The sequence below is a fragment of the Snodgrassella alvi genome, from assembly GCF_002777425.1.
Taxonomy (GTDB): domain Bacteria; phylum Pseudomonadota; class Gammaproteobacteria; order Burkholderiales; family Neisseriaceae; genus Snodgrassella; species Snodgrassella alvi_B.
On sequence record NZ_MDVC01000055.1, the window covers coordinates 1 to 57,671 of the forward strand.

Annotated in this window: 55 protein-coding genes and 3 tRNA genes (1 of these 58 running past the window's edge); 31 read left to right on the top strand and 27 right to left on the bottom strand. The window is 44.2% G+C overall.

From position 1 onward, the window contains the following. The 3 genes from BGI33_RS04370 to BGI33_RS04380 form a co-directional block, all read right to left on the bottom strand. On the bottom strand, positions 1–635 hold a 635-nt coding region (locus BGI33_RS04370; RefSeq protein WP_144235363.1), incomplete at its 3' end, for a hypothetical protein. A gap of 572 nt (positions 636–1,207) precedes the next feature. Continuing rightward, positions 1,208–2,884 carry a M48 family metalloprotease gene (locus tag BGI33_RS04375; RefSeq protein ID WP_100090117.1) on the bottom strand — a complete coding sequence of 559 codons (1,677 nt, stop codon included), beginning with the start codon at positions 2,882–2,884 and terminating at the stop codon, positions 1,208–1,210. Positions 2,885–3,356: 472 nt separating this feature from the next. After that, positions 3,357–3,698, bottom strand: coding sequence for a hypothetical protein (locus tag BGI33_RS04380; RefSeq protein ID WP_100090118.1), 342 nt, complete (start codon positions 3,696–3,698; stop codon positions 3,357–3,359). A gap of 556 nt (positions 3,699–4,254) precedes the next feature. Here BGI33_RS04380 and BGI33_RS04385 point away from each other — a divergent pair. The 10 genes from BGI33_RS04385 (at position 4,255) to BGI33_RS04430 (ending at position 15,516) form a co-directional block, all read left to right on the top strand. Beyond that, positions 4,255–6,456, top strand: coding sequence for a TonB-dependent hemoglobin/transferrin/lactoferrin family receptor (locus tag BGI33_RS04385; protein WP_100090119.1), 2,202 nt, complete (start codon positions 4,255–4,257; stop codon positions 6,454–6,456). A gap of 41 nt (positions 6,457–6,497) precedes the next feature. After that, on the top strand, positions 6,498–7,538 hold the full coding sequence (locus tag BGI33_RS04390; protein WP_100090120.1) for a hemin-degrading factor: 1,041 nt from the start codon (positions 6,498–6,500) through the stop codon (positions 7,536–7,538). Between the two features lie 100 nt (positions 7,539–7,638). Continuing rightward, positions 7,639–8,427 (top strand): heme/hemin ABC transporter substrate-binding protein, encoded by a 789-nt coding sequence (locus tag BGI33_RS04395; RefSeq protein WP_100090121.1) that lies wholly within the window; start codon positions 7,639–7,641, stop codon positions 8,425–8,427. A 20-nt stretch (positions 8,428–8,447) separates the two neighbouring features. Beyond that, complete coding sequence (locus BGI33_RS04400) at positions 8,448–9,431, top strand: FecCD family ABC transporter permease (protein WP_100090192.1); 984 nt, start codon at positions 8,448–8,450, stop codon at positions 9,429–9,431. Between the two features lie 9 nt (positions 9,432–9,440). Further along, entirely contained in the window at positions 9,441–10,211 is a 771-nt protein-coding gene (locus BGI33_RS04405) for an ABC transporter ATP-binding protein (protein WP_100090122.1), read from the top strand. Between the two features lie 646 nt (positions 10,212–10,857). Beyond that, positions 10,858–11,649: an amino acid ABC transporter substrate-binding protein gene (locus BGI33_RS04410; protein WP_202984280.1), complete on the top strand. Its 792-nt coding sequence runs from the start codon at positions 10,858–10,860 to the stop codon at positions 11,647–11,649. Between the two features lie 79 nt (positions 11,650–11,728). Then, the gene (locus tag BGI33_RS04415) at positions 11,729–12,373 is read left to right on the top strand and encodes an amino acid ABC transporter permease (RefSeq protein WP_100090123.1); all 645 of its coding nucleotides are present in this window, start codon (positions 11,729–11,731) and stop codon (positions 12,371–12,373) included. Then, positions 12,354–13,133, top strand: coding sequence for an amino acid ABC transporter ATP-binding protein (locus tag BGI33_RS04420; RefSeq protein WP_306807384.1), 780 nt, complete (start codon positions 12,354–12,356; stop codon positions 13,131–13,133). Before BGI33_RS04415 ends, BGI33_RS04420 begins: the two co-directional genes overlap by 20 nt. 237 nt (positions 13,134–13,370) lie before the next feature. Beyond that, entirely contained in the window at positions 13,371–14,213 is an 843-nt protein-coding gene (locus tag BGI33_RS04425; protein WP_100090125.1) for a DNA adenine methylase, read from the top strand. Beyond that, entirely contained in the window at positions 14,206–15,516 is a 1,311-nt protein-coding gene (locus tag BGI33_RS04430; RefSeq protein WP_100090126.1) for a type II restriction enzyme, read from the top strand. The genes BGI33_RS04425 and BGI33_RS04430 overlap by 8 nt, the downstream gene beginning before the upstream one ends. A gap of 100 nt (positions 15,517–15,616) precedes the next feature. Here the strand turns inward: BGI33_RS04430 and BGI33_RS04435 are convergent, their stop codons facing one another. Next, the gene (locus BGI33_RS04435) at positions 15,617–16,525 is read right to left on the bottom strand and encodes a hypothetical protein (protein WP_100090127.1); all 909 of its coding nucleotides are present in this window, start codon (positions 16,523–16,525) and stop codon (positions 15,617–15,619) included. A 360-nt stretch (positions 16,526–16,885) separates the two neighbouring features. Here BGI33_RS04435 and BGI33_RS04440 point away from each other — a divergent pair, with 360 nt between their 5' ends. Together BGI33_RS04440 and BGI33_RS04445 are read left to right on the top strand one after the other, a co-directional pair. Then, the gene (locus tag BGI33_RS04440; RefSeq protein ID WP_100090128.1) at positions 16,886–17,476 is read left to right on the top strand and encodes a hypothetical protein; all 591 of its coding nucleotides are present in this window, start codon (positions 16,886–16,888) and stop codon (positions 17,474–17,476) included. 49 nt (positions 17,477–17,525) lie between these two features. Then, on the top strand, positions 17,526–17,915 hold the full coding sequence (locus tag BGI33_RS04445; protein ID WP_100090194.1) for a cupin domain-containing protein: 390 nt from the start codon (positions 17,526–17,528) through the stop codon (positions 17,913–17,915). 150 nt (positions 17,916–18,065) lie between these two features. Here BGI33_RS04445 and grpE read toward each other — a convergent pair whose 3' ends face one another. Both grpE and ppc read right to left on the bottom strand, forming a co-directional pair. After that, positions 18,066–18,614, bottom strand: coding sequence for a nucleotide exchange factor GrpE (grpE, locus tag BGI33_RS04450; RefSeq protein ID WP_100090129.1), 549 nt, complete (start codon positions 18,612–18,614; stop codon positions 18,066–18,068). Between the two features lie 267 nt (positions 18,615–18,881). Next, positions 18,882–21,584, bottom strand: coding sequence for a phosphoenolpyruvate carboxylase (gene ppc, locus BGI33_RS04455; RefSeq protein WP_100090130.1), 2,703 nt, complete (start codon positions 21,582–21,584; stop codon positions 18,882–18,884). A 352-nt stretch (positions 21,585–21,936) separates the two neighbouring features. Between ppc and cysT the strand changes: the two genes are divergently transcribed. From cysT to BGI33_RS04470, 3 genes are read left to right on the top strand one after another with little or no spacing between them, the layout of a single operon-like run. Next, the gene (gene cysT / locus BGI33_RS04460; RefSeq protein ID WP_100090195.1) at positions 21,937–22,773 is read left to right on the top strand and encodes a sulfate ABC transporter permease subunit CysT; all 837 of its coding nucleotides are present in this window, start codon (positions 21,937–21,939) and stop codon (positions 22,771–22,773) included. After that, the gene (gene cysW, locus BGI33_RS04465; protein ID WP_100090131.1) at positions 22,773–23,645 is read left to right on the top strand and encodes a sulfate ABC transporter permease subunit CysW; all 873 of its coding nucleotides are present in this window, start codon (positions 22,773–22,775) and stop codon (positions 23,643–23,645) included. The genes cysT and cysW overlap by 1 nt, the downstream gene beginning before the upstream one ends. A gap of 29 nt (positions 23,646–23,674) precedes the next feature. Beyond that, entirely contained in the window at positions 23,675–24,757 is a 1,083-nt protein-coding gene (locus BGI33_RS04470) for a sulfate/molybdate ABC transporter ATP-binding protein (protein ID WP_100090132.1), read from the top strand. 268 nt (positions 24,758–25,025) lie between these two features. Here the strand turns inward: BGI33_RS04470 and murA are convergent, their stop codons facing one another. From murA to folD, 16 genes are all read right to left on the bottom strand, one after another. Then, positions 25,026–26,282 (bottom strand): UDP-N-acetylglucosamine 1-carboxyvinyltransferase, encoded by a 1,257-nt coding sequence (murA, locus tag BGI33_RS04475; RefSeq protein WP_100090196.1) that lies wholly within the window; start codon positions 26,280–26,282, stop codon positions 25,026–25,028. Between the two features lie 38 nt (positions 26,283–26,320). Beyond that, positions 26,321–26,569, bottom strand: a complete 249-nt coding sequence (locus tag BGI33_RS04480) for a BolA family protein (protein ID WP_100090133.1) — start codon at positions 26,567–26,569, stop codon at positions 26,321–26,323. A gap of 54 nt (positions 26,570–26,623) precedes the next feature. Then, complete coding sequence (locus tag BGI33_RS04485) at positions 26,624–27,385, bottom strand: ABC transporter permease (RefSeq protein ID WP_100090134.1); 762 nt, start codon at positions 27,383–27,385, stop codon at positions 26,624–26,626. Further along, positions 27,382–28,299, bottom strand: coding sequence for an ABC transporter ATP-binding protein (locus tag BGI33_RS04490; RefSeq protein WP_100090135.1), 918 nt, complete (start codon positions 28,297–28,299; stop codon positions 27,382–27,384). Before BGI33_RS04490 ends, BGI33_RS04485 begins: the two co-directional genes overlap by 4 nt. 48 nt (positions 28,300–28,347) lie before the next feature. Then, positions 28,348–28,545, bottom strand: coding sequence for a DNA gyrase inhibitor YacG (gene yacG / locus BGI33_RS04495; RefSeq protein ID WP_100090136.1), 198 nt, complete (start codon positions 28,543–28,545; stop codon positions 28,348–28,350). Next, positions 28,545–29,306 carry a cell division protein ZapD gene (zapD, locus tag BGI33_RS04500; protein WP_100090137.1) on the bottom strand — a complete coding sequence of 254 codons (762 nt, stop codon included), beginning with the start codon at positions 29,304–29,306 and terminating at the stop codon, positions 28,545–28,547. Before zapD ends, yacG begins: the two co-directional genes overlap by 1 nt. After that, positions 29,303–29,917 (bottom strand): dephospho-CoA kinase, encoded by a 615-nt coding sequence (gene coaE, locus BGI33_RS04505; protein ID WP_100090138.1) that lies wholly within the window; start codon positions 29,915–29,917, stop codon positions 29,303–29,305. Before coaE ends, zapD begins: the two co-directional genes overlap by 4 nt. After that, positions 29,914–30,765: a prepilin peptidase gene (locus tag BGI33_RS04510; protein ID WP_100090139.1), complete on the bottom strand. Its 852-nt coding sequence runs from the start codon at positions 30,763–30,765 to the stop codon at positions 29,914–29,916. The genes coaE and BGI33_RS04510 overlap by 4 nt, the downstream gene beginning before the upstream one ends. Positions 30,766–30,771: 6 nt before the next feature. Then, entirely contained in the window at positions 30,772–32,004 is a 1,233-nt protein-coding gene (locus tag BGI33_RS04515) for a type II secretion system F family protein (RefSeq protein ID WP_100090140.1), read from the bottom strand. Positions 32,005–32,052: 48 nt separating this feature from the next. Further along, positions 32,053–33,732 (bottom strand): type IV-A pilus assembly ATPase PilB, encoded by a 1,680-nt coding sequence (pilB, locus tag BGI33_RS04520; protein ID WP_100090141.1) that lies wholly within the window; start codon positions 33,730–33,732, stop codon positions 32,053–32,055. Positions 33,733–33,932: 200 nt separating this feature from the next. Next, the gene (recJ, locus tag BGI33_RS04525; protein ID WP_100090142.1) at positions 33,933–35,630 is read right to left on the bottom strand and encodes a single-stranded-DNA-specific exonuclease RecJ; all 1,698 of its coding nucleotides are present in this window, start codon (positions 35,628–35,630) and stop codon (positions 33,933–33,935) included. Further along, positions 35,627–36,595 (bottom strand): hypothetical protein, encoded by a 969-nt coding sequence (locus BGI33_RS04530; RefSeq protein ID WP_100090143.1) that lies wholly within the window; start codon positions 36,593–36,595, stop codon positions 35,627–35,629. The genes recJ and BGI33_RS04530 overlap by 4 nt, the downstream gene beginning before the upstream one ends. A gap of 56 nt (positions 36,596–36,651) precedes the next feature. Then, on the bottom strand, positions 36,652–38,418 hold the full coding sequence (locus tag BGI33_RS04535; RefSeq protein WP_100090144.1) for a M61 family metallopeptidase: 1,767 nt from the start codon (positions 38,416–38,418) through the stop codon (positions 36,652–36,654). A 205-nt stretch (positions 38,419–38,623) separates the two neighbouring features. Then, on the bottom strand, positions 38,624–39,652 hold the full coding sequence (gap, locus tag BGI33_RS04540) for a type I glyceraldehyde-3-phosphate dehydrogenase (protein ID WP_100090145.1): 1,029 nt from the start codon (positions 39,650–39,652) through the stop codon (positions 38,624–38,626). A gap of 126 nt (positions 39,653–39,778) precedes the next feature. Then, positions 39,779–40,357, bottom strand: coding sequence for a hypothetical protein (locus BGI33_RS04545; protein WP_100090146.1), 579 nt, complete (start codon positions 40,355–40,357; stop codon positions 39,779–39,781). A gap of 253 nt (positions 40,358–40,610) precedes the next feature. Beyond that, complete coding sequence (gene folD, locus BGI33_RS04550; protein WP_100090147.1) at positions 40,611–41,474, bottom strand: bifunctional methylenetetrahydrofolate dehydrogenase/methenyltetrahydrofolate cyclohydrolase FolD; 864 nt, start codon at positions 41,472–41,474, stop codon at positions 40,611–40,613. Positions 41,475–41,691: 217 nt separating this feature from the next. Between folD and BGI33_RS04555 the strand changes: the two genes are divergently transcribed. The 5 genes from BGI33_RS04555 (at position 41,692) to rnhB (ending at position 43,889) form a co-directional block, all read left to right on the top strand. Next, a tRNA-Pro gene (locus BGI33_RS04555) sits at positions 41,692–41,769 on the top strand. 38 nt (positions 41,770–41,807) lie between these two features. Beyond that, a tRNA-Arg gene (locus tag BGI33_RS04560) sits at positions 41,808–41,884 on the top strand. Between the two features lie 21 nt (positions 41,885–41,905). Continuing rightward, positions 41,906–41,981, top strand: a tRNA-His gene (locus BGI33_RS04565). Positions 41,982–42,114: 133 nt separating this feature from the next. Continuing rightward, a complete protein-coding gene (gene lpxB / locus BGI33_RS04570; RefSeq protein ID WP_100090148.1) occupies positions 42,115–43,287 on the top strand; it encodes a lipid-A-disaccharide synthase in 1,173 nt (390 codons plus the stop codon). Beyond that, on the top strand, positions 43,284–43,889 hold the full coding sequence (rnhB, locus tag BGI33_RS04575) for a ribonuclease HII (RefSeq protein ID WP_100090149.1): 606 nt from the start codon (positions 43,284–43,286) through the stop codon (positions 43,887–43,889). The genes lpxB and rnhB overlap by 4 nt, the downstream gene beginning before the upstream one ends. A 194-nt stretch (positions 43,890–44,083) precedes the next feature. Here rnhB and dksA read toward each other — a convergent pair whose 3' ends face one another. The 3 genes from dksA to proC all read right to left on the bottom strand — a co-directional run bounded on the left by dksA (position 44,084) and on the right by proC (position 46,029). Next, a complete protein-coding gene (dksA, locus tag BGI33_RS04580; RefSeq protein ID WP_037407116.1) occupies positions 44,084–44,500 on the bottom strand; it encodes an RNA polymerase-binding protein DksA in 417 nt (138 codons plus the stop codon). A gap of 162 nt (positions 44,501–44,662) precedes the next feature. Further along, entirely contained in the window at positions 44,663–45,226 is a 564-nt protein-coding gene (locus BGI33_RS04585; RefSeq protein ID WP_100090150.1) for a YggT family protein, read from the bottom strand. An 8-nt stretch (positions 45,227–45,234) separates the two neighbouring features. Continuing rightward, a complete protein-coding gene (gene proC / locus BGI33_RS04590; RefSeq protein ID WP_100090151.1) occupies positions 45,235–46,029 on the bottom strand; it encodes a pyrroline-5-carboxylate reductase in 795 nt (264 codons plus the stop codon). Positions 46,030–46,559: 530 nt separating this feature from the next. On the opposite strand from proC, the gene BGI33_RS14135 reads away from it, so the two are divergent. The 4 genes from BGI33_RS14135 (at position 46,560) to pdxY (ending at position 49,288) form a co-directional block, all read left to right on the top strand. Then, a complete protein-coding gene (locus BGI33_RS14135; RefSeq protein WP_373885212.1) occupies positions 46,560–46,850 on the top strand; it encodes a VWA domain-containing protein in 291 nt (96 codons plus the stop codon). Positions 46,851–47,399: 549 nt separating this feature from the next. Continuing rightward, entirely contained in the window at positions 47,400–47,795 is a 396-nt protein-coding gene (locus BGI33_RS04600) for an endonuclease/exonuclease/phosphatase family protein (protein ID WP_144235364.1), read from the top strand. Beyond that, complete coding sequence (locus tag BGI33_RS04605) at positions 47,792–48,004, top strand: hypothetical protein (RefSeq protein ID WP_100090154.1); 213 nt, start codon at positions 47,792–47,794, stop codon at positions 48,002–48,004. Before BGI33_RS04600 ends, BGI33_RS04605 begins: the two co-directional genes overlap by 4 nt. Positions 48,005–48,421: 417 nt before the next feature. Then, complete coding sequence (gene pdxY, locus BGI33_RS04610; protein ID WP_100090155.1) at positions 48,422–49,288, top strand: pyridoxal kinase PdxY; 867 nt, start codon at positions 48,422–48,424, stop codon at positions 49,286–49,288. Positions 49,289–49,392: 104 nt separating this feature from the next. On the opposite strand, the gene BGI33_RS04615 is transcribed toward pdxY, so the two are convergent. Continuing rightward, a complete protein-coding gene (locus BGI33_RS04615; RefSeq protein WP_100090156.1) occupies positions 49,393–50,109 on the bottom strand; it encodes a YggS family pyridoxal phosphate-dependent enzyme in 717 nt (238 codons plus the stop codon). Between the two features lie 162 nt (positions 50,110–50,271). Here BGI33_RS04615 and BGI33_RS04620 point away from each other — a divergent pair, with 162 nt between their 5' ends. From BGI33_RS04620 to ruvC, 4 genes are all read left to right on the top strand, one after another. Next, on the top strand, positions 50,272–51,315 hold the full coding sequence (locus BGI33_RS04620; RefSeq protein WP_100090157.1) for a type IV pilus twitching motility protein PilT: 1,044 nt from the start codon (positions 50,272–50,274) through the stop codon (positions 51,313–51,315). A 296-nt stretch (positions 51,316–51,611) separates the two neighbouring features. Then, a complete protein-coding gene (locus tag BGI33_RS04625) occupies positions 51,612–52,802 on the top strand; it encodes a PilT/PilU family type 4a pilus ATPase (protein ID WP_100090197.1) in 1,191 nt (396 codons plus the stop codon). Positions 52,803–52,933: 131 nt separating this feature from the next. Next, on the top strand, positions 52,934–53,638 hold the full coding sequence (gene murU, locus BGI33_RS04630) for an N-acetylmuramate alpha-1-phosphate uridylyltransferase MurU (RefSeq protein WP_100090158.1): 705 nt from the start codon (positions 52,934–52,936) through the stop codon (positions 53,636–53,638). A gap of 126 nt (positions 53,639–53,764) precedes the next feature. Beyond that, positions 53,765–54,316 carry a crossover junction endodeoxyribonuclease RuvC gene (ruvC, locus tag BGI33_RS04635; RefSeq protein ID WP_100090159.1) on the top strand — a complete coding sequence of 184 codons (552 nt, stop codon included), beginning with the start codon at positions 53,765–53,767 and terminating at the stop codon, positions 54,314–54,316. Positions 54,317–54,450: 134 nt separating this feature from the next. On the opposite strand, the gene BGI33_RS04640 is transcribed toward ruvC, so the two are convergent. Next, positions 54,451–55,236 (bottom strand): DUF2071 domain-containing protein, encoded by a 786-nt coding sequence (locus BGI33_RS04640; RefSeq protein ID WP_100090160.1) that lies wholly within the window; start codon positions 55,234–55,236, stop codon positions 54,451–54,453. Positions 55,237–55,591: 355 nt separating this feature from the next. Between BGI33_RS04640 and dprA the strand changes: the two genes are divergently transcribed. The 3 genes from dprA to topA form a co-directional block, all read left to right on the top strand. Beyond that, entirely contained in the window at positions 55,592–56,773 is a 1,182-nt protein-coding gene (gene dprA / locus BGI33_RS04645; protein ID WP_100090161.1) for a DNA-processing protein DprA, read from the top strand. Positions 56,774–56,784: 11 nt separating this feature from the next. Next, the gene (locus BGI33_RS04650) at positions 56,785–57,243 is read left to right on the top strand and encodes a DUF494 family protein (RefSeq protein WP_100090162.1); all 459 of its coding nucleotides are present in this window, start codon (positions 56,785–56,787) and stop codon (positions 57,241–57,243) included. A 142-nt stretch (positions 57,244–57,385) separates the two neighbouring features. Then, positions 57,386–57,671, top strand: partial view of a type I DNA topoisomerase gene (gene topA, locus BGI33_RS04655; RefSeq protein WP_100090163.1) — the 5' portion only. It continues 2,009 nt past the right edge of the window; only the first 286 of its 2,295 coding nucleotides appear in the window; it begins with the start codon at positions 57,386–57,388; its stop codon lies beyond the right edge, outside the window.

Genomic DNA, 57,671 nt, shown 5'->3' on the forward strand with positions numbered 1-57,671 from the left:
TTAATTAATATTATTAATGAAAAAAAGAAAAATATTTTTAAAAATAAATATTTATTTGATTTTTGTGATTTGGCTTTTTTTAAGTATGGATAAATATTTTTTATTTTTATAAATTGATATTTATTTATTAAAGTTAGGTTGCCACAACTATACCAGATGCCTAATAAAATAAAATTAACAGCACCTATTCCCCCAATGGAATAATAAAAATATACCAATGAGATTATTTTTGGTAGTCCCATTAAGAAACTCAAGAATAAAAAAGCTAAAATTGATGCTGCTATAATTAAACAAATCAAATGATCTATTTTAACACCTGAAATTTCATCTTTTGAATAGGAAAGAAATAATCCAGGAAAAATCAGGCAAAACAAGAAATACACAATAAATAATATGCTCAATATTGTGATACCATAAAGGATTGAAGTTATGGATTCAAGATTAAGGTCAGGCATAAACCCGATTTTAAAAAAGAAAAATACTAATATAGTATTTCCAAGAACAAATGACAGAGCTGACAGACTTATAATGGGATTTTCTTTAAAATACTTGAATAAATAAGCTATAAATTCGGAGGAACTTTGCTTTTTTATCTCATTTGTTTCGGGGGCTACTTTCTTTTCCTTGCTATCCATATTATTTCTTTCTACAAGTACATTCAGTTTGTTATCATACATTAATTTATGGTAATGATAGTAAGGTTATCATGTTGATACCAGTTGAATTTAAGTTGTATTATTTAATACTGTTTTGGTTTGATTAGCGATGTAGCTTATAGGTTATCTGGCAAAGTTTAATTTTGTGGATAAATGATGTTGAAGTGTAAATGCGGTTCGAGTTAACAGCTAATGCTACTTTAAGTTATTCTAGCTATCTTGGCAGTGGATTCAAGGAAGCTCATTTGCTGGATATCTATGCTTTTGTTATAGGTGGTAAGGTTGGTGGTAGTATTCTATTTAAGCTTTACAGCTATTTATACTAGATAGCAGCGGGGGCTTACTTCAGGATAAGAATAATCATTATAAATATTAGTTGTAGTGAGTAAACTACCTGTTAGCAGCGTAGCATGCAGTTTTCTCATAGTTAATTCAACATTTAACTGCACGGTTAAAGCTGAAAATCTCTAATTTTAAAAATTTATTTACAAGAATGATTTGTTTCAATACGCGGTAAAAATCTTCTGCTAGCTGCTACCGCGATGTTTTAATTATTCTTTGTTCTGCGTAAACAGTTGCAGTTCTACTCGGGCAGTAGCTGTTATTATATAGTCTGATATTAAAGGGGCGCAGTCTGGTAAATTTATTTTGCTTTTGATTTCATAGGCAGTTATCTGGATATGATTATTTTGTCTGTTATATTTTATTTTTGCGCTGCTGGGTTTAAATTTGCCCGGGTTAAATGCAGGATTGAGATAAAGATTTAGTTTTTTATACATAATTTCATTTATCTGATAATGGATTATCTGCTCCCAAGGGATGGCTTTTTCGAAGCATGGGAGGACTAATCCTTGCGGTGTGATGGTAAGCAGTGGCGAACCAATACATTGATACATTTTGTAGCATCTGCGTAAACAAAAAATACTGACTATTGAAAGGATAATGACGGTTATTAGCCATTCAGAATCGTGTTTTTCGTTAGCTATTAAAAAGGCGTATGTTATTAAGATGAACAGGCTTGCCAGTAAGGATCGTAGTAATAATCTGATAATCCCGCCCTGTTTTATGGTAATGGTTTGCTGACGATTATTGATGTGTCTTTTTAGATAATTGATATTGGTTTTTGCTATCTTCTGGATATTGTTTTGGTAATCTGCTTGCAGTGTGTTTAATTCGTGACTGAACAGGTCTGTTAGCAGTGAGGTGGGGCTGATGCTGGTAAGCAAACCGCACAGGCGATTTAGTTCGCGATATTTAACGGAAGATAGCCGTTGAGCTAAAGTTGGGTGTGTGTCGTGAACAGATGGTTGTTTTTTTAGCAGTTTTCTAAGCGAAGGTATTTCTGAATGTGCTATATAGTGGGTAACATAATCTAAAGGCAGATGGGTTGTATGTGCGTTATAGTAATAATTATCCAGAGCCTGATTGATGGGTACTTGCAGAAGATGTATCTTACTCAACGCTAAGGCAAGGTATTCTTTGGGGATGATTTTTAAAGCCTTTGAATCTGCTCTATATTCTCTGGAACGATTCCATTGCCGTATTGCTCGGTTGAATGAGCAGTAAAAATGTTTGGATAACAGATATGCCGGATAGAATAAACGAGATCGGGAAAAAGAAGTAATGGTTTCGGTTAATCTGTCAATCTGACGATAAAAGTCTTTAGGCAGGCTCGGGTCATTGCTGGCAATATGGCTCAATTCGTGTGCTATTATGCTGCTTAACTCGGCTAAGGTTAAATAATTGATATAAGTACTATCCAGATATAAGGTATTTCCAGTCAAGGAGGTTTTATGCGGATACACATAAATTGTTTGATTACTTACTTTAAAACCATGTCCTATGCAAAATACTATATTGTCTGGCATAACGTTTAACTCAAGCTTCTGAACGATTTGTTTAACCAGTTGGTATAATCTGGGATTGGTTTCTGATGTGATAAGTACGCCGTTTACGCTGGCTCCTCCGGTAATATTCTTTTTGTTATAAATTTCCCAAATGGAGAGACATAATCCTGCCACAGCAATCAGGCCAATGGCTAATTTAGTCAGTATTAAACCATCGGTGAGTATAAAAAGACTGCATGAAAAAGACAGAAAAAGGCTGATGGGCAATATCAGTAGAATAGCCCGTATGATGTGTGAGGCAATAGCAAAATTAGTGCGCAACTGTTTTCCAGATTTACCCGCTTTTCTGCCCAAGCGTTGAATGAGGAATAAAGTAATCACTCCGGTAAAAAACAGATGCTGCCGCTAAGTATGCCGCCTATGGCGAGTGGTTTGACATATGTAAGAGTGAAATTATGTTGTTTAATCTTGTTTGTGATTTCACAACGCTGGCGGTAGCTATTATGGATTCTGGGTTGTTGTAGTAATTCTTGTTGTAGTAATGAAAGCTCAATGATTTCCTGATTGATGCTCTGAAGCTGTTGTGGTGAGGGGTAAAAGTGAAGGCTTAGACGAATGCTGATAAGTGGCAATAAAATGATGAAAAAAAAAGATAGATTCGCTCTTTAAGCGAGAATGTATGAGCTGCGGTGTTTTTATTCAAGATAATCACCCTATTACTTTTTTCTGTACTACTGTGGAAATCGGGATTATTAGCCAGCCAATAATAATTCAGAATCGATGATTTACTAAATTAAATTTATTTTAACCATTATACGGCCTAAAAACAATTAAGTTGTGCCTATTCTATTTCTCATTTTTGATTAAATTTATTTGCTTGGTCAGTACCGGCATGATTATCCGATTTTGCGGTTCCATTATTGAGGATGGCGGATACGCCACCATCATTTGCCAGAAAATCAAATGCCTGTACTGTGGGCTCGGTAAGAGTCCAAAGTACTTCTTTATGATTGAGTCCCTGATCTGTTTTTAATTTGATTAATCCGTGCCCGTCCAGATAGAGGAGGTTGCCCAAAACATGGTCTTGGCTATGTTGTGCTATGAGCTGATCAAAAAAATCCTGTGGTGAGGGATTGGGAAAACAATCGGTTAGTTCGGTAAGGATTTTATGCTGAAGAGCACGGTCAAGTTGCATGATTATCTGGGGTTGTCTGGTGGATATGGGATTATTTTATTATATCTGTCATTGTATTGGTATATTGGCATTATTTGTTAATAGCTACAACCTACAACTTTTTGGCTATGTATGGATAGGATATTAATGGGCAGTATTTATTCTGCCCTTACTGCAACGAATAATTGCCAGACATAAATTAAATATAAAAGGTATGTATTTTTATGTATGAATGCCAGCCAGTAGTTATAAATGTTTGATTTTTGTTGGACTTCGAATGGCTAACATTATCAGTATTGGTGATGTCTTTTGTAATTCATGGATACACTACCGAATAGCAGATTATGCTATCTGATTGCCCTGATTTTGTAACAATACTGAATTTATCCATATTTATTATATATTTATTTTTAATGACTATTATGTGAAGTAAGTATAAATGGTGGCTGGCTGCTAGTTAAATAATATAGATAAATATTAATGATAATAATAAGCATTACTACTTGTAAAAAAGAATCATTACTGTTTACAATGTGGTGTCTTTATACTCAATTTCGTCAAAAGGGGTTAACTGGATATGCGTCGCACACCTAAGATTATTGCGCTGGCTATAGCCTGTATTGGTTTTCCAGCAGTGGGGTATGCCGAAGGCGAGGCTCATTTGCCAACAGTTAATGTTGAGGCAAAACGTTCTATGCCGAGTGTATTTAAGAATACTAAGGTCAAGGCAGAGGCTATTGAGAGAAAGGGTGCGGTAGATTTAAAAACTGCATTAAAGGATATTCCGGGCGTGGAAGTACTGAATACACAGGGAACACGGCAGGGTAATGACAGTGTGAATATCCGTGGCCTGAGTGGTAATCGTGTGGCGATGAGTATTGATGGTATTGATTTGCCGGAAGCGAATGAAATGAAGCATACCGGACAGTATGCAATTTTTGGTCGTGGTAATTTTATGGATGTTTCTGCACTCAGTGGTGTGGATATCAGCAAAAATGCCCGTGGCTTTGGATTGGGTGGCGTGGTGGCTATGCACACGCTGACTGCGGATGAAATTTTGCAGGGAGAAAATCAGGGCGGCTATGTTGATACTCAATACAATAGTGTGGATAAATCTACAGCGGTAACTGGTGCGGCCGCTTTGAAAAATGGTTACTGGCGCGGTATGGTGCTGGGGACTTATCGTAAGGGTAATGAGTCTGATAATCGTGGTGATGTTGGTGGCAAAGGGGCGTTGCGTACTAAGGCAGATCCTGCTGACCACAACAGCCGCTATTTTCTGACTAAGCATGAATTTGATATTAATGATAAAAATACCATCAATTTTGCGGCTGAGTATTTGAGCCGTAATCAGTGGACTGATTCGCTGTCACAGGTTAATCGTTCTTATACGGATATTCATGGTACAGATGATAATAAGAAGACGCGGTTTTCGCTGGGGCATGATTTTCATCGTGATGAAGGGATAATTCAAGAGGGTAAAACCCAGCTTTACTGGCAGCAAACCAAAACTGATTCGGTGACTCATCGCGATTATATCCGTGGTTGTAGCAGTATGATTCCAAGTATAAAAAACCGCTGTGCTTTTGAATTTAACAATCAGGATAAAGTATGGGGTTTAACCACTGATTGGCGTGCTCATTTTGATGGCAATGGTTTGAATCAGGACTGGCGTTACGGTTTAAGTTTTGCGCGCCATGAGTTAAGTAGTGACTGGCAGGGATATTATGCCAAATCAAAACCGAATGCGGATAATAAGACTATTCGTGCCAGTATGTATGTTGATGGTGATTTGCAGTGGGATAATCTGGTGGTAAGCCCCGGTTTGTCTGCGCATTATTATAGTATGAAACCTAATGATAGTGGGTTTTTCCCTGGAACTGATAATAGTATTAGTGAGTTGCGTAAGAAGCATCAAAGTGCAATTACGCCGCGTTTAGGCATTTCTTATCAGATAAATCCATTGCTGGTACCTTATTTCCAATATGCACGTGGCTTTAATGCGCCATCTTCACAGCAATTGGCCTCTTCGTGGAATCCGGGCAATTACAGCTCTTGGGGCAACCCAAATTTGAAGGCAGAAACGGCCAATAATTTTGAGCTGGGTATACGCGGGCAGAATAGTGTATTTGAATATGGCATAGCCGGATTCGATAATCATTATAAGAATTTTATTGATTATGTGAATATTGCTGATCAGGTGTCATTGCCGGCGGTATGGAGCCGCTATCAAACGCTGGTATTGCAGGCTCAGAATTTCAGTAAGGCACATATCTATGGCGGTGAAGCCTATGCTCGTTGGAAATTTGCCCCAGACTGGAAAGCAAGTGGTTCGATTGCTTATTCGCGCGGTTCGATTCGTCAGGATGGTGTAGACCAGCCACTGAATTCTGTTATGCCGGTTAAGGTGAAATTGGGCTTAGCTTATGATAGAGATGTCTGGGGAGCGAATCTGGATTTTACTTATGTAGCCAAGAAAGATGAAAGTGATTTGCAGAACACGGGGTATTACAATCCATCAAGAAGTTATACTTTAGTTGATTTGGGTGGTTTCTGGAAACCGACTAAGCATTTGAGCTTCCGTGTGGGTGTAAATAATGTATTTAATCAAAAATACTGGAACTGGGCGGATATCGCTTACATGATGCCGAATGTGAATACTCAGGCGGGTACTTCTAGCCAGAGTGATGGTAATGCCACCAAATTAACCAAACATAATGCTGACTTCTACTCAGCACCGGGACGGACATTTAATGTTGGCTTACGCTACACATTTTAAGTAAATCTGCTACCAATAATAATTTCGTAAAGGAACAAAATATGAGTTTATGGCAACAATATCTGGATAGGAAGGCCGCAGTAGAAGGGCGTATGTATTTTCCGCGTCAGGCTGCGGCTGATTTGGGTGTGAGTGAAGGCGCATTAATGGCGGATGCCCCTGATTCGATTTATTTGGGTAGCCAGATTCGCGAGCTGGTGCTGAAGCTGGAAACGCTGGGTGAAGTGTTGAGTGTGGTACGCAATGACGCAGCGGTGCATGAGAAAATCGGTGTTTATGAGCATGTTACGCTGACTGCGCGCACTGGGCTGGCTTTGAATGTAGGTGGGCTGGATTTACGCTTTTTCCTGCATAACTGGCATCATGCGCTGGCCATAACGATGGTAATGGGCGATAAAACCATGCGCTCGATTCAGTTTTACGATGAGTATGGCGTGAATATTGAAAAGGTGTTCATGCGTGATGATACTAAACTGGAGGCATGGCAGGCGCTGATTGATGAGTTTGCAACCAGTGGTAAGCCGGAATTTTTACCAGCGCCAGAGGTTAAGGCTACTGTACCGGAACCATTGTCACCGGAGCGTGAGCAGGCTTTTCAGGAACGCTGGAATGAGCTGAAAGATGTGCATCATTTTGGTGGTTTGCTGGAAACGTTTAAGATTGACCGCCAGCAGTCTTACCGTCATGCACCTGCCGGCAGCACCAAACAGGTGGATCGCAGTGTATGGGAACAGGTATTAGAGCACGTACAGGCAAATAAGCTGGAAATTATGGTTTTTGTTGGTAACCGCGGACTGGTGCAGATTCAGACTGGTAAAGTGCATAATGTGGTGCGTTCACATGGTTATCTGAATGTACTGGATGCTAAAGTGCCGGAAGAGGGTTTTGATTTGCATCTGCGCGATAGTGATATTGTGGAAACATGGGTAGTACGTCGCCCGATTAGTGAAGGCTATGTTACCTGTATTGAAGGTTTCGACAAAAATCGCCAGACTGTGGTACAGATTTTTGGTCGCCGTGAAGAGGGCAATGATGAAATGCAATCATGGCATCAGCTTATGGATGGCTTGTTAGCAGGCTAAACGGCTACAGCAGGTATGCGTTGCTGTGGCTATGAAGAGTAATCATAAGCTGTAGTAGGCATGCCTGCCGCTATACTGCGAGTAATCAAAAGGGTAAATCATGAAGAAATTACTGTTAGCAGCGGCAATGTGCGCTGCTTTTCCGTTTGCATTTGCTGCCCGCATTGTTACGTTGACACCAGATGTGGCTGATGTTGTGGTAGAACTGGGTGGTGCCAAAGAAGTGGTAGGCCGCGAGATGGCTTCTACCAATCCAGCCCTGAAGAATGTACCCAGTATTGGTTTGTTTCATGGATTAAGTGTGGAACCGATTGCTGCCAGAAAACCTACTCTTGTTCTGGGGTCGTGGATGGCACAGCCAACCAGTATTTATGCCAATCTGAATCGGGTGGGCATTATGGCAGTGAATGTTGCGCCCAAAGATGATATTAATGGCTATGCGGCTGGTATTCGGCAAATTGGTCAGCTTATTGGAAAAACCAGTGAAGCCAATGCATTGGCAGATCGCTGGCTGAGTCAGGTTAAACAGATGCCGAACACGGGTAAGCGCTATCTGGTTAGCTATGATGGCCGCTTTGTTTCTGGCCGGGGCACCGCAGCAGATGAGTTAATCAGGCGTGCTGGTGGCATCAATGCAGCTGCTGCTATCGAAGGGATGAAGCCGATGTCGCGCGAGGCGTGGCTGGCGGCGAAACCGGATATTATTCTGATTGCCGAACGTAATCAAAAGTTGGTTGGTGGGATACAAGGCTTAGCTAAGCGGCCGGAAATCGCTGCTTCACCGGCAGCAAAACAGAATAAAATCTATTTTATGCCTTCAAATGATCTGTTTCGCTATGGCCTGAATACGCCGCAGGTTATTCCTAAACTTTATAAACTGGCGCAATAATTATGATGCAAGAGCAGCCTATGGCCAGTACACCTGAACCAACTGTGGTAAAGGGGGTGTTCTGGCCTAAACTGGTTTGGGTCATCGCTGCTGTGTTACTCAGTCTGCTATTGAGCTGGTTTTGTCTGGGGCTGGGCATGGGCGGATGGCAGTGGCCGCAGTCGATGGATGAAATAACGCTTGGTATCCGGCTGCCGCGGGTATTGGTGGCGCTTATTGTTGGCGCTGCGCTGGCTGCTGCTGGTGCGGCATTGCAGGCGCTGTTTGATAATCCGCTGGCAGACCCGAGTCTGATTGGGACTTCTGGTGGTGCAGCATTGGGGGTGATTGCTGTTCTGGCCTTGGGCTGGGGGATGGTAACTGTACCTTTAGCCGCTTTTTTCGGTGCACTGCTGGTGTGTTTACTGATTCTGACGGTACATCGTCTGCTCGGTGGTGGTACATTGGGGCTGCTGGTGATGGGTTTTGTAATTAGTGCCTTTTGTGGTGCGCTGGTGAGTCTGATTTTATTTATGTCGGATGATATGGTCTTGCGCAGTGCAACTAACTGGCTGGCTGGTAGTCTGGCTGAGGCTGGCTTTACTTCGCCCTGGTATGCTTTGGCCGTGATGTTGCTGGGGCTGGGTTTACTGTTGGTGGTTGGACGGCGGCTGGATATTCTGATGCTGGGTGAAGAAACCGCCATCAGTATGGGAGTAGCGGTAGGCAGTACGCGGATGTGGACGGTTATCGGCGCAGCGCTATTAACAGGTGCGGCAGTGTCATTGGCGGGTATTATTGGCTTTCTGGGCATGATGGTGCCGAATGTGATTGCCCGTAGCTGGGGCGGCAGCCGACGCCGGATTATATTGCTATCTGCTTGGCTGGGAGCGGTATTTTTATTACTGGTAGACAGTGTGGCACGCTGGTTGAGCTATCCGGTAGATTTGCCGGTAGGTATCGTGATTGCTTTACTTGGCGGGCCGTTTTTCCTGTGGCTGTTTTTGCAGCCATTGCGGCGTTAGGAGCTGGGTATGGAGAGTTTGTTTACTGTTCGTAATGTGCAGGTGCAAGCACGTAGCCGCTGTATTTTATCTGTACCACAGCTTGATTTGCCGGCCAATCAGCATACCAGTATTATCGGGCCGAATGGTGCGGGTAAATCTACTTTATTGCGTGCGCTGCTGGGCTTGCATGGCACTGGTGTACAGTTACGCGGAGAATCTGTTGGCAGTAATTTAAAGCGTGGGCAGATTGCTTGGGTAGGGCAGCACGGACAATATAATTTACCGCTTACTGTGACTGAATATGTGCAGCTTGGCTGTTATCCGCATGGAGGCTGGTTTAAGAAAGCACAGGCACCGACCACAAAATTACAGTATCTGCTGGATGTTTTTGATTTGCGCCCATTGGCACAGCAACGCATTGGCAGTTTGTCTGGTGGTGAGCAGCAGCGTGCTAATGTGGTACGTGCCCTGTTACAGAATGCACCGGTGTTATTGCTGGATGAACCTTGCAATCATCTGGATATTCGCCATCAGCATCGCCTGATGCATTATTTGCGCGAACACCATGCTGAATTCTCGGTCGTTATGGTGTTGCATGATTTAACTATGGCCGCCAATCACGCCGATTTTATTGTATTGATGAATGAGGGGCAGATAGTTGCTTCTGGCACACCGCATGATGTGATGCAGTCTGATTTACTCAGTGAAGTGTATCAGTGGCCAATCCGGCGTATCGAAGAGGATGGCAAGCTGTTTTTCCGTATGGCTCATTACCCCGTGCATTCAGCAGTAGTCTGAGTTAACTATGAGAATGCATTGATTGAGCTGAATATTCAATGGATGATGAATAATGATGGAATTAATTTGAGTTTTAAAGGCATGAAACTACTTGGAAAATTAGTTTTTTATTACTGTTGTCATTAGTTGTACTCAGTCTTTGCGTTAACGGCCTGTATTCTTAGTTTGTTACAAATTTTGGTGGGAAAAGAGAGCAATGCAGCCATTAGCAGGAACGTAGTGCAGATATTGTAAGTATTAAAAATCAAGTATAAACATAATCAGTTAATTCTGGAAAATTAAATACATATAAATGGATAGAATGTACGGATAACCGTAGTCATGGTGGGGCAGAGTAATACTCATAAGGCTTTAGCTTTGATTTATGCTGTTATTGATATATAACCATTCTATGCTGTGTATATTGGTTTTCACGCAGGATACTATTCGCCAGCGGAAAATAATTCGGCATGATTAAATTGTTTTATGGTTGATATAATCTGCTCATTGTATAAGTTAATTATGTGTTTGATGGCCAATATTGCTGTTTTTACCCTTGGCATTCTGGTTGCAATTGAAGCTTTCAGTATTGGCAGGTGAAAGTGTAAAAAAATTCCGGTATAGTGTATGACACAATTATCTATTTCCCTTGAATCAGGAATTTTATATGCAAAACGCCATGCGTAAATTTTTATTGGGCTCTGTGGCTGCGGTGGCGCTTGCTGCCTGTGGTGGTGAGTCTGCTTCCGGTACAACTGGTTCCAGTGAAAGTAAGACGGTAGTCATGGGGCTGGATGATAGCTTCCCGCCCATGGGTTTTCGCAACGAAAAAAATGAGCTGGTTGGGTTTGACATTGATATGGCGCGTGAAGCGGCCAAGCGTGCCGGTCTGGCCGTAGAACTTAAGCCGATTGACTGGAGCGCCAAGGAATCGGAGCTTAACAGTAAGCGTGTGGATATGCTTTGGAATGGCCTCACCATTACGCCGCAGCGGCAGCAGCAATTATTGCTATCCAAACCATATATGGATAATCATCAAATTATTGTTGTGCGTCCTGATAGTGGTATTAGCACCAAAGCGCAATTGGCTGGAAAAGTCGTTGGCGTACAAGATGGCAGCAGTGCGGTGGACGCAGTAGAAGCTGAACCAAATGTGGCTAAATCTTTTAAAGAGTTGAAGAAATATTCTGATAATGTGACTGCTTTGATGGATGTGTCGACCAAACGCGTGGATGCATTGGTGGTAGATGAAGTGGTTGGTCGTTATTATGTTGCGAAAAAACCGAATGAATATAAAGTATTAAGTGATGATTTCGGTACTGAGCAATATGCTGTGGCGTTCCGTAAGGATGATCAGGCTTTGGAGCAGAAAATTCAGGCTGCTCTGGATAGTATGAAAGCTGATGGCACATCTGCTAAAATTGCCGCAAAATGGTTCGGTAAAGACATCGTCAAATAAGTGCTGTTTTTACTTTGGAATCAACGCTGCCTGAATGTGAATTGTTCAGGCAGCGTTATTGTTGTTTTAAGGATTACACGTGAATGATGTGTTAAATATGTTGCCAGAATTGTGGACGGGGGCAAAAATTACCCTCAGCCTGTTTGCCATTACCCTGCTGCTGTCTATTCCGTTGGGGCTGGTATTGGCATTATTGCGTCTGTCTGGCATTAAAGCGCTGGATTACATCGTTAATTTTTACATCTGGGTGATGCGTGGCACGCCGCTGATGTTGCAGATTTTCTTTATTTACTTTGCCTTGCCGGCAGTCAATATTCTGCTGCCTGCTTATACCACGGCGGTAGTGGCGTTTGTACTCAATTATGCAGCCTATTTTGCTGAGATTTTCCGTGCCGGTATTCAGGGCGTAGGTAAGGGGCAGTATGAGGCAGCAAAAACGCTGGGTATGAGCTATGGTCAAACTATGCGCCGCATTGTTCTGCCGCAAATGTGGAAAAAAATCCTGCCACCATTAAGCAATGAAACCATTACGCTGGTTAAGGATACCTCGCTGGTGTATGTACTGGCGTTGCAGGATGTGATGCGGGTAACCTATCAGTTGGTACAGCGTGAATTCAATCTGATGCCGTTTTCTGTGGCGGCCGCCTTCTACTTGATTATGACCCTGATTCTGACTTGGGGCTTCCAGAAAATGGAGAAACGCTATGCACGCTACGACGACTGATTTAATGATAGATGCACGCGGTATTTACAAGGCCTTTGGTCAGGTGGAAGTGCTTAAAGGTGTGGATATTCAGGTGGCACGCTCGGAAGTGGTTGCCATCATCGGCTCTTCCGGCTCGGGTAAATCTACATTGCTGCGCTGTCTGAATTATCTGGAAAAAATAGATGCTGGCAGCATTGCGATTGAAAACGATTTTCTGGTGCAGAATAACAGCCATAACCGCGCCCATTATGTGCCTGAACGGACGATTAAGAATATCTGTGCGCGCATGGGTATGGTATTTCAGCAGTTTAATCTGTTTCCGCATATGACTGTGTTGCAGAACGTGATTGAAGCACCAATCACGGTGAAAAAAATGCAGCGTGACGAAATTGTGCCACTGGCGCAGGAGCTGCTGCGTAAAGTAGGCTTGGAAAACAAGCAGGATTGTTATCCGTCGCAGTTATCCGGTGGACAGAAACAGCGTGTTGCCATCGCCCGTGCACTGGCCATGCAGCCACAAATTATGCTGTTTGATGAACCAACTTCGGCACTTGATCCGGAGTTGACCGGTGAAGTATTAAAAACCATGCAGCAGTTGGCTGAAGACAAGATGACGATGGTGGTGGTAACCCATGAGATGGGCTTCGCGCGCGAAGTGGCCAACAAGGTGCTGTTTATGGATAAAGGTGTGATTGTTGAATCGGGTGAAGCGAGAAGCTTTTTTGCTAACCCGCAGCATGCACGGACACAGGCGTTTTTGAGCTCGATGTTGAAGTAAGCAGAAATTCCCTGTCTGATCTTAGTGTTTATATTGTAAATGATGATTAAGATCGGATGTTATTAAATATATATATGATAATGCTTTTTGTTCTATGTTGATTATGTAAATTACATATATGGATAAGTGGTAAGTGATAGTAAATTGAAGTGTAAATAAATATCAGATCCGGTAGATTACTTGTTCCGATCACTGTGATATTGGATTAATCGGCATTGAAATAAAGAGTTACTAAATATGAGATATGGTAAAAATCAATTGATATCCCCAGTTTTAAAATGGGCAGGTGGTAAACGTCAATTGCTTGATACTTTAATTCCTTTATTACCAAAAGACTATTCTGTCTACTGTGAGCCTTTTGTAGGTGGTGGTGCATTATTTTTTGCATTGCAACCACAATTAGCCTGCATTAATGATATCAATCATGAACTGATTCAGGTTTATATTGTTATCAAGAATAATGTTGATGCGTTGATTGAGCGGCTAAAGAAATTTCAGAATGATAAAGAACATTTTTATGAGGTACGCAGCTGGGATAGAAATAAGGATTCGTATGCTCAGCTCTCCGATATTGAAAAAGCCGCTCGGATTATTTATCTAAACAGAACATGTTTTAATGGTTTGTTCAGAGTTAATGCTTCTGGTGAGTTTAATGTGCCATTTGGCAGTTATGCAAATCCTAATATTGTTAATGAGCCTGTTTTAAGGGCTATTAATGGTTATTTGAATAGTGCAGAGATAGCTATTAGTGCCGGTGATTACACAGAAATTTTAAGAAATCTGCCTGACAATGCTTTTGTATATCTTGATCCGCCTTATGATCCCATATCTGCTACGGCTAGTTTTACCAGTTATACCAAAGGTGGTTTTTCTCGAGAAGAGCAAATAAGGTTACGTAGGTATTGTGATGAGCTGAATGAGCGTGGAATTAAATTTATGTTGTCCAATTCGGCAACAGACTTTATTTGTGAACAATATGGCAAATATAATATAAAAATTGTTTCTGCCAGACGCTTAGTAGGAGCAAATTCGTCAAGTAGAGGTAAAATGCAGGAGATTATTGTAAGAAATTATGAGTAAATTTAAAAATTTAAGTATTAGTGAAGCTTGGTGCAGCCTATTTGAAGAACATAATATTCTCGAAAGGATAGAGGGAGAGGGTTTTTTTAAGATTGATGCAAAAGAAATAAAAAAAATAAAAGAACCGAGATTAATGGCAAAATTTGATCATTTCGTCAATCTGCCTAAAATTTTTTCTGAAAATCATCTTGCTATTTTACCGGTTACTCGTGGTAGCTATATTATAGGTAATTTTCAGGCGTATCAGAGTTTGGAGCAGGTGAAGGCTGATACACCCATTACAAGAATGTATTTACCAGATTATATTCAAAGTCTGGATTTATCCAATATAACCAGTGAGGCGATGGCTTTAAATTGTGCTTTTACCTCAGGTATTATTGCTGATTTTTTGCAGGAAAATGAAATTAAACCCACTGTGTCAGGTAGAGCTGGATCGGGTGCTTTTGATTTTTTTATCAATCTGAATAAGCAGGGTAAAAAGGTATGTCATTCAACCCAACGAATTTATGTGGATAAATCACAGATTGAAATTGATGCTGGATACGAAGGTAATCATTCACTAGCTTTGATAGAAGCAAAGCTAGATATATCTAAGGACTTTTTAATCAGGCAATTATATTATCCATATCGGGTTTGGAAAAAACGTATTCAGAAACCAGTACGTCCAATATTTTTTATATACTCTAATGGTATATATAATTTTTATGAGTATGAATTTCAAAATTTTGAATATTATAATTCTTTAGTATTGATTAAGCATAGAAAATATACTATTGAAGATACCAAAATAAGATTTCTTGATATTGAAAAAGTAATGCGAGAAACATCTGTATTATATGATGAACCGAAAGTTCCTTTCCCTCAGGCAAATACATTTGAACGAGTAATTAATATCTGTGAGCTACTGGTGGCAAAAGAATTAAGCCATAGTGAAATAACAGTAAACTATGCATTTACTAAACGTCAAACTGGTTATTATACTAATGCAGCCATATATTTAGGTTTAGTTAATAAAAGTCCTGATGAGATTAGTTATTGTTTAACAGAAAAAGGCAGATCGATATTAGAAGTAGGTTATAAAGACCGTCAGTTGTCATTTTGTAAGCTAATTTTGCAACATAATGTATTTAATCTTGTATTAAAAGAATATATCGAAAATAACAGAACAATGCCTTCGAAGAGTAGAATTATTGAAATCATGCAAAAATCAAATTTATATAATATACGCTCATTAGATACTTTTAGGCGACGTGCTTCTACTGTGACAAAATGGATAGAATGGATTGTTAATTTAACAAAATAACATTCCATTCTAATTTTTGAATTTATAAGTAAAGTTTATAATGGAGCTATAGCTTTTTATAAATCAATATAACTGGTTGTCTTAGCTTCGCATGCGCATTTCAGAAAGCCGGTTTAATCCATAGTTGCTGGTTTTTCTGGTCTATTTTCACGCTATATTTTTTCAGGAAATCTAAGCCGAGTAAGCCGTCTGATTCAAATTGGTCAGGCATACCGTCCATAATAGCCGCTCGAATGGGGATTTTACGTATGGATGGGTTAGTCAGTATGATTTTAACAGTCTGGGGATTGCCTTTTTTATTCAGGCGCAGTGTGGCTTCTTCGGATTTGGCTGCGGGTGTTTTATTGCTGCTGTTGAATGATGCTGGCAGTAATTTTCCTTTGATAAAGGTCATTGATGCTCCGGTATCCAGAATAAGGCTATATGGTTTTTTCTGGTCGGTGAGGTTGATGATAATGCCTTCTTTGGGATGAATGTTGTAGGGGAAAGCAATCCATTGCTGGTTTATCTGGGCAGAATCCTGACCATCATCGATTATGATTTTTTTGTGCGCAAAATCCAGAGTAAGGATGTGATTCTGAAAGAGTGGCAAACCGATAACCGGCAGGTTGTCATCTGGTGCAGGTGCCTGTTCCTCAGTACTGGAATAACTCCAGCCCCATGGTTTCAGTTCTTCTGCATTGATGTTGTCAAAGTTAAGCCCGTTAATATCTAGATGTTTTATCAGAAATTTTTGTGTTTCATTAATTTTTCCGCTTAAATCCAGACTTTTATTGGTATTTTGGTTTTTGGTCGTATCTGGCAGTTGTTGCAGTGTATTTAGCGGTAAATGCAAGGCTGTCTGTGAACCTGTATCAAGCTGAAACTGGCTTGGTTTGCCATTGATATTTAAGACTACTTTGGCAATATGGGTATCTTTGGTAAAGGTTACCGGTAATACTACTTCTTTTGCTATGGCCACTCTTAGGGCTATGCATATAAAAATAAAAAACAGGTTTGATAAGCGCATGGATTTTATCCTTTTTTACAGTATAAGGTAATATCGGTGTTATGTGTTTATACTTGATTAATTGGTGATAGACCAGAACAAAGAACAATTAAAGTTAATAACTAGCCAGATTGATTATATTTTTGTTTCTTTTAGGAGAGAGTTACACACTGAGAACGTTTATTTTTAATATTTATTTACTATTAATGTTGTAAGTGGTTAAGATAAAAATATTATTTTTGGTATAGAACTAAAATCTGGATTAAATATTCTTGCTTAGGTTTGCCATGAATTTTTTATCAATATCGGAAGTTATTGATAGGTATTTTATTATTATGTGTTGGCTGGTGGCGATTTTCGCCTTATTCACCTCGGGTGGTTATGTCTGCATATTTAAATGACGGTGTGGATTGTTCGCAGTTTCCGCCGATGGCTACAGGTGATGAACCATTGCAAACAGAAATACCAAAAGGGATGCAGCCGTTTGTGTTGCCAAAAGTAAAAATGACTCCTTTGGCTGGGTTTAGTATGCCCACACGTGTACTACATCGCGCTGCTTATCTTTATGATGAACCCGCTAGTATCTCTGCAATTGACTGGTTTGTGGGGTGGGGGTTTATGGCTAATGAAAAGGTAGTAAAGCGCCTGAAATTTGAGCAGAGAGCCCGTTTTGGTGGTATTGCCGGCACTAAAGATGGAGGTTCTATGCCATATTCTTATGATGATATGTACCTGAATGCTTCGAATGTCCATTTGATTCCGGCAAATAAAAAAATAGCTACTCAGATTAGTGGTATTAAGGTTGGGGATAATGTTCGTGTGGATGGTTGGCTGGTTAGAGTCGATATGGGAAATAGGTATGTGGTATCGTCATTGTCACGCACTGACAGGGGAGCGGGAGCGTGTGAAGTAATACTGGTATGTAATGTTACCCGGCTTGCTGCTGAAAAAGTATGGCCGGATTATAAGTGACTTTTGATATGGAGGTGGAATGATGTTATCTAGATGGTTGCTTGCATTGATGCTGGCCGCTATGGCCAGTACGGTATGGGCTGATGTGTATACAAAAGATGAATTGATTGGTTTTAATCGCGATGCCGCAGCAGGTGGTAAGGGCACTTTGTATGGGCAGTTTGCATTCAGACGAGATGCGGCAAAGAGAGATGAGGCGATCAAGGAGATTGGCTGGATGACGTTGCAACCGGGTGATTCAATCGGTTTTCATCGGCATGAGCATAATGAGGATACTTATATTATTGTTTCTGGGATAGGTCTGTTTACTGATTCTGATGGTAAATCTTATCAAGTTACGGTTGGTGATGTAACGATTGCGCGTAAGGGGCAATCGCATGCTTTGGCCAATATAGGTAAGGAGCCGCTGGTATTTATTGATGTGATTGCTGAGCAATAATTTCAGGTGTGGTTTTACTGCTCAGATGAATAGCCGGAGCGGCATATTGTTTTTTTGCTCTTTGAAAAGAATGTAATTGGGCAGGGATAAAGCTGTTTATATATAAACCGTCAGACAATGGTATGTCTGACGGTTTTTGTGTAAGCGGATTTATTCTGCGTCAGCCGCTTTGGCTACGGTTACCATGGCTGGGCGTAATACGCGGTCGGCAAGGGTATAGCCTTTTTTCATAACGGAAACCACGGTGTTGGGTTCCTGTTCGCTGTCTACGCTTTGCAAAGCCTGATGGCGGTGTGGATCGAGCTTGTCACCGGCTTTGGGGGTGATTTCTTTCACGTTAGATTGGTCGAAAGCTTTTTGTAGTTCGGTCAAGGTCATTTGTACGCCCATTTTCAGGGCATCAAAGTTGCCGCTCTGGTCTTGCAGTGCCATTTCCAGATAGTCTTTAACGGGCAGCATGGCACTGGCAAATTTCTGGCCAGCAAATTTGTGTGCGCTTTCGAGCTCTTCCTGATGACGGCGGCGCAGGTTCTGTTCGGTTGCGAGCGAACGCAGTTGTTCGTCTTTGAGTTGTCCTTCAAGCTCGTTAATGCGTTCCTGTAAGTCTTCGATGGTGGCTTCGGGGGCAACTGTTGGTTCTGTGGTTTCGGTGTTATCGTTAATCTGAGTTTCGTTTTCAGTGTTGTTTTCCGGTTGCATGTTTTTTCCTCGGCAAAAAGGTGAATTATTTAATTAAATTGGGTCGTTGTGGCGCTATTTCAAGCGATCGAGGTGGGGTTATGATGGTTTTTGCTTAGAGTGATTACAGTTTTGATTTTATTGCGCAATTTATGCGCGTTTTTTTATCTGGGTATTTAAATACCTTATTCAGGATAGAAATGTAAATACCGGATTGGGCGTAGTTTGGCAGGCAGAGGGTTGATAGGCGGACGCGCAGATAGTGCTGTCCGCCGTTTTGGTTGATATTTAGCCGGTATTACGCAATCCCTGAGCAATACCGTTAATGGTCAGGTGGATAAGCTGGAGTATTTCGCTGTTATCCGGTTGCTGGCGCAGTTGTTCCAGCAAATGAACCTGAAGCCAGTTCAGGGTGTTCAAATAGGGGATGCGTAAGGCCAGTGAACGCGCCAGTGTACGGTTGTCGCTCAGGTAGTGTTGGCGTTGCAAGATGTTGAGTAAGGCTTGTCGGCTGCGCTCAAATTCGTTTGCCAACATGGTGTAAATGGTTTGGGCGGCTTCTTGATCAGTGGCAAGGCTGATATAGGCTTTGGCAATGGTGAGATCGGCTTTTGCCATTACCTGATCCATGTTGGACAGCATGGTCTGGAAAAAGGGGCTGTGTTGTGCCTGTTGCTGTAAGCGTTGCAGATTGCTGCTGTCCTGTTCGATGAGGTCGACTACGGCACTGCCAAAACCATACCATGCTGGGAGCATGAGGCGATTCTGAGTCCAGGAAAATACCCACGGAATGGCGCGTAAGTCCTGAATTCTGGCCAGTGTTTTACGGCTGGCCGGACGACTGCCGATATTGAGGCTGGCAATTTCCTGAATCGGGCTGGTTTGCAGGAAGTAGTCAATAAATCCGGGAAAGGTGATCAGCTGGCGGTAGTATTTGAATGCACTGACAGACAGTGCATCCATCAGTTTGCTGTCGGGCTCGCTGTTTTGGGGTGGTAATACGGTGGCTTCGAGGGTGGCGGCAATCAGTGCTTCGAGATTGCGTTCGGCATTGGTAGGGTCGGCGTATTTGGCAGTGATGACTTCACCCTGTTCGGTAATGCGTATCTGTCCGGCTACGCTGCCGGCTGGCTGTGCCATGATAGCGTCGAAAGATGGTCCTCCGCCACGCCCAACGCTACCGCCACGGCCATGAAACAGGCGCAGGCGGATATGATGGCGGTCAAACAGTTGTACTAGTTTGGATTCTGCCTGATATAGTGACCACTGGCTGGTGACGTAACCGCCATCTTTATTGCTGTCGGAGTAACCCAGCATGATTTCTTGCAGGTTATTGCGGCTGTGCAGGAATGCACGGTACCACGGCAGGTTGAATAGGTTATCCATGATGCCAAGGCAATTGTGCAGGGCATCGATGGTCTCAAACAGAGGAACGATGTTGATACGGCTGGTGGGTTTTTCGTTGCTGATAGTCAGCAGACCGGTTTCTTTAAGTAGTAATGCGACTACCAGTATATCGCTAACGGTTTCGGTATTAGAGATGATGCACTGGTTGATGGCTGTTTCACCATAGCGATTTTTGATGCTGGCAGCAGTCTGGAAAATAGCCAGTTCGCGCATGGTATGGGAGCTATACTGGATATAAGGGCTATACAGGGGGCGCTGGGTGCTCAGCTCGCGTAACAGTACGCGCTGTTTGGCTGCTTCGCTTAAGGTCTGAAAAGCTTCAAGACCGGCATGGGTAAACAGTTCGGCCACAACTTCGGTATGTTTGGCCGCATGCTGGCGTAAGTCTATGGGCATGAGATGAAAGCCAAACAGGGAAACAGAACGAATCAGATCAGCCAGTTTGCCATGGCTGAGCAGGGCACTGCCATTTTGTTGCAGCGAGCTGGCGATATTGTTGAGTTCCTGTAGGAGTTCTGCCGGCTGTTGATAGGGGGGCAGGCCATGAGGCGGACTGTCTGGTTTGATACCCAGTTGTTGTGCTGTGGCATGGAGGCGTGCCTGTATATAGGTGAGGGCACGCCGATAAGGTTCTTCTTTATGTGCAGTGGCGGTGTCCGGTGACTGTTCGGCCATCTGGAGAACGGTGTGATCAACTTGCACGCGGCGGGTTGACAGAGGCAGTAGTTGATGCAGTTCATCCAGACACTGGTGATAATGCTGCAACAGGGTATTGGCCTGAAAGGTGAAGGCTTCCTGTAATGTATCGGCATTGACAAAGGGGTTGCCGTCACGATCGCCGCCAACCCAGCCACCTATGCTGATTACGTTGGGCAGGCTGGCTTGCGGGTAGACGCTGGCAAGTTGCTGTTGCAGCTTGCGATACAGCGCAGGTACGGCTTTGAAAAAGCTTAATGGAAAATAAGTTACGCTGTTGTAGATTTCATCGCTAACGCTGATTTTGAAATGACGGGTTTCATCAGTCTGCCATAAGGCCAGCAGGATGGCTTCAGTCTGTTGTTGTAACTGTTCGCTGTGATGTTTGCTAGTATGGTTACGCTCGTTAAGGATAGTACGGATATGACGCTGGAAACAGAGAATGCATTGGCGTTGTACTTCGGTGGGGTGGGCGGTGAGAACAGCACTGATGCTGGTGTGCTGTAAGGTCTGTTCCAGCTCGGCGGTGCTGATATGCTGTTGCTGAATCTGGTTGATAACGCGAATAAAGCTGGTACGCCCGGGGTGCTGGCTGTTGTTTTCGTATGCCTGCCGCCGCCGTTCATGATGAGCATCTTCGGCGATGTTTAATACCTGTGCAAACAGGCTGCAAGCGCGAATCAGGTCTTGTTGCTGGCGCAAGTCGAGGGTGGGAAGTGCCTGCTGGATGGTGGTTTGTGGCTGGTTGCCATTGAGTAGCTGGCGTAATACGGTTTGTACGGCTGTGGTAGTTTCGTGTTGCAAGATGTTAAATAATGCCTGAGTCAGAAAGCTGATGTCTGCCAATAGGGGAGCGTCTTTGTGTTTGTCCAGAAGTGGTGTGGGCATGGTTTTCTCGCTTTTGCAGATTGGTATGTTTATGTTCAATAGCTTGCTCTATGATATTACGTGGTGATTCTGTCGGCAATACTGCTGATTTGATAAAGGGTTATAACTACTGCTTCTTAGGTTACAAAAATATATTCTTTCTCAATTGTCCGGACGGCCTTTTATATTGTTGGTGCTTGTAGCACAGCAGAATGATGTTGCTGTTTGGTTTTATGCGTTCTGTTTATAATTTTTTGGCATATTTTGCTGTTGGGACATAGCCTGAACAAGGTGATTCTAATTTGTGTCGGTATTTTTTACCGTGCTGCTGCTGATGTTGTGGGTGCCTGTCGGGTCTATGGGAGAAAAAGTTATGCTGTTATTGAAACAGCCATCTGTATTGCCTGGTTTTACGCTTAGTCTGGGTGTGAGTGTGCTATCGCTGTCATTACTGGTGTTATTACCATTTGCGATGCTGGTGTGGACGGTTACTGATTTGGGCTGGCAGGGTTTTATGCGGTTAATTTTCGAGCAGCGGACGCTTGCTGCGGTATGGTTGACGCTGAAAATGTCTTTACTGGCGATGCTGGCCAGTGTGCTGCTGGGAACATTAGTGGCATGGGTGCTGGTGCGCTATCACTTCTGCGGCAAAGATTTGGTCAATGCTCTGGTGGATTTACCATTTGCATTACCGACAGCGGTAACGGGGGTAGCTCTGGCTACTTTATATGCACCCACTGGCTGGATAGGTGCAATATTTGCCCGGTTTGGCTGGCAGATAGCATTTACGCCGACAGGTATCTGGCTGGCATTACTACTGGTTAGCTTGCCGTTTGTGGTGCGGGCTGTGCAGCCGGTATTGGCTGAGTTGTCGGGAGAATATGAGGAGGCGGCAACGATATTGGGTGCATCCAGATTAACAATTATATTCAGAGTGCTGTTACCGGAGGTTTTGCCCGCGCTGGTAATGGGGGCAGGTATGGCTTTTGCACGTGCCACTGGCGAGTATGGTTCAGTCATTTTTATAGCAGGAAATGTACCGTTTAAATCGGAAATTCTGCCACTGATTATTGTCAGTAAGTTTGAACTGTTTGATTTACCGGCCGCAGCAGCAGTAGCGCTATTTATGCTGATTATTTCTTTTGTTATTTTATTTACGCTGAATTTATGGCAATGGCGTTTGAGCCGGCGTATGCAGGGGCGATATTGATGAGTATAGTTAAAACTAATGAATTGCTCTCTGAGCCGCGCTGGCTGCGCTGTGTGCTGATTGGCATAACGCTGCTGTTTCTGGGCGTGTTGTTAGTGCTGCCATTGTTGTCGGTATTCAGCTTTGCGCTGGCAAAGGGCTGGCAATTATATCTGGCTGCTTTGACCGATGAGGAAGCACTGGCAGCCATTCGCCTGTCATTGTTGATTACCCTGATTGTAGTGCCGATTAATGTGGTTCTGGGAGTAGCGATAGCATGGCTGTTAACCCATTTTTCTTTTCGTGGTAAGCAGTTGTGGACAACATTACTGGATTTGCCGTTTGCTGTATCACCAGTTGTTGCTGGTCTGATGTTTGTATTGTTGTTTGGCAGTAATAGCTGGTTTGGTGGTTGGTTGGATGCGTATGGAATACAGATTATTTTTGCCGTACCGGGCATGGTGCTGGCTACTCTGTTTGTAACATTTCCATTTGTAGCACGTGAATTAATTCCATTAATGCAGGCTCAGGGAAGCAGTGAAGAGCAGGCAGCACTGATACTGGGTGCCAGTGGCTGGCAAATGTTCTGGCGTGTGACTTTACCCAATCTGAAATGGGCACTGGTTTACGGCATTATTCTGACTAATGCGCGTGCGATGGGTGAGTTTGGGGCGGTTAGCATGGTTTCGGGTCATATTCGTGGTGAAACCAATACTATGCCGTTACTGGTAGAGATGATGTACAACGAATACAACATGGTAGGTGCGTTCGCTGTGTCCAGTTTGATGGCCTTACTAGCGTTATGTACTTTGATATTGCAGAAGTTTCTCGATTGGCATCAGGCACGTTTGTGCACAGATGCCCAACGTCGGCAGGCTGCAGTTATGGATTAAACAGTAAGGTACTGTGTTGAGTGGCGATTATGGGTATTCGTATTAAACATTTGAACAAATATTATGGTGATTATCACGCTTTACAGGATATTAATTTACAAGTGCCGGCTGGTTCGCTGACAGCTTTGCTTGGCCCTTCTGGTTGTGGCAAGACCACTTTGTTACGCATTATTGCTGGACTGGAACACGCCGATTCGGGCGAACTGTTTTTTGCGGATAAGGAAGTCAGCAAGCTGCATGTGCGTGAGCGGCAGGTTGGGTTTATGTTTCAGCACTATGCGCTGTTTCGCCATATGACAGTGTTTGATAATGTTGCTTTTGGCTTGCAGGTATTGCCACGCCGCTTGCGCCCGGGTAAAGCAGAGATAGCCGCGCGGGTAGAAGAATTATTACAACTGGTGCAGCTGGAGTGGCTGGCAAAAGTATATCCACAGCAATTATCTGGTGGCCAGCGCCAGCGTATTGCACTGGCACGGGCGCTGGCAACCAAACCAAAACTGCTGTTGCTGGATGAGCCTTTTGGTGCACTGGATGCCAAGGTACGCAAGGAGCTACGCCGGTGGCTGGTGGAAATTCACCATCAGTTGGACATTACCAGTGTGCTAGTTACACATGATCAGGAAGAGGCTCTGGAAATGGCTGATCAGATCGTGGTCATGAATCAGGGCAAAATTGAGCAAAGTGGTGCGGCTGCATCTCTGTATGATAATCCGGGGAATGTATTTGTTACCGAGTTTCTGGGCGAAGTGAATGTTTTTGAAGATGCCTGTATTGAACAGGGGCAACTGTGTCTGGGCAGCTATTGCGAACCGGTCACCACAGGAGAATGCGCGCGCCAGAATGTGGCTGTCTATGTGCGCCCGCAGGAAATACAGCTATTAACTCATATTCAGGATAATGTGATTGCTGCTGCAATTGTGGAAGAAATACATGTTATCGGTGCACAGATCAGGTTGTGGCTACGGCGACAGGATAATAAACAGCGTATACAGGTGTGGCTGTCACCAGCAGAATTTCGCACACTGGCTCTGCAACCATCACAAACAGTGTGGTTCAAACCACAACGCCTAGCTATATTCAGCTTGCCAGAACTGGTGGATTATATAATTTAATGCGATGTAAAAATTAGGCTTCAGGTTTGCTGTTAATTGATATGTTAATCAGCCTGTATTGGCGATTAATTTATTTCGAGTTATCCGTACTAATCAATATTTTTGTTTAATATTTTAAATAATTTATGTGTTTAGTTAGTATATATAGAAAATGACTATTCAGAAACTAGATTATAACTTCTTAGGTATTTAAATTTATATGTATATTATATAAAAACAGGGCTATCTGGATTTGCCCAATAGCCCTGTTGTTGGATTGTGATGTTTACTAGTTGCTAGCGCGTTCAATAATAGCGCCTACGCCACTCAGTTTTTGTTCAATGTTTTCGTAACCACGATCCAGATGGTAAATACGTTCAACGGTGGTTTCACCACTCGCTACCAGACCAGCCAGGACAAGACTGGCCGATGCACGCAGGTCGGTGGCCATTACGGTGGTACCAGATAACTGTTCCACTCCTTCTACAATGGCGGTATTGCCTTCAGCTGATATCTGTGCTCCCATGCGATTGAGTTCAGGTACATGCATAAAGCGATTTTCAAAAATGGTTTCTACTACTTTACTGTTACCACTGGCGATGGTATTCATTACCATAAACTGTGCCTGCATGTCGGTGGGAAATGCCGGATAGGGCAGGGTGCGTATATCTACGGCTTTAGGACGCTGCTGCATATCGATGCTGATCCAGTCGTCACCCGCTTCAATAATAGCACCAGCTTCACTTAGTTTTTCCAGAATGGCCAGCATGGTTTTAGGGGCGGCATGCTTGAGAACTACTTTACCACCGGTCATAGCTACTGCGCACAGGAAAGTACCGGCTTCGATGCGATCGGGTACTACGCGGTGGGTACAACCATGTAGTTTTTCTACACCGGTAATGGTAAGAGTAGGAGTACCTATACCTTGAATATTTGCTCCCATTTTAACCAGACAGTCGGCAAGATCAGTAACTTCTGGTTCCATGGCAGCATTTTCCAGAATGGTAGTACCTTCTGCCAATGTTGCAGCCATTAACAGGTTTTCTGTACCGGTTACGGTAACCATATCCATGACGATATGTGCGCCTTGCAGACGTCGGGCACGGGCTTTGACGTAGCCATGCTCGATACTGATTTCGGCACCCATGGCTTCAAGCCCTTTCAGATGCTGGTCTACCGGTCGTGAACCGATGGCACACCCGCCAGGCAGGCTAACCTGAGCTTCACCAAAATGCGCCAGTGTCGGTCCTAATACCAGAATGGAAGCACGCATGGTTTTGACCAGATCATATGGTGCACAGGTATTGTTGATACCGCTACAGTTGATTTCGAACTCATGTACGTTGTCTGTCAGTACGCGTGCGCCCATGCCCTGTAACAGTTTTTGGGTGGTTTTAACGTCCCGCAGCATAGGGACATTAGTCAGATGCAGGGTATCCCGTGTCAGTAGTGAAGCACACAGCAAAGGCAGGGCTGCATTTTTGGCGCCAGAAATAATGATTTCGCCGTTTAATGCGCCGTTAGCACGGATTTTTAATTTTTCCATATAAATTCTCAATGATGGCAGTAAAGGCTGTCTGCCGATTAATGCTGTTTTGCTGCCCATTCAGCAGGTGTGGCTGCGGTAGTAATGGATAGTGCATGTAATTCATTGCTGGCAATCTGTTGTGCCAGGCCATCTTTAATCATGCGATGGCGAGCCAGACGGCTTTTTCCGGTAAAAGCACTGGATACAATCCGGGCAAAGAAATGATGACCGTCGCCTTCAACCTCGAGATATTCGCAGGGCAGAAGGTTGGCAATCATGGCTTTAACCTCTTCGGGTGTTAACATGATGGGCTCCAGGATAGCTATTGAAATGGCGGCTATTATAGCGTTTTAGTTTGTCTAATTGCGTAATTTCCAGCCAGATTTCAGTATGGCGCAGACAAGAATACATAAGCCAACAGCAAAGCTGCCGACTACGCTTAATGCCAGCCAAGGGGAGGAATCACTCTGGCCAAAAAAGCCAAAACGAAAGCCATCAATGATGTAAAAAACTGGATTGAAATGACTGAGGGAGCGCCAGAATGCTGACAGGCTGTTAATAGAATAGAATACGCCAGACAGGAAAGTCAGGGGCATGATGAGAAAATTCTGGAATGCAGCTAGCTGGTCGAATTTTTCTGCAACAATGCCTGCCAAGAGGCCAAACATACCCATGATTGCACATCCCAGCAGAGCAAATGTGATTATCCAGCCGATCTGATAAGGTAGAGGTAGGCCAAAAAAAGCCGTTACTGCTATTACACCAAGCCCCACCATTAATCCACGCAGGATAGAAGCACCCACATAGGCGCAGAAGAAAGCAGCTGTACCTAATGGCGGCAACAGGATAAATATCAGATTACCGGTTATACGTGACTGAATCAGGCTTGAGGATGAATTGGCAAAGGCATTTTGCAGCATGGACATCATGGCCAGCCCCGGAATCAGAAATGCATTGTAACTGACACCAGGTAGGATATCAGCACGTCCTTGCATGATATGAGCAAAAATTAGCTGGTACAGCAAGGCAGTCAGAATAGGCGCAGATAGGGTTTGAAAGCCTACTTTCCAGAAACGCAGTACTTCTTTTTTAAACAGGGTATAGCAACCAATGGTATTCATTTATCACCTTTCACATGATCGCTGGTCAGGCGCAGAAACACGTTTTCCAGATCGTTTTCCATTATGTGTAGGTTTCTGACGTTGATATTCTGGGTTTGCAGATTTTGTAACAGAGTGGTCAGCTGGCCGTAGTCAGCAAGTTTCAGTAGATAATTGTTACCATCTGCCTGTATGAGATGCTGATGCAGGTTATCTGGCAATGGTTGATCTAAAGTTAATGTCAGCTGTAAATCTGTTTCGCTATCCAGTAGGTTTTGAGTACTGTCCAGTGCCACAATTTCGCCGTGTTTAAGCATGGCAATACGGTCACATAACGACTGTGCCTCCTCCAGATAATGGGTTGTCAGAATGATGGTATGACCGGCTGTGTTCAATTTGGTAATGAATTGCCACAGGTTTTGTCTTAATTCGACATCTACGCCGGCAGTCGGTTCGTCCAGTACGATGACTGGTGGCCGGTGTACCAGTGCCAGCGCTACCATGACACGACGCTTCATGCCACCGGAGAGGTTGCGGGTATTGGTATTGGCTTTATCTGCTAAGCCGAGACTGACAATAATTTCATCTATCCATTCGTCGTTTTTGCGCAAACCAAAATAACCGGACTGAAATCGCAGTGCCTCGCGTACGCTGAAAAAAGGGTCGAAAACCAGTTCCTGTGGTACGACTCCTAAAAGTTTGCGGGTGATATTTGCTTCATGTTGCACATCATGGCCGCAAATGCTGATTTGGCCGGAGGTTAGACGGCTCAGGCCAGCCATTGCTGAAATAAGTGTGGTTTTGCCAGCGCCGTTGGGGCCGAGCAGGCCAAAAAATTCACCTGGCTGAACGCTGAAGCTGACGCCTTTTAAAGCCATAAAACCATTGGCATAGGTTTTAACAGCTTGTTTGATGCAAAGAGCAGGAGAAGTCATAGGTTAAATGGATATCTGCAATGGTTGGTGATAGTGTTTTGCTGATGATTAAGGCTCTGATGGTTTTATTTCTTCACTCAGGGGCTGATCTTCATCTGCTGGCAGGTTATAGTTTTCGCTGGCCCAGCTGCCAAGATCAATCATTTTGCAGCGTTCTGAGCAAAATGGCCGGAAACGGTTGGCTGGAGTCCATATAACATTTTGTCCACAGGTGGGGCAAATAACAGTCGTGATTTTTTCTGTCATTATTTGATTACCGGATCGAAGCTGCACATAACCAGAGTAAACGGGATGTCTGTCGTTAAAACTGGTCCGCGTGCTTGTTGTTGTGATGCTTGTAAAAAACGAATATGGGTAAAATATTTATTGGCAGATACTTCTGGTAATGCTGCAGCGTTCTGGGCGACATTGATGCCGAGCAAATGGATATTCTGCCCCAAACTATTATGCTGGTAACTGCCAGCTGTTGCCAAACATTCTACTGACAAACTATTGTGGCGCAGGATTTCCAGTAGCAGATTGATGGCTTCATAAGTGGGTAATAGGCTTTGGATCCACTGGCGTAACTGATTTTCACGTTCTTCAGGATTTTTCTGCTGCCAGTAATAATATGAAGGCAAATCATACGGGCTAGTACCACCGGGAACAAACATACGTTGTTTGATTGCCATCAGCCATTCATTCTCACGCAAGTGCTGTCCGAATTTCTGTTGGACACTTTGCAGATTTGAAATTGCGGTCTGGATAGTTTCCAGCGCAGCACCACCTTCTTCACCACGTTGCCGTGCCAGACCTTTTTGGCGCTCCAGCTCCTGCAGAATATCCAGTTTCAGCTCGGCGCGTGCGGCTGCTTCCATGATTTCAAACAGTGAAAACAGTGCACAATGATGTGCCCAGATTTCACTACGTATTAATACTTCATGGAAGTGCTTGAACAGGTGTGCAATACGTAAGAAATTGCGGACGCGCTCGGACAAAGGATGTTCGAAATGGATGAGATCGGTCATAACTTGGCTGGTGTTAGAGCTTGATAGTAGTGATGCTGCTGAATGACTTTCCGGTTAAGTTCCTGCCAGCTGCCATCGTTGATAATAATATCATCGGCAATGGCTTTTCTGCTATTACTGTCAGTTTGTTGTGCCATGATAGCACGGATTGTCGTTTCGTCCAGACCACTACGTTGCTGAACTCTTTGAATACATACATCAAGCGGTGTTTCGATAATGAGTATGCGCTGTACCAGTTGTTGAAATTCCGGTTTTTCTACCAGTAAAGGAATTTCTATAATCCCATAATGTTGATTGGATCCAGTTTGCTGTTTGGCTTGTTGCAAATTTTGCCAGATTAGAGGATGAAGAATATTTTCCAGCAATATGCGATTGTGGGGATCGGAAAATACCCAGTTACGTAGTTGTTGGCGGTTTAGACTACCATCAGCCAGAAACAGGTCTTTCCCACACTGTTTCTGGATTGCAGGTAAAGCCAGTCCTTGCGGGGCAGTAAGCTGGCGGGAAATATCATCTGCATTCAATACAGGTACACCCAAAGCAGCAAAACAGCTTGCTGCTGTAGATTTACCACTGCCTATCCCGCCGGATAAACCTACCCAGAATGTCATATACCGAATCCGGAAAGACGCAACCACCAGTGAATCAGCTGGTTAATCTGACTGTTTGCCATCCACACAATCCAGCCAGCAATAGCCAGTGCCGGACCAAAAGCCATTGGCTGACTGCGGGCAACTTTGAGAATAAGTGAGACAATAATGCCGACAATTGCGGCCATGAATACAATTAATGGCAATGCTGCGACTCCCATCCAGGCACCAAGAGCAGCCAGTAATTTGAAATCACCATAGCCCATGCCATCTTTGCCGGTTAGCAACTTGAATAGCCAGAATAGTGACCACAAGCTCAGATAGCCCAGTGCAGCACCCCAGACAGCAGCAGATAAGGGAACAAACTCACAGTACCAATTAAACAGTAAACCGAACCACAGTAGTGGCAAAGTAATCTGATCAGGCAAGAGCTGGGTATCAGCATCAATGAAAGTCAGTGCAATCAGCGCAGCAGTCAGTACCAGACCACCTGCTGCGACAGGTGTAACATCATAATGCCAGACTACTGCTGCAAAGGCCAGACCTGTTAATAACTCTACACAAAAGTAGCGGGGACTGATTGGTGCAGCACATGCGGCACAGCGACCACGTAGTAACAGATAGCTTAACAGCGGTACATTCTGCCACCAGCGGATTTTGCACTGACAGTGCGGACAGGCTGAAGGTGGGACACACAAATTAAAGTGGGCAGAATTTTCTGCTGGCAGTTGTAGTGCTATCCGTGCTTCAGCCTGCCAGCTTCTTTCCATCATGATGGGTAAGCGATAGATGACTACATTCAGAAAACTGCCAACAGTAAAACCCAATATTAGTGCGGCTATGCCAAAAAACAGGGTATCAGTTAACATCTGTCATTAACCTATAGCGTTGCCCATATTGAACATTGGTAAATACATCGCTACCAGAATGACACCAATAATTAGACCTAATACCACCATAATGATTGGTTCCATTAGTGAAGATAATTGTGAAACAGCGATATCTACATCGTCTTCATAAAATTCAGCGGCCTTATTCAGCATGGAATCAAGTGAACCAGATTCTTCCCCGATAGAGGCCATTTGTATTACCATATTGGGAAATAACTCTGTTGCCCTCATGGCGGAAGTAAGTGAAATACCCTGATTTACTTTGGTACGGATTTCCTGAGTCGCTTCCTCATACTGGATATTACCTGATGCTCCGGCTACAGAATCCAGTACTTCTACCAGAGGTACCCCAGCAGCGAACAGAGTGGCCATAGTACGAGACCAGCGAGCAATAGTTGCTTTACGCACAATTTGCCCAAAGATAGGCAATTTTAACAACATATGATCAAAGCGTTTTCGCAGGTCTGCTGAGTTTTGAAACCATTTATAGAAGCCAATTCCCGCAATAATTAATGTTATTAGAATAAAAATGCCATAATGAACGAAAAAGTCAGATATATTCATCATAACCTGAGTTAAGCCGGGCAATGGAACACCCATTCCTTCATATACCTTGGCAAAAGAGGGCAGTACAAACATCATCATGACAAAAACCAGTGCTATGGCAACAATGACTACAACGACCGGATAAGTTAAGGCACTTTTAACTTTTTTCTTGATACCTTGCGTTTTTTCTTTATATACCGCCAGCTTGTCTAATAGCCCTTCCAGTACACCACCAGTTTCACCGGCACGCACCAGATTACAGTAAAATTTATCAAAGTATTTTGGGTGCTTGGAAAAAGAATCAGCCAGAGATGTACCCTGCTCAACATCTGCACGAATTTCTGTCAGTAACTGAGTTATACCTGGATTGGAATGGCCTTTGGCAGCAATATCAAACGCCTGCATTAACGGTAAGCCGGACTTCATCATGGTGGATAACTGTCGCGTAAAGACAGTGATATCCGCCTGACTGATTTTCTTCTGACGCTGTTTCTTGACCTTGGTAATCTGAATAACACGAATCTGACGCCGGTTCAGCTTGGCACGAGCTTCTGCTTCATTTTTTGCAACTACCTCTCCGCGCACAATCTGTTCGGTTTTGATGTTTTTACCTTCAAAACTGAAAGTGGTACCGGCGGGTTTGGCTTTGGACACTGCTACTGGTTTATTCATAGTTTTTTCCCACAGTATGGATTTAATTTGATAAATCGGCAATCAGCTTTAATCATTGGTGGTTGCCAGAATTTCGTCCAGAGACGTGATACCTTCCATAACTTTAAGCAAACCGGCATGACGTAAATCAACCAGTCCTTCCTTGAGTGCCTGAGTACTGATATCAACTTCATTACCGTTGTTCATAATGATACGTTGCATTTCTTCACTGACAGGCATGACTTCATAAACACCGGCACGTCCCTTGTAGCCTTTGCTTTTGCAGCGTTCACAGCCCACCGGCCGGTAAAATGTCCAGTCTTTGGCCAGATCTTCATCCGAAAAGCCGGCTTTTTTCAGAGCATCTTCAGGTGGACGTTCTGCTGGTGCCTTGCAGGTACATAAACGCCGTACCAAACGTTGGGCCATAATCAGATTAACTGAACTGGCGATGTTGAACGGAGCAACGCCCATATTCAGCATACGTGACAATGTGGCCGGAGCGTTATTGGTATGCAGGGTGGAGAAAACCATATGGCCAGTTTGCGCAGCCTTGATGGCGATATCTGCTGTTTCCAGATCTCGAATTTCCCCCACCATGATAATGTCCGGATCCTGACGCAGGAAAGATTTTAGTGCTGCTGCGAATGTCAGCCCCTGTTTATCATTAACGTTGACCTGATTGATACCGGGCAGGTTAATTTCCGCTGGGTCTTCTGCAGTGGAAATATTAACGCTGTCGGTATTAAGTATGTTCAGACAGGTATACAGTGATACGGTTTTACCCGAACCGGTTGGACCGGTAACCAGCACCATGCCATAGGGGCGATGAATAGCTTCTAGCAGTAATTCTTTCTGAAATGGTTCAAAACCGAGCTGTTCGATATTCAAGGTAGCGGCATCCGAATTCAGGATACGCATTACAATTTTTTCACCAAACAGGGTAGGCAGGGTGCTGACACGAAAATCAATTGGCTTGGCACCTTTGCGGAACTGAATCTGAATGCGGCCATCCTGAGGAACACGCTTTTCTGAAATATCCATTTTGGACATAACTTTGATACGTGAGGAGATCTGGCTGCGAATATTCAGTGGCATACGTACTACTTCACGTAATTGTCCATCAACACGGAAACGTACCCGTGCGATTTCTTCATAAAATTCGAAATGGATATCTGATGCACCGCCGGCCAGAGCATCCCCCAGTATTTTGAAGACAAATTTGGCAACAGGGCCATTTTCGCCATCTTCCTCATCTGCGGACATGGCATTGCTGCCACTTGCTTCTTCATCACCGACTGAATCCATGCCCTCCAGCAGACTGGTGGATTCCTGATCAAGATTTTCCAGTAACTGGCGTAACTGGTTATCACGAACAATAACCAAGTTCAGTACGCAGCCTGCATCAGTAGCAATTTTCTGGTAATGCTGTATCGATGTAGGGTCTGATACAGCGAGAAACAGGCGGTTACCGCGCTTGAATATCGGTACACACATGTATTGCTGCATGACTTTCAGATTGATTAAATTTGACGGTACCAGATTTTGGTTATACCGTTCCAGATTCAGGTAAGGAATACTGAATACACTGGACAAAAAGCTGGCCAGCTTATCGGCATTAATGGCACCAGACTGCAACAGTGCCGGTATAACCGGACGTTTCTGTTCCAGCTCCTGACGCAGTTTTTCTGCTTTTTCTGCGTCAATAATCTGGTGTTTATACAAAACCCGAATCAATCCTACACTCATACAAACTAAATCCCGTCTTAATAACTTTTAGAGTTTACACTTGCTGGCTATTACACCTGTCCTGGCTTCGTTTTACAGTCTGGTGTGTCCAGTATGCTGTTTTGTGACCGGTACAGAATATGCCTTTAGTAAATCCATGTTAATGTTTAATTGTGCTAATTATAAGTGAATTTGTGTATTTAAACAGCTTGTATATCTGTTTAGGCACAAATTTCCCAGTAATCTGCATACAACTGTAGTTCCATTTGTTGGCGCCATTCGTTGGCTACCAGCCGGTAAACCACGCGTATGTGTTCTGGTAGGGGAGTGCCACAGCGGAAAAACATGGCTTCACATTCACAATTGCTCTTGCGCAACACTGCTTTGATATGGCCAGTGCCAACGCTTTGTTGCCGGATTACCCTGAATTCGTCGCAAAAACATGGTTCGGGAAAGTTTTGTCCCCACACCAATGCGGCCAGTTGTTGTGCAGTGTCTAAATTCAGGTGCCCATCGTCTAATGAACCATCGGTTTGGTAAGTATGATTGAGGTCGGCCGGCTGGATAAGTCGCTGGCAGACTGCCTCAAATTCACGCTGGAAAGCTGGCAGATGTATGCTGGCTATACTCAACCCAGCTGCCATGGCATGGCCACCGAATTTCTGAATGATTTCTGGCCGACGCTTGCTAATCAGATCCAGTGCATCACGCAGATGTAAACCTGTGATGGAGCGACCCGAACCGCGTAACGTTCCATCTTCTGCCTGAGCAAAAACAATACTGGGGCGATGGAAAGTTTCGCGTAAGCGGCCAGCAACAATACCGGTTACGCCCTGATGCCAGCTATCATGATAGGCAACAATGCTGTAGCTGTTTTCTGTATCAATGGTGGCCAGTTGCAGATTAGCCTCATCCTGCATACTGCGCTGAATCTGACGACGTTCACGATTTAAATCATCCAGCTGTAGAGCTAAATCTGTAGCGCTTTCCATATCGTCGCTCAGCAAACAGGCGATACCCAGACTCATGTCATCTAGCCGGCCTGCGGCATTCAGACGGGGACCAATGGCAAAACCAAGATCAAATGCCTGTGCCTGCTGTGCTTTGCGTTTTGCGACATGAAACAGGGCGCGTATGCCGGCCTGCATTTTATCTGCGCGTATCCGTCTGAGTCCCTGCGTTACCAGAATACGGTTATTCTGATCAAGGGGGACGACATCGGCGATGGTGCCTAATGCCACCAGATCTAGCCATTGAGCCAGATTCGGTTCAGGACGTTGGCTAAACCAGTTATGCTGGCGCAGATGGTGGCGTAAGGCCATCAGTACGTAAAACATAACCCCTACGCCCGCCAGAGCCTTGCTTGGAAAATGATCTCCGGGCTGGTTGGGGTTAACAATAATGCATTCAGGCAGTTGTTCGCCGGGTAAATGATGGTCAGTAATCAAAACATCCATGCCCAGCTGTTGAGCCCGCTGTACCCCTGCCACGCTGGCGATACCATTGTCTACGGTAAGCAGTAAATCGGTACCGGCCTGAGCAGCCAGTTCAGCAATTTGCGGTGTCAGACCATAGCCATGGTCAAAACGGTTAGGTACGAGAAAATCGGTTTTGGCGCCCATTGCCTGTAAACCACGCATACCCAGTGCGCAGGCCGTGGCACCATCTGCATCATAATCAGCCACAATCAGGATTTTTTCCTGCTGCTCGATTGCTCGTGCTAAGCGTTCACTGGCAGCCTGAATATTTTTCAGACTCTGAAACGGCAGCAGGGCAGACAGACTGTATTCAGTTTCGCTTTTGCTTTTAATGGCTCGGGCTGCATACAGTTTGGCCAATAAAGGATCAACGCCTTGTGCAAGTAAAGTTTGCTGAGCAACAGTATCAATCGGGCGGGCAAGAATGCGAGCCGGTTTCATAAACTTAATCCGCTAAAAGGTTTCGTTTTGCGCCAGAAAGGAGGAAGCCAAGGTTTGCGAATTTTAAGCAGACCCGCTTCGCACCGGATATCCAGACGATGAATTTGTCTGTTTTGCAGTGCTGTCAGTAGCGGTTGCCACCAGTGCTGCTCCCATTGTTGCAGTATCTGCGTATAGGTATAAACATCGCCCTGATTAACCGGTAAGCACAATTCCTCGTTAAACAGTACAACTTCCTGCTGGCTGGACAGGGAATCAGATAATCTGGCGTAATTTTCTGGCAGGTTGTGTGCGTGAAATGCCCATGAGCTATTGGTATAAAGTAGCGTTTCATTGTTAGCTGTGCCTGTGCTGTCTTGTTCAAACCAGAAACCATTGATTGCGGGCAGACCACGTGCATTACGTTGCAGGTTCAATGGGTGCTGATACAGTAACATTTGCAGTTCGGTTTGCTGTTGCAGAATCTGGGTTGCGTCAGCTCCAACCGGTTTGGCTGTACCATCAATGCTGCCAGACAAATCCAGTAAGGATGGCAGGGTAAATTCAATGCTCTGTGGGGTGGTAACTAGCCATAAATCCGGTTTTACTGGCCAAAATTGCCAGCCGTCTGCCTGTAACCATGCGTTTAACACGTCACAGAAAGCCTGCGCTTCTTTTGTAGTCAGGCCAAGTGCTTTTCCATCCAGATACTGAAGCTGATGCATGCCGGCTGTCTGGCTGATGGGAGTAGCAATAAAGCCATAATCATTTGAGTTAGAATTTATTTGCTGGCTTGCCTGTTGTAACCATGAACCTTGCCACAGATATTGCCGGTAAAGCAGGCTTCTGCTAATAGTTTGTGGGAAATATTTGCTCCACAGCCGCAGGGTATTCAGTGCCGGTAACTGTAATTTTGGCACCATAGCTTCCTGATGTGGCCACAATAAGCCCGGCAGGACAAGAGTCAGATGTAAATCAGCAGGCATGAATACACAACATTTGTAAATAGGAAAATTAGGAAAGTAATGGTAATAATATCTGGTTAAATCTGTGACTGCGGCTGCAACCACTGCTGTAATAGCAATGCATTATCAATGCTTAACAGCGCAGTATCAGTTGTCGCTGCCTGTGCCAGTAAGGTAGTCTGTCGCAGCAGACCGTCGCGGATAAAATGCAGCCGAACCGTTTCGCCCACATCAATACGTGCCCACTGTTTATCAAAATCAGTAATGATTTCATCATTAAGGGCAATAAGCTGATCACCAGCACACATGCCTGCATTCTCGGCACTGCCCTGATTAAATATCTGCTGTAGGCTGATGCCAAATGCTGCTGATTGAAAACGGGCACCCAAGTCTGCGCAAGCCTGTTCGTTAGGGGGGATATGTTCAATATAAGCACCACCATGCTGGCGTGGCAAGGCCGCCCAGTGTAACTGCACCCCAGCTTGTTGCAACTGTTCAGCCAGAGGTAAATCAGCGGTAGTCATAATATATTGCTGATAAACCTCGGTTAAATCTATACCAGTGGCCTGTTGAGCGATTTCTAGCCATTCATTTTCAGCCAGACCCATGCCTCGCTCACGCCAGTCGTGATACAGAGCACGCATAATGTCGTCCAGATTTTTCTGTTGTCCGGTTTGCTGGCGTATATAGTGATCCAGACACATGGCTGCCAGTGCACCTTTCTGGTAATAGCTGACAATAGCATTGGCACTGTTTTCATTCTGTTTATAGTATTTTGTCCACGAAGTGAAGCTGGAATCGGCCAAACTTTGCTTCAGCCGGCCGGCACCCTGCTGTACCCGAGTAATGGTTTTGGCCAGTAGTTGCAGATATTGAGCCGGGGTAATCACACCACTGCGTACCAGGAACCAATCATCATAATAAGAGGTGATGCCTTCAAATGCCCATAACAAACGGGTATAGGCTTCTGTATTCAGATCATCGTTGGCAAACACGGATGGAATAATAGATTTAACATTCCATGCGTGAAAATATTCATGGCTGAATAATCCCAGTAAGGTGATATAGGCATCGCTATTTTTGCCATCGGTTTGTGGCAGGTCATGCCGGTCTGCCATGAGTGCCGAAGATGATCTGTGTTCCAGTCCACCATAAATGCCATTTCCAACAAACAATAGAAAGCTGTAGCGCTCAAATGGTGCCGGTGCGGCAAACATGGCTATTTCGCTGGCACATATTTTGGCGACATCATCTACCAGCCGCTGCTGGTCAAACGGCGAGAAGTGTCCGCTGATGATAATTTCGTGGTCGATGCCACCTGCTGTAAATGGCAGACGCAGCAGATGGCCCATTTCCACCGGATAATCAATCAAGGCACGGTAATTGCTGGCCTGATAAACCTGTGCCTGTGATGTTTGCGGCATGGTGGTGGCGATGTCCCAGTTTTCCGGCAAACCGGTAATACCTAACTGACAGGTTTCCTGCTGACGCTGGTTATGACGTAAAAACAGGCAGGCACCATCAAAAAAGCCCCGTTCGGTATTTAAAAATGCGCCACGCACCGAAGTATCAAAGGCGTAAACCAGATAGCTGATTTCCCAATTACCAGCCTGCCCGCTGCAAACCCAGGTATTTTTATTTATTTGTTCTGCTGATGCTGGTGTACGGTTGCAACTGGCCGATAATGTGACAATGTGGCGGGCAAAATCACGAATCATATAACTGCCGGGTAGCCAGTTGGGCAGACTCAGACTGAAATCCTGATTATCCAGCTGTGTAAAACTGAGACGTACTTGCCACAAATGCTGGGTCAGAGAGTGGGGTTGCAAGTGATATTTAAGCATAATCTGTGCCTCAATGAAACGGGAAAGGAGTACCAGCGTTTTGTCTGTTAGGAAATTAAAATTATTGGCTATTGGCTTGATCAGCTCAATTGGCGACGATTATTGTTTGTTTGGCTGAGATTTATTGGTTTCGGTTAGCCGGAATGTGTTCAGGCTGCCTGAATAGCCCGGCGGGTTCAGACAGCCTGTACATGCTGACAACAGCTTAGGCGAACGGTGTAACTTCCATGCCAAACATGGCGCGGGCGGTGTTCAGCATCTGGCAGCTAAAGCCCCATTCATTATCGTACCATGCCAGTACTTTTACCATATTGCCATTGGTTACTTTAGTTAAAGTACTGTCAAAAATCGATGCCTGAGGCATATGATTAAAATCGGTGGAAACCAGTGGCAAAGTGTTGTAGCCTAGGATGTGCTGCATACTGCCTTCACTGGCGGCTTTAACGATGGCATTCACTTCTTCTACACTGGTATCGCGTGCCGCTTCAAAGGTTAAATCAACCAGTGAAACATTGATTGTGGGTACGCGTACCGAAAAACCGTCAAATTTACCCTGTAATTCAGGTAGTACCAGTCCCACAGCCTTGGCCGCACCAGTTTTGGTTGGAATCAGGTTTTCCACCGCACTGCGGGCACGGCGCAAATCTTTATGCCGAACATCTGTCAGAACCTGATCATTGGTGAACGCATGAATGGTAGTCATCAAACCTTTCACCATGCCCAGCTCGTCATTAATGGCTTTGGCCACCGGTGCCAGACAGTTGGTTGTGCAGGAACCGTTGGATATCACCGTCATTTCCGGTGTCAGTACCTGATGGTTCACACCATATACCACAGTAGCATCCACATCGGCGCCGCCAGGTGCAGAAATCAGAACCTTTTTCGCACCACTGTGTAAATGAACACTGGCTTTTTCCTTGCTGGTAAATGCACCGGTACATTCCAGTACCAGATCAACACCTAATTCACCCCAAGGCAGTTCTGCCGGATTGCGGGTAGCGAAAAAGCGGATACGATCGCCGTTAATGATTAAAGCATCATCATCACATGAAACATCTGCGGCAAAACGGCCATGAACCGTATCAAACTTTGTCAGATGGGCACTGGTTTCCAGTGAACCACTGGCATTTACCGCGACAATTTCAAACTGGTTGCGCAGGTTATAGTCATAAATTGCACGCAATACCTGGCGGCCGATACGGCCATAACCATTAATGGCAACTTTTAATGTCATGCTTATTCCTTTTCAAATCAACAAAAACGGTCAGGTGAATTTGGGGTAAAGAGTGCTAAATAGTTTAAATCGCACAAAAAACACCATGTATTATTATAGCGGAACCAGCCTGATTCTACATCAGCATCAGCGTATTCCTGTTTCAGCGGGTATTGTCGTTAGCATTTGCTGGAAAGCCTGCGCCATGCTGTTTATATCCAGCCAGCCCATGGTACTGAATACGAGCAGCAGCATACCCCCTGCCAGACTAGTGATTAAAAAATAGATAATATAAGCCAAGCCTACTTTGAAAACATTTTGCTGGCTGATGCGTACAAAACCAGACACCTGCACCACCATTGTCCATATCAGCCAGAAAGATCCCGGGGTGGCTAATGCCTGTGGCCAGTACAGCATCGCTATCATTGGTAGTATCAGTGCCTCAGTAACCAGTACATAACCATACCATTGCCCCGGCTGCTTGCTGTAGTAGCCTAAAATAGTCTGCATTGTCATACCCAGAATACCCCAGCGCAACACTGTTAATGCCAGAATGAAAGCAGTTATACCAGCCTGATGTCCCAAAATCTGCGACATATTGGCCATATTGATCAAGCCAAGTGCCAGCAAAACCGGCACTATAATTAACGGAGAGTAACGATAATGCGTTTTAGGATAAAAGCGCAGACGCAGGGCAGCCCATGCGTCCAGAAAAAATTGATACATTACATTAATACCACAATAGTTTGTTAAATAAACCAAGACAACTGCTTCAGAAACGCTGCCAGCTTGTCGTGTGCCGCTGGTTGATACAGTGGTCCGGGATTTTTGCCAGTGTTTATAGAATAATCTTTGATTCAGTATAGCTGCTTTATTCTACTGCATCATAACAATACACCGGTTAAAAAGCCGATACATGCTTTCTATGTCATGCATTGCAATACAGAGCAGCGTCGCCTCTTAATTATGTTGCGTGATGTCACAGTCGCTGTGTATCGTGAATTTCCGCCGCTTGCAGTGTATTTTCCATTAAGGTCGCGATAGTCATGGGGCCAACTCCACCCGGTACCGGCGTAATCATTGCAGCACGTTCTTTGGCAGTCTCAAACTCTACATCACCGCATAACTGCCCGTTTTCCAGTCGGTTAATCCCCACATCTATAACCACTGCACCCGGTTTAATCCATTCACCTTTGACAAACTCTGGAATGCCGACACCCGCTACCACAATATCGGCGGCAGCAACTTCCTGCGCCAGATTCTGAGTAGCACTGTGACAAACTGTTACAGTTGCACGTGCCAGTAGCAATTCTAATGCTTGCGGTCGGCCGACAATATTCGAAGCACCAATCACGACGGCTTTTTTACCGGTTATTTCAACCTGATAAGCATCGAGTAATGTCATCACTCCTTTAGGTGTACATGGGCGCATTAACGGCATTTTCACTGCCAAACGGCCTACATTATACGGATGGAAACCATCTACATCTTTGTGTGGCACAATTCGTTCCAGTATCTTCTGACCGTCAATGTGCGCAGGCAGAGGTAATTGCACCAGAATACCGTCAACACCGTTGTCAGCATTCATCTCGTCGATCAGTGCCAGTAATTCAACTTCACTGGTCTGTGCTGGCAACTCGTAGCTGCGTGATTCAAATCCGATGGTTTCACAGGCACGTTTTTTATTGCGTACATATACTGCACTGGCCGGATCTTCGCCTACCAGCACCACAGCCAGACAGGGACGATGTAGCCGGTTGTCCAGCCGCTGTTGTACGCGCGCAGCCAAGTTTTGTAGAATTTGTTGGGAAATTTTTTTACCATCAATGAGTTGTGCGGTCATCAGAATATTCCAGACAGAAAGGAAAGATTATGCTGCTGGCCAGCAGTCAGCAGCCAATATTCAGAAAAATAGTATTGTCGCATTTTTTTTCGGTGGTTTCATCTGCTTTTATCTACTGCCACCAACATAAATCGGCAATAATTCAAAAATATGGCAAAAAAATTTGCTTTACCTCTTGACGATAGTTTTTTAGAGCTGTATAGTTCGCCTCTCTCGTCGGGGTGTAGCGCAGCCTGGTTAGCGCATCTGCTTTGGGAGCAGAGGGTCGTGAGTTCGAATCCCACCACCCCGACCATATCGACTGAATCCTTATCCGGATAGATTTGAGAGCACGCGCCCGTAGCTCAACCGGATAGAGCACCGGCCTTCTAAGCCGGGGGTTACAGGTTCGATTCCTGTCGGGCGCACCAAAGTTTGAAAAAGTTTTTATGGTGGCTGTAGCTCAGTTGGTAGAGCCCTGGATTGTGATTCCAGTTGTCGTGGGTTCGAGCCCCATCAGCCACCCCACTATAAAAGCCCAAGCCCTCTGCTTGGGCTTTTAACTTTTATACGCCAGCCTTTTATAATCCGGTATCGCCTGCTAAACTTGCTATCTATTACACCTTATCATAATAGTTGCTTATAAAACTGCTATTCCGCTATGAATAAAACTGCAACTGAACTGCCGATGCTAACTATAGCCTTGTGTGCCGGAGAAGCATCTGGTGATTTACTGGGTGCTCATCTGATGAATGCCATTCGTGCACGTTATCCTCATGTACGTTTTGTTGGTATCGGCGGGCCGCGGATGTTGGCTGCGGGGATACAGAGCCTGTATGATCAGGAAAAACTGGCGGTACGCGGTTTTGTTGAGGTAGTAAAAAAATTACCGGAAATTCTGGCTATTCGTCGCGGTTTGATTCAGGCACTGAAAAAAAACCGCCCGCAGGTATTTGTAGGCATTGATGCACCGGATTTTAATCTGGGTGTCGCAGAAAGCTTAAAGCGTGCCGGTATTGCCACCGTACATTATGTCAGCCCATCTGTATGGGCATGGCGGCGTAAGCGGGTAAAAAAAATTGTTAAGCAAGTAGATGAGGTATTGTGTCTGTTTCCGATGGAACCAGAGCTATACCAGCAGGCTGGTGGTCGTGCCCGCTTCGTTGGCCATCCCCTTGCCCAGACTTTGCCACAGAGTGTTGACCGAATGGCAAAACGGCAGCAACTGAAATTGCCTGAACAGGCACCAGTATTTGTTTTAATGCCAGGCAGCCGGGTCAGTGAAATCGATTTTATGGCGCCACTGTTTTTACAGGCAGCAGAAATTATTCATCAGCGTTATCCACAGGCGCAGTTCTTATTGCCACTGGCAACGACGGCAACGCGGCAGCGAATGCAGGCAATACTGGCTCAGCCAGTCTGGCAAAAATTGCCTGTGCGTTTAATGTCAGCCCATGCGGAAATGGCCTGTCAGGCAGCAGATGTGGCGCTGGTTACCAGTGGCACGGCTACGCTGGAAGTAGCTTTATGCCAGTGTCCGATGGTCATCAGTTATAAAATTTCACCCTTAACATATGCTTATGTCAAATATAAAATTAAGGTTCCGTATGTTGGTTTGCCAAATATCTTGTTAGGCAAAGGTGTGGTGCCCGAACTGCTACAGAGTAACGCTACAGCACAAAAACTGGCGCAAGCAGTAATTCACTGGTATGAATCGCCGCAGGAAGTACAAAGCTTGCAGGCCGATTTTTCAACATTGCATCAGCAATTACGTTTAAATACGGATGAACTGGCCGCACAGGCAGTCTTACAGCATGCAACGGGACAGATATGAGTATGGATTTAGTCGTATTACCCAGCCATGCCGGTGTGGACGAAGCCGGCCGCGGGCCTTTGGTGGGCAGTGTATATGCAGCAGCAGTTATCTTGCCGGCAGATTATGATTTACCCGGTCTTACTGATTCAAAAAAATTATCTGAAAAGAAACGTGATGCGCTGGCGGTGCGGATTAAGCAACAGGCAACTGCTTGGTCAGTGGCAGCAGCTGATGTAGCCGAAATTCATCAATATAATATTCTGTTTGCAACCATGCGCGCCATGGCTCGGGCAGTAGCTGGCTTGCATATCAAGCCAGCCAAAGTCTGGATAGATGGTAACCGCATACCCACTGATTTGTCTTTGCCAGCAGAAGCAGTAGTCAAAGGTGATCTGAAAATAGCTGCTATTTCTGCTGCTTCGATTCTGGCTAAGACAGCGCGGGATGCAGAAATGTACGCACTGGATAAGCACTATCCCCAGTATGGTTTTGCCAAACATAAGGGTTATGGTACAGCCGCACATCTGGCTGCTCTAAAGCAATTTGGCGTATTGCCACAGCATCGTCAGGATTTTGCGCCAGTAAAAGCATTACTTGCACAGGGGAAATGCTTTGATTGAGATTATTGCTTGATAACATTTTTCAAGCAATCTGTAGATTTTTATGAATTTTATGGTTTAATAAATTGATAGCCAGATTATTCTAGAGATTCACTGGTACGGTAGATAAGCAAGTGAAGCTGGTAATACATTTGTGCTATAAAATAAAAAACGCTTTCCGTGTAGAAAGCGTTTTAGCTGCTATCTATTTACAATCAGTCCACAAACTGTTTTTTAATCCGTTCACGCCGTTCTTGTGCTTCAACTGACAGAGTAGCAGTAGGGCGAGCCAGCAGCCGTTTCAGACCGATTGGTTCACCTGTATCCTGACAAAAACCATAATCACCTTCATCCAGCTGGCGCAGGGAGGCCTGAATCTTGCTCAATAGCTTACGTTCGCGGTCACGGGTACGTAGCTCCAGTGCGTATTCTTCTTCCAGCGTAGCGCGGTCTGCTGGGTCAGGCGTAGTAGCCTGTTCCTGTAAGTGGCCGGCGGTGTTGTTGGCGTTATGAATCAGTTCATCCTGAAGTTTCAACAGCAAATCACGGAAGAAAGTTTGATGTTCTTCATTCATGTACTCCTCTTCAGGGCCATTCCAGGCTTGGATATCTTGTTCTGTGAGTTTAGCCATTGTACAGTCTTTCTTTTGCGTAGCTCGATTAAGCAATTAGCTCAGGAATTGACAGCTTAATCTGTTTGTAAACACAACAGATGCTGGCTGTCATGCTGTTAAAAAAGTCCGGGCATGATAGCATGTTTTTATATACTATTCGTAATTTTGCATTCGACAACATTATCCGCTAATCAGCCAGTATGAAATTTTGCTGCCCGCCTGTGGTAACCACCAGTCCAGACAAAGCCATAACACCAGCAGAATAACTGTCGCAGAAAAATCATATTTGCCGATTCGCAGAAAGGCAAACGGGCGGGTTAGCGGTATATAAATGCGCTGCAAGGTAAGCAATAATACAGAATAAGGTTTGCTCAGACTTAAAAACATCCGTATTACCAGTCCGATAAACAGGGCATAGCAAAGCGCTTTCAGGGAAAACAGAATACAAAATAACAAACTGGCGGTAATAACACGGGCATCCGGCTGTATCCATGTAAAGGCAATAAACAGATTGAGTGCTGTAGCCAGATAATAAATGATGATGGTAGCCAGAATACAGGCACCGTCCCAATGTCTCAGTGGCGGCGTGATTCTGCGTAAAGGGCGTATCAGCCAATTGGTACTGTGCACACAAAACTGGGCTAGCGGATGTAGAAAAGGTAAATTACCCCACTGTAACAAAAGCCGTGCCCAGCATATGATGGACAGAGCACTGGCTAATAAAAATAATGTTTTACTAATCACACGATACCTTAAGGAGCAAGCTGTTTTTGCATTTCTTCTGCCCGCGCAACACTGGCGGCCACCCCATCAACCACTACCTGTGTTAGTTGATGCTGTTCAAAAACTGAGGTAGCCGCAAATGTGGTGCCACCTTTAGAAGTCACATTTTTTTGTAACTGTACAAATTCAATACCGGATTGTTGTGCCAGAGATACCGCCCCTTTGAATGTGCCCAGGCTTAACAGGTATGCTTCTTCTGCGCTGAAACCCTGTTGTATTGCTGCCTGCTGTAGGGCATTGAGAAAATAGAACACATAAGCTGGGCCACTGCCGCTGATACCAGCAATCCGGTTAATGCCACTTTCTTCTTCCAGCCACACCACATCACCAGTGGTACGCATGATATTTTCAGCGACAGCCCTGTCTGCTGCATCTATATTTGCCGGTGCGAATAAACCGGAAATGCCCAGGCCAATTTGACACGGGGTATTGGGCATAATCCGGATGATACGCTGGTGATTACCCAGAAACTGGCGCAGAATGTCTACGGTTAATCCCGCGGCAATGCTGAGTACCAATGCACCATTGACTTTGATATCTGCGGTAGCCTGCTGTATATCCTGTGGTTTAACCGCCAGCACCAAGACATCGGCAGCAGTCAGCTCAGGTAGTTTGTCACTGCTGTGTATCCGATAACAGCTGCTCAAATGCTCGCGCTTCTCCTGATTACGGTCAATGACTGTAATATCATAGCCACCTTGCCTGCTCATGCCAGCGACAATAGCAGAGGCCATATTGCCCCCGCCAAGAAAATAAACACTCATATAATTTCCTCTTTTTTATTAAAAATTGAACAGCTCAATCAATAATACCGCTAACACTCAAATCAACTGAATCAACATTAATTTTACAATAACTATTATTTGCTGATTACAGACATACGATATAAATCGTCCCGCAAACGCATAAAGCCGATATCCGCTTCTGGGATAGATTGATTTAGTTAAAATTTACTGAATTAATCACCTTAATCTTACTGTAAATAACTAAATCTGCTGGATTTTATGTAAATTATGTATTAGTAATATGCCATATTTTGATAAAGATAAAACCATTCAGGAGATTTATATTAACGAAAAAGGCAACAGTCCGCATGACCAGTCCAAGTATCCTTATAATATTGATAACAGAGCATATTGAGTGCTTGTAATACACTGCATTCAGAGAGTGAATCACAAAAAATAGTAGTGAAGGGCGCTCTTGCTTCAGTTTTAGTCGCTGATGAGACAATGGATCGTAGTTCTTTTATAGGTTTGATGGGCACTCGTTCTGAAGAATTTTAAGAAATACTAGAATACACTCAAATACTGCACAATATAAAAGTTATTCAGATAAGCCGATAAAACAGGTGGTTGCTAAACCAGTTAGTCCTTTCAGTCTGGATAAGGATACTGCCAGCTATGCAAATAACAGACGGGTTATATCTGCGGGAAAAATGCCGCATGCGGATGCAGTGCGGGTAGAAGAATTTATTAATTATTTTCCAGATGTTTCGAATGAAAAATTAATCCCACTATCTGGTTCCCCGTTTGCTGCAATTTATGAATCGAGCCCAGTCCATAGAATGCAGATAAAGTTCTATTAAGGGTAAATATTAAAGTAAGAAATATCAATTTAATCAATTACCAACATGAAATGTGGTGTTTCTGATAGATACATCCGGTTCGATATATGGTTCGGACAAATTGAATTTCTTTAAAATAATTTTTGTCTTTTCAATATGGATAATGAAGTGTTAGCATCATTAACATAAAGTCCGAGTGTAATATACTAACTTTCCGCAACAAGAATAATTATTTCAATATAACTGAATGTAATTCAATGCATTTACCTATTTCTAAATTGATGGGCGGTTTGAAGAAACGCATACACATTTTGGCCTGGTTAGCCTTAATTGCTCTATTTATTGGCCAATTGGGCTCTGTATATTGGATATTTGAGCTGTTTTCGCACTTCACCCCCGTTTTATGTGCTGTTGTTTTTTCTAGTATATTTTTGTTGTCCAAGTAGAAAACAGCGTTTAGTGTTTGCTATTGTAGCTATTGCTGGCTGTTATTGGTGTTTAACCCCGTGGTTCATTACTCATTCAGCCGATACTACGCAAGCAAAACCTGTACGTTTCTTAAGCTATAACGTGTTGAATATCAATGCGCATATTGATACTGAAAGCAAGTGGCTGTTGAGAAATAATAGTGATGTTATTTTTCTGACGGAAACTTCTCTGGCCTGGGGCAGTGCACTTCAGCCTTTGGCAGAAACTACCCAGCATTGTGCTGAGTATAATGATTCTCCCTTTGGTATGGCTCTGTATTCACATCTGCCTTTAAAAAGCTGTGAAGTACGCTATACCACAGATAATGATATTTATCCCTATATCCGCGCCCAACTGCAAAATGGTCTGGTGGTATATGGTATTCATCCGCCCCCGCCGATTACCGCAACTCTGGTAGAGGAGCGCAATAATCAGTTGCAGGCTCTGGCTACTATGATTAAGCAGGAAAAAATAATGTTATCGTGCTGGGTGATATGAATATCAGTGCTTTTTCACCGGTTTTTCGTGATTTTATTCAGGCAGTTGATGTGCATTTGACCAGCCCACGAGCGCGGCCGACTTGGCTACCTGCTTTGCTGTCGATTGACCATGCATTGGTACGGCAATCAGATAAAGTAGTGGCGACAGGAAGCTATAGTTGGCATGGCTCCGACCATAAAGCGATATGGATTAGTTATGTGCCATAACATTTTACAAATAGGAAAAGATAAACACCTATCTCAGAATTGGTACATAGTACTATAACCTCTGTCTTCGAATACTGAACAGGAATTGTCCAACTTGAAAATGATTTCATGAATTGTGTCATTAAGCATTATTCAGATTTAACAGCCGCTATAAACATATGGTTCGTCGGGACCGGGTTGCTCGTATGCACTTTATATAAATAACCTATACAGTATCGCTTGTATGGTGCATAAAATAGGGTATGGACAAATATATGTCGCCATTGGTGTGAAAACCAAAATTTCGGTTTGAGTTGTTGTTATAGGTAATGATTTATCTCGACTAGTATAATCAGCTTCGTTTAGCACGTATGGCTAGTTAGCCAATTATTTTCAAATCAGGCACCCTGATTTACTGGGTTATAAAATGGCATTATTATGAAAAATATACTTTCAATTCAGTCTCATGTGGTTTTTGGCCATGCCGGCAACAGTGCTACAGTGTTTCCTATCCGCCGTTTAGGAGTGAATGTCTGGCCATTAAATACAGTACAGTTCTCCAATCATACCCAATACCGGCAATGGAAAGGTACGGTAATGCCGGCTGCGCATTTGCTGGATATTGTCGATGGCATTACCGCAATAGATGAACTGAAAAATTGTGATGCAGTACTAAGTGGCTATATGGGTTCAGCCGAGCAGGGCAATGCCATTATTGATATCGTCAGAAAAGTGAAGCAGGCTAATCCGCAAGCTATTTATTTCTGTGATCCGGTTATGGGCCATCCAGACAAAGGTTGTATTGTGGCCGGTGGTGTGGCTGAATTTTTGTGTGATATAGCATTGCCACTGAGCGATATGATTGCTCCAAACCTTTTTGAACTGGAAGAATTAAACAACAGACAACGCATTCATAATGTTGAAGAAGCTGTTGCTGCCTGTCGTGCTTTATGTAATAAAGGGCCGAAAGCAGTGCTGGTGAAACATTTGAGCCGTGCTGGTTATCAAACCGACCGTTTTGAAATGTTGCTGGTAACTCATGAAGCAGTCTGGCATATTCACCGGCCGCTGGTCGATTTCGGTGAACGCCAGCCTGTGGGTGTGGGTGATATGACGAGCGGAATTTTTCTGGCAGATTACTTGTCTGGTAAATCATTGCTTGAATCGTTTGAGCATACTACCGCAGCTGTATATGGTGTGATGCTGGAAACTTTAAAACGTCAGCAGTATGAGTTGCAGGTGGTAGCCGCACAGGATGAAATTGCTCAGCCAACACACCAGTTTAAAGCCGAAAAAATAGCCTGATCCGCCTGTGTGCTTTAACCGGTATTGGTTAAAGCAGTTTCACTGCCGGTAAAAAAAATTTTACCGGTATACGGTATAATGGTATCTGATTCTGTAGTTTTTAATTAATTATTTTCTGTGCGTGCATAACTGCGCTGGCCAAAAATGGCACTACCTACCCGTACATGGGTAGCACCGCAGGCAATGGCGATATTCAAGTCTGCACTCATTCCCATAGACAACACATCAACTGCAAAGCCGGCTTCACAAAGCTGTTGCAATAAGATTTGCATCTGGTTAAACTGCTGCCTTAGTTCAATTTCTGTGCTGTTGGCTTTAGCCACGCACATCAAACCGCGCAGTTTCAGACGTGGCAGGGTGCTGATGGTTGTAGCCAGTGCCAGTAATTCGGCACTATCAGTGCTAATACCATGTTTATTGGCTTCGGCCGCAATATTGACTTCGATACAAACATTCAACGGTGGTAAATGTTCCGGACGTTGTTCGTGCAGCCGCCGGGCAATTTTTTCACGGTCAATGGTGTGTACCCATTGTGCCCGTTCTGCCACAATGCGGCTTTTATTCGACTGAATATGGCCAATCATGTGCCAGACAATATCCAAGTCGGCCAGCAGGTTGGTCTTTTCACTGAATTCCTGTATGTAGTTTTCGCCAAAATCACGCTGACCGGCATGATAAAGAGTGGCGATATCATTGGCCGGAAATGTTTTACTGACTGCGATTAGCTGTACAGGTTGAGGTGCTGCGGTTTGCTGGCGCATGCTGGTAATGTTAGCCAGTACCTGCTGCCAGTGTTTGATTAAAAGGTCTACATTGTTCATAAGTTAAGTGATATTTTTTCAGTTTTTTTGATTCAATCAGGCTGTCTTTGTAAAAATTTTATCGGGGTGACAAATATTTTCATTTTAAAGAAACGATAACTTGATTAGAATAAGAATAATATTTTATGCCTGCATGACGTAGGCAAGCATAACGGAGTAAATATGCAGCTAACCGATTTATTGGCCTTCGGCGTTAAAAATAAAGCTTCCGACTTGCATCTGAGTGCTGGTCTGCCTCCTATGATACGTGTTAATGGTGATATTCGCCGTATCAATCTGCCTGAACAGAGTGCAGAAGAAGTAGGCAAAATGATTGCTTCTATCATGAACGATTATCAGCGCAAAGATTATCAGCAAAATCTGGAAACTGACTTTTCATTCGAATTGCCCAATGTATCGCGGTTTCGTGTCAATGCTTTTAACACCGAGCGTGGCCCCGCTGCCGTTATGCGTACCATTCCCAGTAAAGTTCTCACACTGGAGGAACTTAGGGCACCAGCAATTTTTCAGAAAATCGCAGAGAAGCCGCGTGGATTGGTGCTGGTAACAGGCCCTACTGGTTCCGGTAAATCAACCACGCTGGCCGCAATGATTGATTACATCAACAATAATGATGCTGGCCATATTCTAACAATTGAAGATCCGATTGAGTTTGTGCACCAGAGTAAAAAGTCGTTGGTAAACCAGCGTGAATTGCATCAGCATACACATAGTTTCGCTAATGCTCTGCGTTCAGCTCTGCGTGAAGACCCGGATGTGATTCTGGTGGGGGAAATGCGTGACCCAGAAACCATTGGTTTGGCTTTAACTGCTGCTGAAACCGGCCACCTTGTGTTTGGTACTTTGCATACTACAGGTGCAGCCAAAACAATTGACCGTATTGTGGACGTATTCCCCGCAGGTGAAAAAGAAATGGTTCGTTCCATGCTGTCAGAAAGCTTGCAGGCAGTGATTTCCCAAACTCTGCTGAAAACCAAGGATGGCAATGGTCGTGTGGCTGCTCATGAAATCATGATCAGTACACCAGCAGTACGTAATCTGATTCGTGAAAATAAAATTGCCCAGATTAATTCTACTTTGCAGACCGGACAGAAATTCGGGATGCAGACACTGGATCAGTGTTTACAGCAACTGTTGCGCGAAGGTCGCATCAATCTGGAGATTGCCCGTTCCAAAGCGGCGAATCCAGACCAGTTGGTAGGATAATTCTCTTTCGTTTTTATTCAGGAAAGCATGTTGCCATGGGTGTGCAGAAAGACTCCGCCAAAGAGTCAGGTTTATCTGATTTACTCGCAGATATGGTTAACCATTATCAACATCCCGCCGCTACCACAGCGACGGCTTCCCCAACTTCCAGCGCAGTAGTTACGCCGGTTGTTCCCACTGCTGTATCGGAGCAACCGGTGTCACAGGTTTCGCCAGTTAAAGAAAAGGCAACAGTACCAGTTGCAGAAAAGATACTAGCTCCTGAGATCGATAAAACAGTAAAATCCAGAAATATAATGCCAAAATCATACACAACAGATGTCAGTACAAGTGCCCCTGCCACTCTGGAGCGGGAAACTATCCATATACATCCGGTACTGGAAAAAATGGCTGCGGAAGCTGTACGTCTGAATGCCGCAGATATCTTTATCAGCCCGGGCTTTCCGCCGTCCTGGAAAGTTGATGGCAAAATCGTGCCAGCCCCAACCAAGCCTTTAACCGGAGAAGAAACTGCTAAAATTGCCATGTCAACCATGACAACGGCTCAACGTCAGCGGTTTATGGTAGAACTGGATTTGAACTACTCCATAATTGCTAAAAATGGCGTGCGTTTCAGGGTTAATGCTTATCATGAACAGAGTCGGGTTGGCTTGGTGTTGCGCCGGATTACCACCGATATTCCTACTACCGAAAGCCTTTTTCTGCCGAAAGTGCTGAATGAACTGGTGATGAAAAAACGTGGTCTGATTATTCTGGCAGGCCCTACCGGTAGCGGTAAATCCACCACCATGGCTGCCATGCTGGACTATCGCAATGCCAATTCCGCCGGTCATATTCTGACTATTGAAGATCCAATTGAATATATCCACAAACCTAAGAAAAGTATTATTACCCACCGTGAAGTAGGTGTGGATACGCTAAGCTGGGACAATGCCATGCAAAGCGCCCTGCGTGAAGCACCTGATGTTGTCTGTGTGGGCGAGGTGCGCAGTGATGAAAGCATGGCGTATGCCTTGAAACTGGCGCAAACCGGTCACCTGTGTTTCTTTACCGTGCATGCCAGCAGTGCCAATCAGGCCATTGAGCGTATTCTGAATTTCTATCCCGAAGAACAGCATAAACAAGTGCTGATGGATTTGGCGCTGAATCTGGTATGCATTATCGGCCAGCGTTTGGCCACGAAAAAAGGTGGAAGAGGCCGCCGTGCCGTGATTGACCTGTTAATCAATACAGCTACTGTTCAGGACTATATCTACAAAGGCAAATTAATGCAGATAAAAGAACTGATGGCCAAATCAGGTAATGATGGTATGCAAACTTTTGATCAGTGTCTGTTTCAGCTATATGCTGATGGTATCATAGATTTTGAAGAAGCTTTGCGCCAAGCTGATTCACCTAATGATTTACGCTTGCGGATTAATTTGTATGAGCAGGGTGAAAAAGGTGCAGCAATCTTCAATACAGGGGCAGAGCTGAACCTGATTTAGATCGATATAAATCCAGTTAATTTCTTGTTAACCTTACAATTTTATTCAGGCAAAGCTACCAGCTTTGCCTGTTGTATTATAGGCTGTAAATCATCCAGCCTGTGAACTGTATCACGGGATAGTAAAGCACCATGAAAGCTATGATTCTGGCTGCCGGACGCGGCGAACGTATGCGGCCGCTTACCGATACCATTCCCAAGCCCTTGCTGAACGTGGGTAGAATACCATTAATCGGCCATCATTTGCAGCGCTTACAGGCTGCTGGTTTCCGCGATATTGTGATTAATCATGCGTGGCTGGGACAACAAATCGAAGCCACTCTGGGTACAGGATGTGCCTACGGAGTGAATATTCGTTATTCAGCTGAAAAAGAAGGTGGTCTGGAAACTGCCGGCGGGATTGCCACTGCCTTACCTCTACTTGGCTGTAAGCCGTTTCTAGTTATTAACGGCGATGTATTAACCGATATAGATTTTGCACAGGCCTTAAAGATCGGTGAAAGAATACAACAAACGGGTAAGCTGGCGCATTTATGGCTGGTTGATAACCCGAAACATCATCCAGAAGGTGATTTTAGCCTAACCCAAACAGGGGATGTAACCGAACAACAACCTTATAATCCGACATTAACCTTTAGTGGCGTTGGCGTTTATCATCCAGCCTTATTTAATAATATTCAGCCACACACTCGGGCTAGACTGGCACCTTTATTGCGTACTGCCATGCAGACAGATCAGGTTAGTGGCGAATATCATGCTGGCTACTGGCTGGATGTGGGAACAGTAGAAAGATTGAATCAGGCCAATCAATGGGTTATTGAAAGTGGTGGCGAATAATTAACAAGTCTGTCCAATATACGGTAACATTATTTATTCAACTGGCGGATATTCGTTTTTACAGGATATTTGATTTTCCTGCCAGTACTAATCCTTGTTTTTCCGCGATTAAGCAGTAGTATAAGCATGCAAACACAGCAGTCTGAGCAAACCACTATCCGTATTTTAGGTGTCGATCCCGGGAGTCGTGTTACCGGTTTTGGGGTTATTGATGTCATTGGCCGCCAGCACATCTACGTTGCCTCTGGCTGTATTAAAACTGCTGCGGGCGCTACTTTAGCTGAGCGTATCCGGGTGATTGTGCGCAATTTACAAGAAGTTATATCTACCTATCAACCTACCCAAACTGCTATAGAACAGGTATTTGTCAATGTTAATCCGGCGGCCACTCTCGTATTGGGACAGGCGCGGGGCGCGGCAATAGCCGCACTGACACTGGGCGAATTACCGGTATTTGAATACACTGCCCTGCAAGTAAAGCAGGCAGTAGTGGGGCAGGGTAAAGCGGCCAAAGAACAGGTACAGCATATGGTAGTACAAATGCTGTCCCTGTCTGGTACACCGCAGGCTGATGCTGCGGATGCGCTGGCTGTTGCACTAACTCATGCATTACGCAATTACAGCCTCGCCTCCAGAATTCAGCAGGGACTAACCATTAAATCCGGTCGCTTCCGTTAAATCCTGTGAGCCACACAACATCCCACCGCTTTAAGGTGGTTGGTCTGCGCATTGAGCAAAATTAATCATCCTGCCTGACCTTTGCTCCGAAAAGACAAGATAATAATCAATCCCAATTACTGTGTGTCTTAAACCTATAAGGCAGTAGGTGGCAGATAAATTGTAAATTCATTAATCGGTTGAAGCAGCACACTATACGGGTGCTGTTGTTCATCTTCATTAACCAGTTTCATTCGGCTTAGCAAGCCAAATCGTGCCGATTCAAGTTTGGCTGGTTTCACGTCCAGACGATCATGCCAAACCCGGTAAGTACCCAATTTACCATTGCGGCGGTAATAAAAACCCGCCAGCGGGTGAGTCAGATAAACCAGTGCGGTTTCGCTATCAGGAAAACCCTGAAAATGAAATTCCTGATCAGGTTGCTGGCTTAATTGTACCTGAGCGGGTGCCCAATCTGCCTGTGTATGCATTTCATAGTGCCGGTAGCAGCCAGAATGCTGGTCAAAATCACAATTAAAACTCATTTTGCCTGGGTGCCACGGTAGCTTCCACACATGGCGAGGTACCATAATGGTCCACGAATCCAAGGTTGTACCCAAAAACCAGACACAGCGTTCCCCAGTAGTGGCATCAATGATGTAAATCCGGTAATTGGTTTGCCCCATGGTGAAAACAGGAAAAGGATAAACTGCCGAGGTAAAATCCACATCCATAAAGGGTACCACTGATAGCAAACCTTTTTCCTGACCATCAATCATGACACTATCTAGCTGGAAACGTGGCGGGAATAATCCGGCAAACTTATGTGCATCAACGGCATAAGTAATAATGGCAAAATGTTTCAACTTACAGTCTACATCAATTCCAGATGGTGCCGGTCGTGGATGCAAAAAATCCTTGAATTTAAGTGACGTTAGCATATATATACCTTTGATCCTTATCCCGAAAGTCTAAACATCATCAAATTACCGTGGTGTTCACATGATTAAGTATACATATATGTGTTTACAAAAACAAACATAAATTTATACATTTTTAGATTGATAATAACTGGATGAGCAAAGTTTTAATTTATATTTCAAATAAAAAATTTTAATTTTGATTTGAAATATAAATTAGGATCCATAATAATTAAATAAATTAATAATTTATATTGGATAAGTTGATAATTATATTTAATATAAATAATATTCGGCCACTATATTTAAATAATCAATTGTTCTATAAACTTACTTTTGTCATAATTAATAAAATATTTAATGTAAGATAATGTAAATGAATGAGCAAGAGCGCTGTGCATGGATTGAGCTGGCTTTAACTCCATATATAGGCAGCGAAACATTTCTGCGCCTACTGAACCATTTTGGTTCAGCACAAGCCATACTGTCTGCAAATATTGCTGAAATTAAACCTTTCCTGCTTCGCACGCAGGCTAGCCGGTACTGGCGTAGTGACGAGGCCAGACAGGCTGCAGAAGCCGCCCTGACATGGGAGCAATCCCATGCCGATGCCCGGCTGTTATTGCTGACCGATAATGATTATCCAACACTGCTAACTGAAGGACTGACACCACCGCCATTATTATTTATCCGTGGCAACAGCCAATGCCTGCACCAGCCATCACTAGCCATAGTCGGCAGCCGCCATGCAACACCACAGGCAATGCGCATCGCCCGTGATTTTGCCAAGGCACTAGCACAAAAGGGAATTGCCGTTATCTCCGGAATGGCCGATGGTATTGATACTGCTGCCCATCAGGGTGCATTGTTGGGTACAGGGGGCACCATTGCTGTCTGGGGCACCGGAATTGACCGTGTGTATCCGGCACGCAACAAGGCTCTGGCTGCACAGATTGCTGCACATGGCTGCATTATTTCTGAATTTCCGTTAGGTACCCGTTCTTTGGCAGGTAATTTTCCCCGACGCAATCGCTTGATTGCGGCACTGAGTCAGGGTACGCTAGTAATAGAGGCTGCAACCGAATCAGGTTCATTAATTACCGCACGTCTGGCAGGTGAAATGGGTCGGGAAGTCATGGCGATACCGGGCTCGATTGATAATCCTTTAAGTAAAGGCTGTCACGCACTGATTAAACAGGGGGCCAGACTGGTAGAAAATCTGGAGGATATTCTGCAGGAATGCCCTTTACTCTTGCAAAAACCGCATTTGCAATCATATAGCAGCCAATCTACCCCACAAGTATCCTCAATCAGTACGCCATCCTCAAGCATTGGTAATCCTGAAGATTTATCATTGGCCAGTGCGCCTGTGTCTGCACTCAGCCCGATGGAACAGCAGATTCTGGCCGGACTGGGTTACAGTGTGGTTCACCCGGACACACTGGTTACAACACTTGGCATGGCTGCAACAGATGTGTATGCTCATCTGGTAGCACTGGAACTTGGTGGCTGGATTACTGCCCTGCCGGGCGGTTGTTATCAACGCATTAAATCTTGAAAGGAAAGCAAATGATTGATGTAATAGCGTTTTTGATTGAGCACTTTCAAGACGTTGATGCATTCCCTCCGCGTAAAGATCTGGGTGCACTGCTGGAAGAAGTAGGTTTCAATGATGAAGAAATTGGTGACGCATTATCGTGTCTGGATTATTTGCGTTTTGAACCAGTGATTCCGGCAGAAATATTACGCAGCAGTACAGGGACACGCATTTACAATAATGAAGAACTGGATGCACTGCCTCTGGATGTACGTGGTCTGATACATTTTCTGGAGCAGAATGGCGCACTTAAGCCAGAGCAGCGCGAATTTGTACTCAACGCCCTGATGAACTTACCTTACGAAGACATCACGGTAGATCATGCCAAAGTGTTAGCTTTGTTGGTATTATGGGCACATCGTTCAGAATTACCGGTACTAATCGGCGATGAATTAATGGCTGCACTTAATGGTGAGGCCATAATGCAGTAAAATTACTGACAGCGATACAGTATTTGAAAGCTTTCAGTCAGTACGTCTGAAAGCTTTTTGCTTTGTCCAAGCGTATTTATTAGAATAAACCAGACTAACAACATATCACAAATACTTAAATTACGAATGTGAGCCTGAACGAATGGCAAAAAACCTGTTGATTGTTGAATCTCCATCTAAAGCCAAGACGCTGAAAAAATATTTAGGCAGCGATTTTGAAATTCTGGCTTCTTATGGCCATGTGCGCGATCTGGTGCCCAAAAGTGGTGCCGTGGATCCAGAAAATGACTTTGCCATGAAATATCAGCTTGTCAGCCGCAATGCCAAACATCTGGATGCCATTGTTGCTGCGGCCAAAGAAGCAGATGCACTGTATCTGGCTACCGACCCGGATAGGGAAGGTGAAGCCATTTCCTGGCATTTACAGG

Coding starts and splice junctions, on each gene's coding strand:
- BGI33_RS04380 (WP_100090118.1), bottom strand. CDS start 3,698: ATGCAACTTGACCGTGCTCTTCAGCATAAAATCCTTACCGAACTAACC.
- BGI33_RS04385 (WP_100090119.1), top strand. CDS start 4,255: ATGCGTCGCACACCTAAGATTATTGCGCTGGCTATAGCCTGTATTGGT.
- BGI33_RS04390 (WP_100090120.1), top strand. CDS start 6,498: ATGAGTTTATGGCAACAATATCTGGATAGGAAGGCCGCAGTAGAAGGG.
- BGI33_RS04395 (WP_100090121.1), top strand. CDS start 7,639: ATGAAGAAATTACTGTTAGCAGCGGCAATGTGCGCTGCTTTTCCGTTT.
- BGI33_RS04400 (WP_100090192.1), top strand. CDS start 8,448: ATGGCCAGTACACCTGAACCAACTGTGGTAAAGGGGGTGTTCTGGCCT.
- BGI33_RS04405 (WP_100090122.1), top strand. CDS start 9,441: ATGGAGAGTTTGTTTACTGTTCGTAATGTGCAGGTGCAAGCACGTAGC.
- BGI33_RS04410 (WP_202984280.1), top strand. CDS start 10,858: ATGCAAAACGCCATGCGTAAATTTTTATTGGGCTCTGTGGCTGCGGTG.
- BGI33_RS04420 (WP_306807384.1), top strand. CDS start 12,354: ATGCACGCTACGACGACTGATTTAATGATAGATGCACGCGGTATTTAC.
- BGI33_RS04425 (WP_100090125.1), top strand. CDS start 13,371: ATGAGATATGGTAAAAATCAATTGATATCCCCAGTTTTAAAATGGGCA.
- BGI33_RS04430 (WP_100090126.1), top strand. CDS start 14,206: ATGAGTAAATTTAAAAATTTAAGTATTAGTGAAGCTTGGTGCAGCCTA.
- BGI33_RS04435 (WP_100090127.1), bottom strand. CDS start 16,525: ATGCGCTTATCAAACCTGTTTTTTATTTTTATATGCATAGCCCTAAGA.
- BGI33_RS04440 (WP_100090128.1), top strand. CDS start 16,886: ATGTCTGCATATTTAAATGACGGTGTGGATTGTTCGCAGTTTCCGCCG.
- BGI33_RS04445 (WP_100090194.1), top strand. CDS start 17,526: ATGCTGGCCGCTATGGCCAGTACGGTATGGGCTGATGTGTATACAAAA.
- grpE (WP_100090129.1), bottom strand. CDS start 18,614: ATGCAACCGGAAAACAACACTGAAAACGAAACTCAGATTAACGATAAC.
- ppc (WP_100090130.1), bottom strand. CDS start 21,584: ATGCCCACACCACTTCTGGACAAACACAAAGACGCTCCCCTATTGGCA.
- cysT (WP_100090195.1), top strand. CDS start 21,937: ATGCTGTTATTGAAACAGCCATCTGTATTGCCTGGTTTTACGCTTAGT.
- cysW (WP_100090131.1), top strand. CDS start 22,773: ATGAGTATAGTTAAAACTAATGAATTGCTCTCTGAGCCGCGCTGGCTG.
- BGI33_RS04470 (WP_100090132.1), top strand. CDS start 23,675: ATGGGTATTCGTATTAAACATTTGAACAAATATTATGGTGATTATCAC.
- murA (WP_100090196.1), bottom strand. CDS start 26,282: ATGGAAAAATTAAAAATCCGTGCTAACGGCGCATTAAACGGCGAAATC.
- BGI33_RS04480 (WP_100090133.1), bottom strand. CDS start 26,569: ATGTTAACACCCGAAGAGGTTAAAGCCATGATTGCCAACCTTCTGCCC.
- BGI33_RS04485 (WP_100090134.1), bottom strand. CDS start 27,385: ATGAATACCATTGGTTGCTATACCCTGTTTAAAAAAGAAGTACTGCGT.
- BGI33_RS04490 (WP_100090135.1), bottom strand. CDS start 28,299: ATGACTTCTCCTGCTCTTTGCATCAAACAAGCTGTTAAAACCTATGCC.
- yacG (WP_100090136.1), bottom strand. CDS start 28,545: ATGACAGAAAAAATCACGACTGTTATTTGCCCCACCTGTGGACAAAAT.
- zapD (WP_100090137.1), bottom strand. CDS start 29,306: ATGACCGATCTCATCCATTTCGAACATCCTTTGTCCGAGCGCGTCCGC.
- coaE (WP_100090138.1), bottom strand. CDS start 29,917: ATGACATTCTGGGTAGGTTTATCCGGCGGGATAGGCAGTGGTAAATCT.
- BGI33_RS04510 (WP_100090139.1), bottom strand. CDS start 30,765: ATGTTAACTGATACCCTGTTTTTTGGCATAGCCGCACTAATATTGGGT.
- BGI33_RS04515 (WP_100090140.1), bottom strand. CDS start 32,004: ATGAATAAACCAGTAGCAGTGTCCAAAGCCAAACCCGCCGGTACCACT.
- pilB (WP_100090141.1), bottom strand. CDS start 33,732: ATGAGTGTAGGATTGATTCGGGTTTTGTATAAACACCAGATTATTGAC.
- recJ (WP_100090142.1), bottom strand. CDS start 35,630: ATGAAACCGGCTCGCATTCTTGCCCGCCCGATTGATACTGTTGCTCAG.
- BGI33_RS04530 (WP_100090143.1), bottom strand. CDS start 36,595: ATGCCTGCTGATTTACATCTGACTCTTGTCCTGCCGGGCTTATTGTGG.
- BGI33_RS04535 (WP_100090144.1), bottom strand. CDS start 38,418: ATGCTTAAATATCACTTGCAACCCCACTCTCTGACCCAGCATTTGTGG.
- gap (WP_100090145.1), bottom strand. CDS start 39,652: ATGACATTAAAAGTTGCCATTAATGGTTATGGCCGTATCGGCCGCCAG.
- BGI33_RS04545 (WP_100090146.1), bottom strand. CDS start 40,357: ATGTATCAATTTTTTCTGGACGCATGGGCTGCCCTGCGTCTGCGCTTT.
- folD (WP_100090147.1), bottom strand. CDS start 41,474: ATGACCGCACAACTCATTGATGGTAAAAAAATTTCCCAACAAATTCTA.
- lpxB (WP_100090148.1), top strand. CDS start 42,115: ATGAATAAAACTGCAACTGAACTGCCGATGCTAACTATAGCCTTGTGT.
- rnhB (WP_100090149.1), top strand. CDS start 43,284: ATGAGTATGGATTTAGTCGTATTACCCAGCCATGCCGGTGTGGACGAA.
- dksA (WP_037407116.1), bottom strand. CDS start 44,500: ATGGCTAAACTCACAGAACAAGATATCCAAGCCTGGAATGGCCCTGAA.
- proC (WP_100090151.1), bottom strand. CDS start 46,029: ATGAGTGTTTATTTTCTTGGCGGGGGCAATATGGCCTCTGCTATTGTC.
- BGI33_RS04605 (WP_100090154.1), top strand. CDS start 47,792: ATGAATATCAGTGCTTTTTCACCGGTTTTTCGTGATTTTATTCAGGCA.
- pdxY (WP_100090155.1), top strand. CDS start 48,422: ATGAAAAATATACTTTCAATTCAGTCTCATGTGGTTTTTGGCCATGCC.
- BGI33_RS04615 (WP_100090156.1), bottom strand. CDS start 50,109: ATGAACAATGTAGACCTTTTAATCAAACACTGGCAGCAGGTACTGGCT.
- BGI33_RS04620 (WP_100090157.1), top strand. CDS start 50,272: ATGCAGCTAACCGATTTATTGGCCTTCGGCGTTAAAAATAAAGCTTCC.
- BGI33_RS04625 (WP_100090197.1), top strand. CDS start 51,612: ATGCCAAAATCATACACAACAGATGTCAGTACAAGTGCCCCTGCCACT.
- murU (WP_100090158.1), top strand. CDS start 52,934: ATGAAAGCTATGATTCTGGCTGCCGGACGCGGCGAACGTATGCGGCCG.
- ruvC (WP_100090159.1), top strand. CDS start 53,765: ATGCAAACACAGCAGTCTGAGCAAACCACTATCCGTATTTTAGGTGTC.
- BGI33_RS04640 (WP_100090160.1), bottom strand. CDS start 55,236: ATGCTAACGTCACTTAAATTCAAGGATTTTTTGCATCCACGACCGGCA.
- dprA (WP_100090161.1), top strand. CDS start 55,592: ATGAATGAGCAAGAGCGCTGTGCATGGATTGAGCTGGCTTTAACTCCA.
- BGI33_RS04650 (WP_100090162.1), top strand. CDS start 56,785: ATGATTGATGTAATAGCGTTTTTGATTGAGCACTTTCAAGACGTTGAT.